General features: G+C 72.2%; 61 protein-coding genes (2 of these 61 only partly in view). 26 read left to right on the top strand and 35 right to left on the bottom strand.

The features are described 5' to 3' along the window. Positions 1–1,581, top strand: partial view of an aspartate--tRNA ligase gene (gene aspS / locus ABD140_RS14925; RefSeq protein WP_344241049.1) — the 3' portion only. Its footprint begins 171 nt before the window's first position; 1,581 of the gene's 1,752 nt are visible here — the last part of the coding sequence; its start codon lies off the left edge, out of view; the stop codon is at positions 1,579–1,581. Between the two features lie 75 nt (positions 1,582–1,656). Here the strand turns inward: aspS and ABD140_RS14920 are convergent, their stop codons facing one another. The 19 genes from ABD140_RS14920 to ABD140_RS14830 all read right to left on the bottom strand — a co-directional run bounded on the left by ABD140_RS14920 (position 1,657) and on the right by ABD140_RS14830 (position 19,566). Beyond that, positions 1,657–2,457: an SAM-dependent methyltransferase gene (locus ABD140_RS14920; protein ID WP_344241047.1), complete on the bottom strand. Its 801-nt coding sequence runs from the start codon at positions 2,455–2,457 to the stop codon at positions 1,657–1,659. Positions 2,458–2,574: 117 nt separating this feature from the next. Further along, positions 2,575–4,752, bottom strand: a complete 2,178-nt coding sequence (locus ABD140_RS14915; RefSeq protein WP_425544116.1) for a RelA/SpoT family protein — start codon at positions 4,750–4,752, stop codon at positions 2,575–2,577. Positions 4,753–5,089: 337 nt separating this feature from the next. Continuing rightward, complete coding sequence (locus ABD140_RS14910) at positions 5,090–5,608, bottom strand: adenine phosphoribosyltransferase (protein WP_344241044.1); 519 nt, start codon at positions 5,606–5,608, stop codon at positions 5,090–5,092. Positions 5,609–5,691: 83 nt separating this feature from the next. Beyond that, a complete protein-coding gene (gene secF, locus ABD140_RS14905; protein WP_344241043.1) occupies positions 5,692–6,846 on the bottom strand; it encodes a protein translocase subunit SecF in 1,155 nt (384 codons plus the stop codon). Beyond that, positions 6,846–8,594 (bottom strand): protein translocase subunit SecD, encoded by a 1,749-nt coding sequence (gene secD / locus ABD140_RS14900; RefSeq protein ID WP_344241041.1) that lies wholly within the window; start codon positions 8,592–8,594, stop codon positions 6,846–6,848. The genes secF and secD overlap by 1 nt, the downstream gene beginning before the upstream one ends. 30 nt (positions 8,595–8,624) lie before the next feature. After that, complete coding sequence (gene yajC, locus ABD140_RS14895) at positions 8,625–9,023, bottom strand: preprotein translocase subunit YajC (RefSeq protein WP_344241039.1); 399 nt, start codon at positions 9,021–9,023, stop codon at positions 8,625–8,627. A gap of 142 nt (positions 9,024–9,165) precedes the next feature. Then, complete coding sequence (ruvB, locus tag ABD140_RS14890; RefSeq protein ID WP_344241037.1) at positions 9,166–10,239, bottom strand: Holliday junction branch migration DNA helicase RuvB; 1,074 nt, start codon at positions 10,237–10,239, stop codon at positions 9,166–9,168. Continuing rightward, positions 10,236–10,841: a Holliday junction branch migration protein RuvA gene (gene ruvA, locus ABD140_RS14885; protein ID WP_344241035.1), complete on the bottom strand. Its 606-nt coding sequence runs from the start codon at positions 10,839–10,841 to the stop codon at positions 10,236–10,238. Before ruvA ends, ruvB begins: the two co-directional genes overlap by 4 nt. Next, complete coding sequence (ruvC, locus tag ABD140_RS14880) at positions 10,838–11,362, bottom strand: crossover junction endodeoxyribonuclease RuvC (RefSeq protein WP_344241033.1); 525 nt, start codon at positions 11,360–11,362, stop codon at positions 10,838–10,840. Before ruvC ends, ruvA begins: the two co-directional genes overlap by 4 nt. Positions 11,363–11,449: 87 nt before the next feature. Then, positions 11,450–12,208: a YebC/PmpR family DNA-binding transcriptional regulator gene (locus tag ABD140_RS14875; RefSeq protein ID WP_344241031.1), complete on the bottom strand. Its 759-nt coding sequence runs from the start codon at positions 12,206–12,208 to the stop codon at positions 11,450–11,452. An 8-nt stretch (positions 12,209–12,216) separates the two neighbouring features. Beyond that, positions 12,217–12,819 carry a pyridoxal 5'-phosphate synthase glutaminase subunit PdxT gene (gene pdxT / locus ABD140_RS14870; RefSeq protein WP_344241029.1) on the bottom strand — a complete coding sequence of 201 codons (603 nt, stop codon included), beginning with the start codon at positions 12,817–12,819 and terminating at the stop codon, positions 12,217–12,219. 90 nt (positions 12,820–12,909) lie between these two features. Next, complete coding sequence (locus tag ABD140_RS14865) at positions 12,910–13,521, bottom strand: DUF6928 family protein (RefSeq protein WP_344241027.1); 612 nt, start codon at positions 13,519–13,521, stop codon at positions 12,910–12,912. Between the two features lie 115 nt (positions 13,522–13,636). Then, entirely contained in the window at positions 13,637–14,590 is a 954-nt protein-coding gene (gene pdxS / locus ABD140_RS14860) for a pyridoxal 5'-phosphate synthase lyase subunit PdxS (RefSeq protein WP_344241025.1), read from the bottom strand. Positions 14,591–14,650: 60 nt separating this feature from the next. After that, positions 14,651–15,682: a DUF3048 domain-containing protein gene (locus tag ABD140_RS14855; RefSeq protein ID WP_344241023.1), complete on the bottom strand. Its 1,032-nt coding sequence runs from the start codon at positions 15,680–15,682 to the stop codon at positions 14,651–14,653. Between the two features lie 57 nt (positions 15,683–15,739). Next, the gene (locus ABD140_RS14850; protein WP_344241021.1) at positions 15,740–16,267 is read right to left on the bottom strand and encodes a LemA family protein; all 528 of its coding nucleotides are present in this window, start codon (positions 16,265–16,267) and stop codon (positions 15,740–15,742) included. Next, complete coding sequence (locus ABD140_RS14845) at positions 16,264–17,403, bottom strand: glycosyltransferase family 4 protein (RefSeq protein WP_344241019.1); 1,140 nt, start codon at positions 17,401–17,403, stop codon at positions 16,264–16,266. The genes ABD140_RS14850 and ABD140_RS14845 overlap by 4 nt, the downstream gene beginning before the upstream one ends. Next, the gene (locus tag ABD140_RS14840; RefSeq protein WP_344241017.1) at positions 17,400–18,305 is read right to left on the bottom strand and encodes a phosphatidylinositol mannoside acyltransferase; all 906 of its coding nucleotides are present in this window, start codon (positions 18,303–18,305) and stop codon (positions 17,400–17,402) included. The genes ABD140_RS14845 and ABD140_RS14840 overlap by 4 nt, the downstream gene beginning before the upstream one ends. Further along, positions 18,302–18,916 (bottom strand): phosphatidylinositol phosphate synthase, encoded by a 615-nt coding sequence (pgsA, locus tag ABD140_RS14835; RefSeq protein WP_344241015.1) that lies wholly within the window; start codon positions 18,914–18,916, stop codon positions 18,302–18,304. Before pgsA ends, ABD140_RS14840 begins: the two co-directional genes overlap by 4 nt. 74 nt (positions 18,917–18,990) lie before the next feature. After that, positions 18,991–19,566: an HIT family protein gene (locus tag ABD140_RS14830; protein WP_425544115.1), complete on the bottom strand. Its 576-nt coding sequence runs from the start codon at positions 19,564–19,566 to the stop codon at positions 18,991–18,993. 179 nt (positions 19,567–19,745) lie between these two features. On the opposite strand from ABD140_RS14830, the gene ABD140_RS14825 reads away from it, so the two are divergent. After that, positions 19,746–20,402: an Asp23/Gls24 family envelope stress response protein gene (locus ABD140_RS14825; protein ID WP_344241013.1), complete on the top strand. Its 657-nt coding sequence runs from the start codon at positions 19,746–19,748 to the stop codon at positions 20,400–20,402. Positions 20,403–20,408: 6 nt separating this feature from the next. On the opposite strand, the gene ABD140_RS14820 is transcribed toward ABD140_RS14825, so the two are convergent. The 5 genes from ABD140_RS14820 to ABD140_RS14800 form a co-directional block, all read right to left on the bottom strand. Then, positions 20,409–20,915 carry a hypothetical protein gene (locus ABD140_RS14820; protein WP_344241011.1) on the bottom strand — a complete coding sequence of 169 codons (507 nt, stop codon included), beginning with the start codon at positions 20,913–20,915 and terminating at the stop codon, positions 20,409–20,411. 71 nt (positions 20,916–20,986) lie between these two features. Next, the gene (locus ABD140_RS14815; protein WP_344241009.1) at positions 20,987–21,583 is read right to left on the bottom strand and encodes a TetR/AcrR family transcriptional regulator; all 597 of its coding nucleotides are present in this window, start codon (positions 21,581–21,583) and stop codon (positions 20,987–20,989) included. A gap of 73 nt (positions 21,584–21,656) precedes the next feature. Next, positions 21,657–23,612, bottom strand: a complete 1,956-nt coding sequence (gene thrS, locus ABD140_RS14810; RefSeq protein WP_344241007.1) for a threonine--tRNA ligase — start codon at positions 23,610–23,612, stop codon at positions 21,657–21,659. Between the two features lie 211 nt (positions 23,613–23,823). After that, a complete protein-coding gene (locus ABD140_RS14805; RefSeq protein WP_344241005.1) occupies positions 23,824–24,216 on the bottom strand; it encodes a rhodanese-like domain-containing protein in 393 nt (130 codons plus the stop codon). Next, entirely contained in the window at positions 24,213–24,674 is a 462-nt protein-coding gene (locus ABD140_RS14800; protein ID WP_344241003.1) for a cysteine dioxygenase, read from the bottom strand. Before ABD140_RS14800 ends, ABD140_RS14805 begins: the two co-directional genes overlap by 4 nt. 161 nt (positions 24,675–24,835) lie before the next feature. On the opposite strand from ABD140_RS14800, the gene ABD140_RS14795 reads away from it, so the two are divergent. Continuing rightward, positions 24,836–26,086 carry a sensor histidine kinase gene (locus ABD140_RS14795; RefSeq protein WP_344241001.1) on the top strand — a complete coding sequence of 417 codons (1,251 nt, stop codon included), beginning with the start codon at positions 24,836–24,838 and terminating at the stop codon, positions 26,084–26,086. Further along, positions 26,055–26,717, top strand: a complete 663-nt coding sequence (locus tag ABD140_RS14790) for a response regulator (protein WP_344240999.1) — start codon at positions 26,055–26,057, stop codon at positions 26,715–26,717. Before ABD140_RS14795 ends, ABD140_RS14790 begins: the two co-directional genes overlap by 32 nt. 13 nt (positions 26,718–26,730) lie before the next feature. Here the strand turns inward: ABD140_RS14790 and ABD140_RS14785 are convergent, their stop codons facing one another. Next, positions 26,731–27,687: a quinone oxidoreductase family protein gene (locus tag ABD140_RS14785; protein WP_344240997.1), complete on the bottom strand. Its 957-nt coding sequence runs from the start codon at positions 27,685–27,687 to the stop codon at positions 26,731–26,733. 13 nt (positions 27,688–27,700) lie between these two features. Beyond that, positions 27,701–28,435: an SDR family oxidoreductase gene (locus ABD140_RS14780; protein ID WP_344240995.1), complete on the bottom strand. Its 735-nt coding sequence runs from the start codon at positions 28,433–28,435 to the stop codon at positions 27,701–27,703. Positions 28,436–28,479: 44 nt separating this feature from the next. Between ABD140_RS14780 and ABD140_RS14775 the strand changes: the two genes are divergently transcribed. Both ABD140_RS14775 and ABD140_RS14770 read left to right on the top strand, forming a co-directional pair. Continuing rightward, complete coding sequence (locus tag ABD140_RS14775; RefSeq protein WP_344240993.1) at positions 28,480–29,691, top strand: acyl-CoA dehydrogenase family protein; 1,212 nt, start codon at positions 28,480–28,482, stop codon at positions 29,689–29,691. Then, positions 29,681–30,319, top strand: coding sequence for a TetR/AcrR family transcriptional regulator (locus tag ABD140_RS14770; protein WP_344240991.1), 639 nt, complete (start codon positions 29,681–29,683; stop codon positions 30,317–30,319). Before ABD140_RS14775 ends, ABD140_RS14770 begins: the two co-directional genes overlap by 11 nt. Positions 30,320–30,327: 8 nt before the next feature. On the opposite strand, the gene ABD140_RS14765 is transcribed toward ABD140_RS14770, so the two are convergent. Next, complete coding sequence (locus ABD140_RS14765; RefSeq protein WP_344240989.1) at positions 30,328–30,798, bottom strand: GNAT family N-acetyltransferase; 471 nt, start codon at positions 30,796–30,798, stop codon at positions 30,328–30,330. After that, entirely contained in the window at positions 30,776–31,603 is an 828-nt protein-coding gene (locus ABD140_RS14760) for a coiled-coil domain-containing protein (protein ID WP_344240987.1), read from the bottom strand. The genes ABD140_RS14765 and ABD140_RS14760 overlap by 23 nt, the downstream gene beginning before the upstream one ends. A 200-nt stretch (positions 31,604–31,803) precedes the next feature. On the opposite strand from ABD140_RS14760, the gene ABD140_RS14755 reads away from it, so the two are divergent. The 3 genes from ABD140_RS14755 to ABD140_RS14745 all read left to right on the top strand — a co-directional run bounded on the left by ABD140_RS14755 (position 31,804) and on the right by ABD140_RS14745 (position 34,480). After that, positions 31,804–32,253 carry a lamin tail domain-containing protein gene (locus tag ABD140_RS14755; RefSeq protein WP_344240985.1) on the top strand — a complete coding sequence of 150 codons (450 nt, stop codon included), beginning with the start codon at positions 31,804–31,806 and terminating at the stop codon, positions 32,251–32,253. A gap of 79 nt (positions 32,254–32,332) precedes the next feature. Further along, positions 32,333–33,778: an arylsulfatase gene (locus ABD140_RS14750; RefSeq protein ID WP_344240983.1), complete on the top strand. Its 1,446-nt coding sequence runs from the start codon at positions 32,333–32,335 to the stop codon at positions 33,776–33,778. A gap of 36 nt (positions 33,779–33,814) precedes the next feature. After that, positions 33,815–34,480 carry a UdgX family uracil-DNA binding protein gene (locus ABD140_RS14745; RefSeq protein ID WP_344240981.1) on the top strand — a complete coding sequence of 222 codons (666 nt, stop codon included), beginning with the start codon at positions 33,815–33,817 and terminating at the stop codon, positions 34,478–34,480. Between the two features lie 5 nt (positions 34,481–34,485). On the opposite strand, the gene ABD140_RS14740 is transcribed toward ABD140_RS14745, so the two are convergent. The 6 genes from ABD140_RS14740 to ABD140_RS14715 form a co-directional block, all read right to left on the bottom strand. Further along, entirely contained in the window at positions 34,486–34,668 is a 183-nt protein-coding gene (locus tag ABD140_RS14740; RefSeq protein WP_344240979.1) for a hypothetical protein, read from the bottom strand. 16 nt (positions 34,669–34,684) lie between these two features. Then, complete coding sequence (locus ABD140_RS14735) at positions 34,685–35,482, bottom strand: SDR family oxidoreductase (RefSeq protein ID WP_425544118.1); 798 nt, start codon at positions 35,480–35,482, stop codon at positions 34,685–34,687. Positions 35,483–35,554: 72 nt separating this feature from the next. Continuing rightward, positions 35,555–35,992 carry a DUF2795 domain-containing protein gene (locus tag ABD140_RS14730; RefSeq protein ID WP_344240975.1) on the bottom strand — a complete coding sequence of 146 codons (438 nt, stop codon included), beginning with the start codon at positions 35,990–35,992 and terminating at the stop codon, positions 35,555–35,557. 15 nt (positions 35,993–36,007) lie between these two features. Further along, positions 36,008–36,259 carry a hypothetical protein gene (locus ABD140_RS14725; protein ID WP_344240973.1) on the bottom strand — a complete coding sequence of 84 codons (252 nt, stop codon included), beginning with the start codon at positions 36,257–36,259 and terminating at the stop codon, positions 36,008–36,010. Between the two features lie 65 nt (positions 36,260–36,324). Then, complete coding sequence (locus ABD140_RS14720) at positions 36,325–37,689, bottom strand: cytochrome P450 (RefSeq protein ID WP_344240971.1); 1,365 nt, start codon at positions 37,687–37,689, stop codon at positions 36,325–36,327. A gap of 28 nt (positions 37,690–37,717) precedes the next feature. After that, positions 37,718–38,767, bottom strand: a complete 1,050-nt coding sequence (locus tag ABD140_RS14715; RefSeq protein ID WP_344240969.1) for an NAD-dependent epimerase/dehydratase family protein — start codon at positions 38,765–38,767, stop codon at positions 37,718–37,720. A 150-nt stretch (positions 38,768–38,917) separates the two neighbouring features. On the opposite strand from ABD140_RS14715, the gene ABD140_RS14710 reads away from it, so the two are divergent. The 7 genes from ABD140_RS14710 to ABD140_RS14680 all read left to right on the top strand — a co-directional run bounded on the left by ABD140_RS14710 (position 38,918) and on the right by ABD140_RS14680 (position 44,445). Then, complete coding sequence (locus ABD140_RS14710; RefSeq protein ID WP_344240967.1) at positions 38,918–39,352, top strand: DUF2243 domain-containing protein; 435 nt, start codon at positions 38,918–38,920, stop codon at positions 39,350–39,352. After that, positions 39,352–40,164 carry a cytochrome c oxidase assembly protein gene (locus ABD140_RS14705; protein WP_344240965.1) on the top strand — a complete coding sequence of 271 codons (813 nt, stop codon included), beginning with the start codon at positions 39,352–39,354 and terminating at the stop codon, positions 40,162–40,164. The genes ABD140_RS14710 and ABD140_RS14705 overlap by 1 nt, the downstream gene beginning before the upstream one ends. 87 nt (positions 40,165–40,251) lie before the next feature. Further along, positions 40,252–41,436, top strand: coding sequence for a zinc-dependent alcohol dehydrogenase (locus ABD140_RS14700; protein ID WP_344240963.1), 1,185 nt, complete (start codon positions 40,252–40,254; stop codon positions 41,434–41,436). Positions 41,437–41,522: 86 nt separating this feature from the next. After that, the gene (locus tag ABD140_RS14695) at positions 41,523–41,897 is read left to right on the top strand and encodes a hypothetical protein (RefSeq protein WP_344240961.1); all 375 of its coding nucleotides are present in this window, start codon (positions 41,523–41,525) and stop codon (positions 41,895–41,897) included. Between the two features lie 82 nt (positions 41,898–41,979). Further along, positions 41,980–42,990: a permease gene (locus ABD140_RS14690; RefSeq protein ID WP_344240959.1), complete on the top strand. Its 1,011-nt coding sequence runs from the start codon at positions 41,980–41,982 to the stop codon at positions 42,988–42,990. Further along, a complete protein-coding gene (locus ABD140_RS14685; RefSeq protein WP_344240957.1) occupies positions 42,987–43,733 on the top strand; it encodes a TIGR03943 family putative permease subunit in 747 nt (248 codons plus the stop codon). The genes ABD140_RS14690 and ABD140_RS14685 overlap by 4 nt, the downstream gene beginning before the upstream one ends. An 85-nt stretch (positions 43,734–43,818) precedes the next feature. Further along, positions 43,819–44,445, top strand: coding sequence for a hypothetical protein (locus ABD140_RS14680; protein ID WP_344240955.1), 627 nt, complete (start codon positions 43,819–43,821; stop codon positions 44,443–44,445). On the opposite strand, the gene ABD140_RS14675 is transcribed toward ABD140_RS14680, so the two are convergent. Beyond that, positions 44,446–45,579 carry a helix-turn-helix domain-containing protein gene (locus ABD140_RS14675; protein ID WP_344240953.1) on the bottom strand — a complete coding sequence of 378 codons (1,134 nt, stop codon included), beginning with the start codon at positions 45,577–45,579 and terminating at the stop codon, positions 44,446–44,448. It lies immediately after the preceding gene. Positions 45,580–45,708: 129 nt separating this feature from the next. Between ABD140_RS14675 and ABD140_RS14670 the strand changes: the two genes are divergently transcribed. The 10 genes from ABD140_RS14670 to ABD140_RS14625 form a co-directional block, all read left to right on the top strand. Beyond that, a complete protein-coding gene (locus ABD140_RS14670; protein ID WP_344240951.1) occupies positions 45,709–47,067 on the top strand; it encodes a flavin-containing monooxygenase in 1,359 nt (452 codons plus the stop codon). Beyond that, on the top strand, positions 47,064–47,918 hold the full coding sequence (locus ABD140_RS14665) for an SDR family NAD(P)-dependent oxidoreductase (RefSeq protein ID WP_344240949.1): 855 nt from the start codon (positions 47,064–47,066) through the stop codon (positions 47,916–47,918). The genes ABD140_RS14670 and ABD140_RS14665 overlap by 4 nt, the downstream gene beginning before the upstream one ends. Continuing rightward, positions 47,915–49,246 carry an MFS transporter gene (locus ABD140_RS14660; RefSeq protein ID WP_344240947.1) on the top strand — a complete coding sequence of 444 codons (1,332 nt, stop codon included), beginning with the start codon at positions 47,915–47,917 and terminating at the stop codon, positions 49,244–49,246. Before ABD140_RS14665 ends, ABD140_RS14660 begins: the two co-directional genes overlap by 4 nt. Then, on the top strand, positions 49,243–49,959 hold the full coding sequence (locus ABD140_RS14655) for a TSUP family transporter (RefSeq protein ID WP_344240945.1): 717 nt from the start codon (positions 49,243–49,245) through the stop codon (positions 49,957–49,959). Before ABD140_RS14660 ends, ABD140_RS14655 begins: the two co-directional genes overlap by 4 nt. Before the next feature lie 143 nt (positions 49,960–50,102). Then, positions 50,103–51,077, top strand: coding sequence for a YbgA family protein (locus ABD140_RS14650; RefSeq protein ID WP_344240943.1), 975 nt, complete (start codon positions 50,103–50,105; stop codon positions 51,075–51,077). Positions 51,078–51,122: 45 nt separating this feature from the next. Next, positions 51,123–51,617: a flavin reductase family protein gene (locus ABD140_RS14645; protein WP_344240941.1), complete on the top strand. Its 495-nt coding sequence runs from the start codon at positions 51,123–51,125 to the stop codon at positions 51,615–51,617. 94 nt (positions 51,618–51,711) lie between these two features. Beyond that, on the top strand, positions 51,712–52,620 hold the full coding sequence (locus tag ABD140_RS14640) for a MerR family transcriptional regulator (protein ID WP_344240939.1): 909 nt from the start codon (positions 51,712–51,714) through the stop codon (positions 52,618–52,620). A gap of 153 nt (positions 52,621–52,773) precedes the next feature. After that, positions 52,774–53,763, top strand: a complete 990-nt coding sequence (locus ABD140_RS14635; RefSeq protein ID WP_344240937.1) for a YbgA family protein — start codon at positions 52,774–52,776, stop codon at positions 53,761–53,763. Between the two features lie 21 nt (positions 53,764–53,784). Further along, entirely contained in the window at positions 53,785–55,005 is a 1,221-nt protein-coding gene (locus tag ABD140_RS14630; RefSeq protein ID WP_344240935.1) for an NAD(P)/FAD-dependent oxidoreductase, read from the top strand. Then, positions 55,002–55,120 carry the start of a DUF1365 domain-containing protein gene (locus ABD140_RS14625; RefSeq protein WP_344240933.1) on the top strand. It continues 706 nt past the right edge of the window, so the window shows 119 of its 825 coding nt (coding positions 1–119); the start codon lies at positions 55,002–55,004; the stop codon falls past the right edge of the window. Before ABD140_RS14630 ends, ABD140_RS14625 begins: the two co-directional genes overlap by 4 nt.

Below are 55,120 nucleotides of genomic sequence, written 5' to 3'. Positions count from 1 at the left end.
GACCTGCGCTCGGAGTTCTGCGTCAAGATCACCGGCTCGGTCCGCGTCCGCCCCGAGGGCAACGACAACCCCGAGCTGCCCACCGGCGCGGTCGAGGTCGTCGCCGACGAGATCGACGTGCTCTCGGAGTCCGCGCCGCTGCCCTTCCCCATCGAGGGCGACGTCAACGTCAACGAGGAGGTGCGCCTGCGGCACCGCTACCTCGACATCCGCCGGGAGTCCTCGGCCAAGGCGCTGCGCGCCCGCTCGGAGGCGACCTTCCTCATCCGCGAGGTGCTGCGCGAGCAGGGCTTCGTCGACGTGGAGACCCCGACGCTGACCCGCTCCACCCCCGAGGGCGCGCGCGACTTCCTGGTGCCGGTGCGGCTCAAGCCCGGCCACTGGTACGCGCTGCCGCAGTCCCCGCAGCTGTTCAAGCAGCTGCTCATGGTCGCCGGGCTGGAGAAGTACTACCAGATCGCCCGCTGCTACCGGGACGAGGACTTCCGCGCCGACCGGCAGCCGGAGTTCACCCAGGTCGACGTCGAGATGTCCTTCGTCGACCAGGAGGACGTGCTGGCCGTCGGCGAGGCGCTGGTGGCCCGCGTCTGGAAGGAGCTGGCCGGCTACGAGGTGCCGCTGCCGCTGCCGCGGATGACCTATGCCGAGGCCATGGCCAAGTACGGCTCCGACAAGCCGGACGTGCGCTTCGGCCAGGAGCTGGTCGACCTCACCGGCTACTTCAGCGGCACCGAGTTCCGCGTCTTCCAGGCCGAGCACGTCGGCGCGGTCGTCATGCCCGGCGGCGCCTCCCAGACCCGCAAGGAGCTGGACGCCTGGCAGGAGTGGGCCAAGGCGCGCGGCGCCCGCGGCCTGGCCTACGTCCTGGTCGAGCCGGACGGCTCGCTGCGCGGCCCCGTGGCCAAGAACCTCTCCGCCGAGCACCTGGAGAACCTCGCCGCCACCACCGGCGCCGCCCCCGGCGACGCGATCTTCTTCGCCGCCGACCGCCGCCACAAGGCCCTGGAGCTGCTGGGCGCCGCCCGGCTGGAGATCGGCCGCCGCTGCGGCCTGATCGACTCCTCGGCGTGGAAGTTCCTGTGGGTGGTGGACTTCCCGATGTTCGAGCCGATCGAGAACGACAAGGGCGAGCAGACCGGCTGGCACGCGGTGCACCACCCGTTCACCGCCCCCACCGCCGAGAGCCTGGACACCTTCGACAAGGACCCCGGCTCGGCCCTGTCCAACGCCTACGACCTGGTGCTCAACGGCACCGAGCTGGGCGGCGGCTCGATCCGCATCCACCGCAAGGACGTCCAGGAGCGCGCGTTCGCCGCGATCGGCCTGCCCGAGGAGGAGGCCCAGTCGCAGTTCGGCTTCCTGCTGGAGGCCTTCAACTACGGCCCGCCCCCGCACGGCGGCATCGCGCTGGGCCTGGACCGCCTGGTCACCCTGCTCATCGGCGCCGAGACCATCCGCGAGGTCATCGCCTTCCCCAAGGCCGCCTCCGGTCTCGACCCGCTCACCGCGGCGCCCACCCCGATCACCGCGCAGCAGCGCAGGGAGGCCGGGATCGACGCCCCGGTCAAGCCGCAGGCCTGATCCCGCGCGGATCCGAGAAGGGGCGGGAGCACCTCGTGCTCCCGCCCCTTCGGTGTTCCTCCGGCCTCGCCGGGATCAGTTCTTGCGGGCGACACCGCAGTAGGCGTCGACCGCCTCGGGCGTGCCCCAGGGGTTGCCCTCGGGGCGCCAGTGCGCGACCGAGACCACCCCGGGCTCCAGCAGCTCCAGCCCCTCGAAGAAGAGGCCGATCTGCTCGGGGGTGCGCAGCTTGTAGTGGTAGCCGCCCTCCTCGTCCCGGACCTTCTCGGCCTCGGCCGCGGCCGCGGCGTCGACGGTGTTCGTGCCGTCCTCCAGCAGCAGGTAGCTGCCCGGGGCCAGCGGCTCCAGGAACCGGCGCAGGATGTCCCGCGCCTCGTCGTCGTCCCACACCATGCCCAGGACGCCCAGGATGCTCAGCGCGACGGGGCGGTCGAAGTCCAGGGTCTTGGCCGCCTGCTCCAGGATCCGCTCCGGCTCGCGGGCGTCGGCGTCCAGATAGTCGCAGACCCCCTGGGGGGTGCTGGTCAGCAGCGCCTGGGCGTGCACGAGGACCATCGGGTCGTTGTCGACGTAGACGATGCGGGACTCGGGCGCGATCCCCTGGGCGATCTCGTGGGTGTTGCCGGCGGTGGGGAGCCCGGTGCCGACGTCCAGGAACTGGCGGAGGCCGACCTCGGCGGTCAGGTGGGTGATCGCCCGCTGGAGGAAGCTCCGGGTGTGGCGGGCGATGTCCCGGGTGCTGGGGTAGGCCTGGAGGATCTGCGCGGCGAAGACGCGGTCGGCCTCGTAGTGGTCCTTGCCGCCCAGGTAGTAGTTCCAGACCCGGGCCTGGTGCGGAACAGACGTGTCGATCTTGGGTGTCTCTGAGGACTGCACTGTCGCGAACTCCTGCGCGGAAGGGTCGAAGGGCGCCGGCGTCCGGATCCGGCCAGTGCCTAAATTACGCCTATCCGACACTTCCGTCAGGCTGTTTCGCGATCTTTCTTCGGCCGGTCAGCCGGTGCCGTTGTGGACCCGGTAGACGTCGTAGACGCCGTCGATGTTGCGCACGGCCTTCAGGACGTGGCCCATGTGCTTGGGATCGCCCATCTCGAAGGTGAACCGGCTGGTGGCCACGCGGTCGCGGGTGGTGGCGACCGTGGCCGACAGGATGTTGACGTGGTGGTCGGACAGGACGCGGGTGACGTCCGACAGGAGCCGGGGACGGTCCAGCGCCTCGACGTGGATCGCGACCAGGAACACCGAGTCCTCGCCGGGCGACCACTTCACGTCGATCAGCCGGTCGGGCTGGCTGCGGAGCTGCTCGACGTTCACGCAGTTGGTGCGGTGGACCGAGACGCCGCTGCCCCGGGTGACGAAGCCGATGATCTCGTCGCCGGGCACCGGGGTGCAACATCGCGACAGGCGCACCCAGACGTCCGGGTCCCCCGCCACGACCACGCCGGGGTCCCCGGCGGGGCCCGCACGGCGCGCCTTGCGGCGGATCGGGATGGTCAGCTCGGCCAGGTCCTCCTCGGCGCCGTCCGCGCCGCCCAGCGACTGCACCAGCTTCTGCACCACGGTCTGCGCCGAGATGTGGCTCTCGCCGACCGCGGCGTACAGGGAGGCGACGTCGCCGTAGCGCAGCTCCTCGGCGAGGGCGACCAGCGTGTCCCCCGACATCATGCGCTGCAGCGGCAGGTTCTGCTTGCGCATCGCCCGCGCGATCGCCTCCTTGCCGGACTCGATCGCGGTGTCCCGGCGCTCCTTGGAGAACCAGTGCCGGATCTTGTTGCGGGCACGGGCGCTCTTGACGAAGCCCAGCCAGTCACGGGACGGGCCGGCGTCGGGCGCCTTGGAGGTGAAGATGTCCACCGAGTCGCCGTTGTCCAGCTTGGACTCCAGCGGCACCAGCCGCCCGTTGACGCGGGCGCCGATCGTGCGGTGCCCGACCTCGGTGTGGATGGCGTAGGCGAAGTCGACCGGGGTGGCCCCCTGCGGCAGCGCCATGACGTCGCCCTTGGGGGTGAAGACGAAGACCTCCGACACCGACAGGTCGAAGCGCAGCGTCTCCAGGAACTCCGCCGGGTCGGAGGTCTCCTTCTGCCAGTCCAGCAGCTGGCGCAGCCACTGCATGTCGGCGGCCTTGCGCCCGCCGACGGTCTCCTCCTTGTACTTCCAGTGCGCCGCGACCCCGTACTCGGCGCGCCGGTGCATGCCCCAGGTGCGGATCTGCAGCTCCACCGGCTTGCCCTCGGGGCCGATCACCGTGGTGTGCAGCGACTGGTACATGTTGAACTTCGGCATCGCGATGTAGTCCTTGAACCGGCCCGCCACCGGTTTCCACCGCGCGTGGATCGAGCCGAGGGCGGCGTAGCAGTCGCGGACGCTGTCCACCAGGACCCGGATGCCGACGAGGTCGTAGATGTCCTCGAACGAGCAGTCCCGGGCGATCATCTTCTGGTAGATCGAGTAGTAGTGCTTGGGCCGGCCGGTGACGGTCGCCTTGATCCGCGCCTCGCGCAGGTCTCCCGAGACGTTCTCTATCACTTCCTGCAGGAAGACGTCGCGGCGCGGGGCGCGCTCGGAGACCAGCCGGGCGATCTCCTCGAAGCGCTTGGGGTAGAGGGTGGCGAAGGACAGGTCCTCCAGCTCCCACTTGAGGGTGTTCATGCCCATGCGGTGCGCCAGCGGGGAGTAGATCTCCAGCGTCTCGCGCGCCTTCTTCTCCTGCTTGTGGCGGGGCATGTAGCGCATGGTGCGCATGTTGTGCAGCCGGTCGGCGAGCTTGATCACCAGGACCCGGATGTCCTTGGCCATCGCCACGACCATCTTGCGCACGGTCTCGGCCTCGGCGGCGTCCCCGTACTTGACCTTGTCGAGCTTGGTGACCCCGTCGACCAGCGCGGCGATCTCGTCGCCGAAGTCGGCGCGCAGCTCCTCCAGGGTGTAGTCGGTGTCCTCGACGGTGTCGTGGAGCAGCGCGGCGCACAGCGTCTCGGTGGCCATGCCCAGCTCGGCGAGGATCGTGGTCACCGCGAGCGGATGGGTGATGTAGGGGTCGCCGCTCTTGCGCTTCTGGTGGCGGTGGTGGTGCGCCGCCACGTCGTAGGCACGCTCGATCAGCCGCACATCCGCCTTGGGGTGGGTGTTGCGGACCGTCTTGATCAGCGGTTCCAGCACTGGGTTCATGGTGGGACCCCGCTGGGCGCCCAGTCTGGCGAGGCGGCGGCGCACCCGGGCCGCGGAGGGGGGAATGGCCGACGGCGCGGCAGGGGCGCCCGCCCCCGCGGAGGCGGGGCGCGTCCTGTCCGGTGTCGTCTCCCCCGGGCCTGGAGTGCCACGGGCGGGTGAGGCCTGGCGCGCCGCCGGTTCGGGCTGCGCGCCTTCTCCGATTTCGGGCGCGCTCACACGCGTTTCCGTACCAGCCGTCTCACCGGGCACCCGGCCTCCTCGTCGCCGAAAATTCCCTGGTGAAAACCCAGTGTATAGGCAGGCTCCTGCGTATTGTCCGAAAACCCCGTCAGGGTCAGACCGCAACCAGGGAGTGAATGCGAAGATCCGTGAACCGGTCCCGCCCGTTCAGGAAGGTCAATTCCATGAGCACGCTGAGCCCGGCCACCTCGGCACCCGCCTGACGGACCAGCGAGGCGGCCGCCTCGGCGGTGCCCCCGGTCGCCAGCACGTCGTCCACGATCAGGACGCGGTCACCGGGGGCGAAGGCGTCCCGGTGCACCTCGATCGTCGCGGTGCCGTACTCCAGATCATAGGTCTCCGCGTACGTCTCCCACGGCAGCTTTCCCGATTTCCGCACCGGAACGAGTCCCGCGCCCAGCTCCAGGGCCACCGGAGCGGCCAGCAGGAAGCCCCTGGCCTCCAGTCCCGCGACCTTGTCCACCGGCCCCGCCTCCGCCGCGATGGCCGAGACCACGGCCTGGAAGGCCACGGCGTCGTGCAGCAGCGGGGTGATGTCCTTGAACAGGACACCGGGCTGGGGGTAATCGGGAACATCCCGGATCAACCCGTTGATCGTCTTCTGGAGGGACATGGGGGTTGGTTCTTCCTTCCTCATGAATGACGGGAGGTGCACGATCACCGCGATCGTGCACCTCCCGGTGTGCCGTACCGTCGTCAGGGGCGCCTGCCGCTGCGGGGCCCCTTCTTGGGCTGGTTGCGCGGAGTGGCCTGGACGACCTTGACCGCCACCGCCGGACCGCCGTCCCCGGACCCCTCGCCCTCGGGCTCCGCGGAGTCCCCGGGCTCGGCGTCCTCGTCCCCGTCCGGCTCCTGTGCCCCGCCCACCGCGGCCGCCTTCTTCTGGCGCTTGGTGCTGGCCTCGCGCCGGGCGATGTTCTCGCGCAGCGTCCGGTACAGGGGCTCGCGCTCCTTGAGCTGCACCAGCATCGGCGTCGCCACGCAGATCGAGGAGTAGGTGCCCACGATCATGCCGACGAACAGGGCGAGCGACAGGTCCTTCAGGGTACCGGCGCCCAGCAGCGTCGAGCCGATGAACAGGATCGAGGCCACCGGCAGGATCGCCACCAGGGTGGTGTTCAGCGAACGCACCAGGGTGCTGCTGATCGCCTGGTTGGCCGCCTGGCTGTAGGTGATCTTCGAGCGCTCGTTGAGCGGCTTGGTGACCTCCTTGATCATGTCGAACACCACGACCGCGTCGTACAGCGAGTACCCCAGGATCGTCAGGAAGCCCAGCAGCGTCGCCGGGGTGACGTGGAAGCCCGACCAGGCGTAGATGCCCGCGGTGATGATCAGGTCGTGGAACAGCGCGACCACCGCGGCCAGCGCCATCCGCGACTCGAACATCACCGACAGGTAGATCACGATCAGGATCATGAAGACGATCAGCGCCTGCCATGCCTTCTGGCTGACGTCGCCGCCCCAGGTGGAGCCGACCTGCTGGGAGCTGATCTCCTTGTCCGGGATGCCCAGCTCGTCGCTGACGTGCTGCTCCACCAGCGCGATCTCGTCGCTGGTCAGCTCACCGGTGGTGACCCGCCAGTTGTCGCCGGCCTTCTGCACGATCGACTCGCCGCCGGCCTGGGCGTCCACCGACTCGCGGACCTGCTCGATGGAGGCCTGGGGCGCCTTGATCGTGAACACCGAGCCGCCGGTGAACTCCACGCCGAAGTTCAGGCCGCGGATCAGCAGGCCCGCGATCGAGAAGACGATCAGCAGAGCGGACAGGGAGTACCACAGCTTCGGGCGGCCGACGATGTCGGCGGCGATGTCGCCGCGGACGAACCGCCGGAAGGCGCTTGTGAACGGCATCAGGCCTCCTGGTGCTTCGTCGCGCGGAAGTTCGGGGTCGGCTTGTTCAGCCGGATGGAGTCCAGCCCCGAGAGCTTGTGTCCGGTCGCGAAGAACTTGCGCCGGGCCAGCAGGGCGACGAGCGGCTTGGTGAAGAAGAAGACCACGATCACGTCGATCAGCGTGGTCAGGCCCATCGCGAAGGCGAAGCCCCGCACGCCGCCGACGGCCAGGAAGTACAGCACCAGCGCCGCCAGGAACGTCACCGAGTCGGCGACGATGACGGTGCGCCGCGCCCGCAGCCAGGACGACTCGACCGCCGGCCGCAGCGGGCGGCCGAGCTTGAGCTCGTCGCGCAGCCGTTCGAAGTAGACGATGAACGAGTCCGCGGTGATGCCGATCGAGACGATCAGGCCGATGATGTGCGGCAGCGAGAGCCGGAAGCCGAGGTTCTCGCCCAGGATCACCACCGACAGGTAGGTGATCAGCGAGGCGATGCCCAGGCTGAGCACCGCCACCATGCCCAGCGCCCGGTAGTACAGGAAGCAGTACACCACCACCAGCGCCAGGCCGATGCCGCCGGCGATGAGGCCGCCGCGCAGCTGGTCGGCGCCGAGCGAGGAGGAGATCGACTCGACGGTCCGCTTGTCCTCGGGGAACTTCAGCGGCAGCGCGCCGTACTTGAGCACCTGCGCCAGGTTCTCGGAGTACGCCTGGTTGAAGTCCGCGCCGCCGGAGATGCTGGCGGTGCCGCCCAGGATCGCGCCCTGGTTGATGGCCGGCGCCGAGACGACCTGGCCGTCCAGCACGATGGCGATCTGCGCCTCGGGCGAGTAGGGGTTGGCGCGGTAGGCGGCGTCCGCCTCCTTGGTCAGCTGGCCGAACTGCTCGGCGCCCAGCTTCTTGAAGTTCAGGGCCACCTCCCAGCCGGTCTGGCCCTGCTGGGCGTTGGGCGGCTGGGCCATGGCCTCGTCGATCTCGGTGCCGTGCACCTTGGTCGGCCCGAGGATGTACTTGTAGGAGCCGTCGGTCTCGCAGGCCACCACGTACGGTGCGTTCGGGTCGTCGGAGCCCGGCACCTTGGTGCCGCCCGGGGTGCAGACCGTCTCCTGGTAGAGCTTGACGATCTCCTTGTCCTTGACCTTGGAGAAGTCCTCCCCGCCGGCCGGGTCCGCCTCGGGCTCGGGGTCCTCGGACTTTGCGGGCGAGGGAGTGGATCCCGGTGACGAGCCGGGGCTCGGCTCGGAGACCAGGGACCGGGAGAGCGCCCGGTTGTTGCCCGTCGGCGTGGTGGACGGTGAGGCCGACGGACTCGCCGACGGCTTCTTCGACGGGGTCTGGAGCGGGCCGGTGGTCGGCGTCTCGGGGGCGGTCGCGCCGATCCCGGTCACCAGCGCCTGGCGGAACTGCAGCTGGGCCGTGGTGCCGACCAGGTCGATGATCTGCTTCTGGTCGTTCTCGTCGCCGGGGACCGACACCACGATGACGTTGTCACCCTGCTTGGTGACCTCGGCGTCGGTCAGGCCCGACCCGTTCACCCGGTCCCGGATGATCTTGATGGCCTGGTCCATCTGCTCGGCCGGGGCGCTGCGCCCGCTCTCGGTCTGCGCCGTCATGGTGACGGTGGTGCCGCCCGCGAGGTCGAGGCCGAGTTTGGGGGTGGTCGTGCCCTGCAGGAACATCACTCCGGCCAGCAGCGCGAGGACGGCGAAGAGCGCCACGAGCGTGCGGACCGGACTGGGAATGTGTTGTTTGGACTTGGACGCCACTGGTCGTCGATTCTTCCGTAGGAGGGCCGCTCAGGCCTTGTCGGCGGCCTGCGCGGACTCCGAGGGCTGGTCCCCGTCCTTGGACTTGGTCAGCTCCACGCCGCCCTCGCCCTCGCCGGACTCCTCCTCCTCGACGTACTCCACGTCCTCCACCACGCGCATGACCGCCTGGGCCAGGACCCGGATCTCGACGCCCTCGGCGATCTCGAGCAGGAGGTCGCCCTCGTCGTTGTCCAGGACGGTGCCGTAGATGCCGCCCGCCGTCACGATGCGGGTGCCGGGCTGCAGGCTCTGCTGCATCTTCTGCTGTTCCTGCTGGCGGCGCTTCTGCGGGCGGATCAGGAAGAAGTAGAACGCCACCGCGATGAGGATCAGCGGAAGAAAGGAGACGAGCGCATTACCCTGCTGCTCTGCTGCGAGAATCGACATATCGTCCTGTTTCTTAATACTTGTCCGGGTTGGCGCCGGATCGGCTGCCGGACGCCAGGTCCCGGAGTGTAGAGAGGGGAAGCCCCACCGGCAAAGACGTGACGACCCAGCCCACCGCTAAGTTCCCGGAACCAGCACCAAACTAGTCGCCTTCCCCGCCCACGTCGAACAGCGCGCCCGCCCCCGGCGCGGCGGCCGGGAAGGGCGCGGCCGCGCCGGGAGGCGGGGTGAGGCCGAGGTGCGCCCAGGCCGCGGGGGTGGCCACGCGGCCGCGGGCGGTGCGGGCCAGCAGGCCCTGGCGGACCAGGAACGGCTCGGCGACCACCTCGACGGTCTCGGGCTCCTCACCGACGCTGACGGCCAGGGTGGACAGGCCCACCGGGCCCCCGCCGAACTTGACGAGCAGCGCGCGCAGCACCGCGCGGTCCAGTCTGTCCAGGCCCTGGGCGTCCACCTCGTACAGGTCCAGGGCGGCGCGGGCCAGCTCCCGGGTGACCACGCCGTCGGCCCGCACCTCGGCGTAGTCGCGCACCCGGCGCAGCAGCCGGTTGGCGATGCGGGGTGTGCCGCGGGAGCGGAAGGCGACCTCGGCGGCGGCCTCGTCGTCGACGCGCACGCCCAGCAGGCCCGCCGAGCGGCGGACGATCACCTCGAGCTCGGCCGGCTCGTAGAAGTCCATGTGGGCGACGAACCCGAACCTGTCGCGCAGCGGACCGGGCAGCATGCCGGCCCGGGTGGTGGCGCCGACCAGGGTGAAGGGGGCGATGTCCAGCGGGATCGCGGTGGCGCCGGGCCCCTTGCCGACCACCACGTCGACCCGGAAGTCCTCCATCGCCAGGTAGAGCATCTCCTCGGCGGGGCGGGCCATGCGGTGGATCTCGTCCAGGAAGAGCACCTCGCCCTCACTGAGCGTGGACAGCACCGCGGCCAGGTCGCCGGCGCGCTCGATGGCCGGGCCCGAGGTGATGCGCAGCGGCCTGCCCAGCTCGGCGGCGATGATCATGGCCAGGGTGGTCTTGCCCAGGCCCGGACCGCCCGACAGCAGCACGTGGTCGGGGGTGCGGCCGCGGCGCAGCGCGCTGTGCAGCACCAGGGACAGCTGCTCGCGCACCCGCTCCTGGCCGATGAAGTCGTCGAGCTTCTTGGGCCGCAGCGCGGCGTCGATCGCCTGGTCATCGACGCTCTGCTCGGCCGAGACGAGCCGCTCCTCGTTCACGGGCGGCTCAGCTTCCGCAGCGCGGCCTTGAGCAGCTCGGGAACGGGCGGCACCTGCTCGCCGTCCAGCTCGTCGGCGACGGCGGCCACGGCGGCATCGGCGTCGCGGGCCGCCCAGCCCAGGCTCTGCAGGCCCGCGGCCACCTGCTCGCGCCACGGCTGCACGCGCTGGCGCGGCACCTGCTCGCCCAGGTCGCCGGTCGGCAGGCCCAGCTTGTCCTTGAGCTCCAGAATGATCTTCTGGGCGCCCTTGGGGCCGATGCCCGGCACCAGGGTCAGCGCGCGGGCGTCGCCGGTGGCCACCGCCCGGCGAAGGGCGTTCGGGCTGTGCGTGGCCAGCATGGCCAGCGCGACCTTGGGCCCCACCCCGCTGGCGGTCTGCACCAGCTCGAAGACCGCGCGCTCGTCGTCGGCGGCGAAGCCGTAGAGGGTCAGCGAGTCCTCGCGCACCACCAGGGAGGTGGCCAGCCTGGCCTGCTCCCCCGGGGTGAGGGCGGCGGCGGTGTGCGGGGTGCACAGGACCGCCAGGCCCACCCCGCCGACCTCCACCACGGCGCCCTCGGCGCCGGTGGAGTCCACCCGGCCGCTGATGAAGGCGATCATCGCCTGGCTCCCCTTCCTCGCCGGACGGCGGCGGCGATCCGGGCCTGGGCCCCGCCCCGCCACACATGACAGATGGCCAGCGCCAGCGCGTCCGCGGCGTCCGCGGGCCGGGGCGCGGCGCTCAGCCGCAGCAGCCGGGTGACCATCAGGGTGACCTGCGCCTTGTCGGCGCGGCCGCTGCCGGTGATCGCGGCCTTGGCCTCGCTGGGGGTGTGCGTGGCCACCGGCAGGCCCCGCCGGGCGGCGCAGAGCATCGCCACGCCCGCGGCCTGCGCGGTGCCGATCACGGTGCTGACGTTGTGCTGGGCGAAGACCCGCTCGACGGCCACCGCCTCGGGGGAGAACTCCTCCAGCACCCGCTCCAGGCCCTGCTCCACGCGCAGTAGCCGCTCGGCCGGGTCGAGGTCGGCGTCGGTGCGGATCACCCCGACGTGCACCAGGGTCAGCGGCGCGCCGGGAGTGCCCTCCACGATGCCCACGCCGCACCGGGTGAGTCCCGGGTCCACTCCCAGCACCCGCAAGGCCCACCCCTGATCATCGTCCGAACACCAGTTCGCCCAGCAGCCTACCCCGCCGCCCGGGCCGGCGGCCCGGACGGCGCGGGAAGATCAGTCCTCTTCGTTCAGCTCGGCCAGGACCTCGTCGCTGACGTCGAAGTTGGCCCAGACGTTCTGCACGTCGTCGCTGTCCTCCAGCGCCTCGATCAGCCGGAAGACCTTGCGGGCGCCCTCGGCGTCCAGCTCGATCTGCATGCTGGGCACGAAGGAGGACTCGGCGGACTCGTAGTCCAGGCCGGCCTCCTGGATCGCCTTGCGGACGGTCAGCAGGTCGCCCGCCTCGGAGATCACCTCGTAGTTGTCGCCCGCCTCGTTGATCTCCTCGGCGCCGGCGTCCAGCGCCGCCATCATGACGTCGTCCTCGGTGGTCCCGGCCCGGGGCACCAGCACGACGCCCTTGCGGTTGAACATGTAGGACACCGAGCCCGGGTCGGCCAGGGAGCCGCCGTTGCGGGTCAGCGCCACGCGCACCTCCGAGGCGGCGCGGTTGCGGTTGTCGGTGAGGCACTCGATGAGCACGGCCACGCCGCCGGGCGCGTAGCCCTCGTACATGATCGTCTGCCAGTCGGCGCCGCCGGCCTCCAGGCCGCCGCCGCGCTTGCGGGCGCGCTCGATGTTGTCGTTGGGGACCGAGTTCTTCTTTGCCTTGTAGATCGCGTCGAACAGGGTGGGGTTGGAGTCGGGGTCGGGACCGCCGACCCGCGCCGCCACCTCGATGTTCTTGATCAGCTTGGCGAAGAGCTTGCCCCGCTTGGCGTCCAGGGCCGCCTTCTTGTGCTTGGTCGTCGCCCATTTGGAGTGGCCGGACATGCGCTCTTTTACTCCTCGTCCTTCGACTGGCGCACCAGCTCGGTGAAGTACCGGTGCACGGTGGGGTCCCCGGTCAGCTCGGGGTGGTAGGCGGTCGCCATGAGACGCCCCTGCCGGACCGCGACGATCCTACCTTCGCGCTCGCCCGACTCCACGCGTCCGAGGATCTCCACGCCGGCGCCGACCGACTCGACCCAGGGCGCGCGGATGAAGACGGCGTCCAGCGGGACCCCGTCGAAGTGGACGGTGGACTCGCTGGAGTCCACCTGGCGGCCGAAGGCGTTGCGGCGCACCACCATGTCGATGCCGCCGATGGTCTCCTGACCCTCGGCGCCGTCCACGATCCGGTCGGCCAGCATGATCATACCGGCGCACGAGCCGTAGGCGGGCAGTCCCGCCCCGATCCGCTTGCGCAGGGGGTCCAGCAGGTCGAAGGCGCACATGAGCCGCCACATCGCGGTGGACTCCCCGCCGGGGATCACCAGACCGTCGCAGTGCTCCAGTTCCTCGGCGCGGCGGACGGGCAGGGTGCGCGCGCCGCACGCCTCCAGCGCCCGGGTGTGCTCGCGCACGTCGCCCTGCAGGGCCAGCACACCGATGACGACAGACAAACTCGGACCTCTCAGATGGGACTCCGCCCCGGACGGGACTTCGTCGGATGAACGCCCGGGCAGGTCCGCGGTCTTCCCCGGATCCGGGCGCTAGGCCAGGCGGAACCGCCGTACCGGCAGCTCCAGGGGCAGGAAGCCGTCGCCGCCGCGCAGCGCCAGGTCGTGCCCGAACAGGCCGGCGGCCAGGGCGAGCCCGTACGCCTCGGGGTCGAAGGGCAGCGGCACGTCCGCCCCGCCGTCCTCGATCGCCTTCCAGTAGGGCGTCTCGGCCGCCACGGGCTCGCCCTGGTCGACGACCACGCCGTCCTCGGCGGTCAGGTAGACGTCGCGGATCAGCGTGCCCGCCTCGTAGCGGCGGAACCAGCAGCCCCGCGCCTCGTTGTGCAGCACCAGGACCCCGCAGCCGGAGCCGGGCAGGACCGAGGCCAGCGCGTCGGCGACGCCCCGCGCCCCCTCGTCCAGGCCGCACAGCCGCCGGTCGCACACCAGCAGGGCGCCGTCGTAGACGCCGATGAAGAGCTCGTCGGCATAGGGCCACAACGCGAAGTCCAGGACGGTGCTCCCGGCGTCCTGGACGGCGGCGGCCGGGTACAGCCGCCGCGCCAGCTCCAGGGCCGCGCCCTCGTCGTTCTCCAGGCCGGAGCGGAAGATCCGCTCCGGCGCGCCGATGCTCGCGCACGCGAACGCCGCAGACAAACCCATGCCCGACCCCTCCCGGCCGACCGCCCGCCCCTCGTCGGCCGTCGCAAGCGTAACCCCTCCGGCACCGGCCGCGGGAGGGGTCACGCCCGAGGGGCGCGCTCGCGGACGGCGTCCGTCACCAGCCGCGGCCGGCGAACTTCTCGGCCTCGGCCATGGTGCCGACGTTGATGCCGACCATGGCCTCGCCCAGGCCGCGCGAGACCTTGGCGATGACGTCGGGGTCGTCGTGGAAGGTGGTGGCCTTGACGATGGCCTCGGCGCGCTTGACCGGGTCGCCGGACTTGAAGATCCCGGACCCGACGAAGACGCCCTCGGCGCCCAGCTGCATCATCATCGCGGCGTCGGCCGGGGTGGCGATGCCGCCGGCGGTGAACAGCACGACGGGGAGCTTCCCGGTCTGCGCGACCTCCTTGACCAGGTCGTAGGGGGCCTGCAGCTCCTTGGCGGCGACGTACAGCTCGTCCTCGGGCAGCGAGGACAGGCGGCGGATCTCATCGCGCAGCTGGCGCATGTGGGTGGTGGCGTTGGAGACGTCGCCGGTGCCGGCCTCGCCCTTGGAGCGGATCATGGCCGCGCCCTCGGTGATGCGGCGCAGCGCCTCGCCGAGGTTGGTGGCGCCGCAGACGAAGGGCACGGTGAAGGCCCACTTGTCGATGTGGTTGGTGTAGTCGGCGGGGGTGAGGACCTCGGACTCGTCGATGTAGTCGACGCCGAGCGCCTGCAGCACCTGCGCCTCGACGAAGTGGCCGATCCTGGCCTTGGCCATGACCGGGATGGAGACCGCCTCGATGATCCCGTCGATCATGTCGGGGTCGCTCATCCGGGAGACGCCGCCCTCGACGCGGATGTCGGCGGGGACCCGCTCCAGCGCCATGACCGCGACGGCGCCCGCGTCCTCGGCGATCTTGGCCTGATCGGGTGTGACCACGTCCATGATCACCCCGCCCTTGAGCATCTCCGCCATGCCGCGCTTGACACGTGCGGTGCCGACGGCGGGAGTGGTGTCGGCAGGGGAAGTGGTAGTCACGGATTTTTCCTTCGATAACGAGCGACGGTTGGCGTCTTCCATGATATTGCCTGCCCTCCCGCGGGGTTGACCCGCACCTTGTCGGAAGCCGGCGGCGCCTCCTTACGGAACGACGGGCCTGCCGCTGTTGACCAGTACCACCCACACCTGACCGGGGGCGAAGGCCATCCGCTCGCCCGCCTCGGTGGTGAAGACGGTGCCCTTCCGCCGGGAGGGTCGCGACCAGGTGCAGTCGTAGGCCCTGCCGTCCCGCAGCACCACCGCCTTGCCCTTCCCGGTGGTGTGCAGCAGCGGCGTGTAGGCGCCGAGGAAGTCGTGGAACCGGGACCGGGTGGTCCGGACGTACTGCACCACGATCGTCTTCCCGCCCAGCTGCCCCCCTTCGGCCGCGGCGTTGGGGGTTCCGTTGTGGTAGCTCAGCCAGCGCTTCTGGCGGGCCGACCACTTGAAGGTGAGGGTCTCGGCGGGCCATCGGGCGGTGAACTGCTTGACGGGGCGGCCGCCTTCGGGAGCGGGGCCGAAGCGGAAGCCGATGTCGCGGGCCCGCCCCGCCTTGCCCGCCTGGCGCAGCAGGCTGCGCGGGTCGCCGAAGAGGTTGTAGGGGGCGTACCGCCCGCTGCCGTAGCGGTAGTAGCCGCCGGCTCCGTTGTCCTCCGAGACGTCGATGAGGTCGGAATCACGGACGAGCTGCTTCATCTTGGACTGCACGCCGGAGAAGGCCAGCGCGGGCCGCCGGAACTGGTCGAGCAGGTGCAGGTCGGAGATGCGGGCGCTGCGGACGGGCCCGACCCGCTGCGGCAGCTTCGAGCAGAAGATCGCCATGATCCGGGTCTCGCCGCCCTCGACCTGCTCGACGTAGACGATGTCGGCCGAGCGCAGCCCCTCCTGGGGGTGGGCGGGCCCGGTGTTGTCGATCTTGACCGCCAGCACCCGGTTCCGCAGCCCCTTCCGGCCCCCGGTGAAGGGGTGGTAGCCCAGGCCCGCGGGGGTCGGGGTCGGGGTCGGCGCGGGTGTCGTCGCGGTCGGCGGCGGGGCGGTGCTCCCCGGCTTCTCCCCTCCCGAAGAGCAGCCGGCCGCTCCGAGGAGCAGCCCGCCCAGCGTGAAGGTGAACCTGCGCCGTGAAACACGATGCACAGTGATGGCCTCTCGCCCCGACGACACGTCCGGACGAACATACCGGAATTACAACGATTACCGAACTTCCGGCATAACATCGTCTATTTCAAAGAATTCCGGCAAAGGGGCGCGACCGGCGAGGGGCAGGGCGCGGGCCAGCGGCCTGCGCCGCGCGATCCGCGTCGTGGACACGGCGTCGTTGTAGAAGCGGCGGGCGAAGGCCACCTTCTGCGCCGCGGTCTCCAGCTCCTCCAGCAGGGCCGAGCCCTCGTCCTCCAGCGCCTCCCGGAAGCCCGGCTGCTCCAGCACCGCCCGCAGCGCCCGCGAGAGGTCGCTCTCGGCGAACTCCCGCCGCTCGGGCTCGGCGGTGCGCGCCTGGTGCGCCGCGGTGGCCAGCACGAGGTTGGTGGCCGGGTCCAGCAGCCGGGAGGCGGCCAGCTCCAGGGTGACCGCGGCACGGCGCACCAGCGCCGCGTCCAGGCCGGCGCGGGCCAGGTCGACGCGGGCGTGCAGCCGGTCCAGGCGCCCCGCCCGCCAGGACAGGTAGGTGCTGAGCAGGAAGAGCGCCAGGAGGACGACCAGGAGGTCCAGCAGCAGTGTCATCGCGGCGCCGACTCCACCACGCCGATCGCGCCGGCCGCGACCGTCTCGTAGACGTGCAGCACGTCGCGGGCGACCGTCGACCAGTCGTAGGCGCGCACCGCCGACCGCGCGGCCTCCGACAGCTCCTTGCGCCGCGCCGCGTCGTCCAGCAGCGCGGCCGCCTCCTCGGCCAGGGAGGCGGCGTCGCCGGTGGTGAACAGCGCGCCGGCGCGTCCGTCGTCGAGCACCCGGCGGAACGCCTCGATGTCGCTGGCCAGGATGGGGGCGCCCGACGACATCGCCTCGGTGAGCACGATGCCGAAGCTCTCCCCGCCCAGGTTCGGCGCGACGAAGACGTCGACCGAGTGGTAGGCGCGGATCTTGTCCTCCTCGCTGACCATGCCCAGCAGCACGACCCGCTCGCGCAGCTCCGGCGAGACCCTGGCCAGCACGTCGTCGGCGTCACCGGGCCCGGCCACCAGCAGGCGCAGGTCCGGACGCTGCCTGCCGAGGGTCTCGAAGGCCTTCAGCAGCACCTGCAGGCCCTTGCGCGACTCGTCCATGCGGCCGAGGAAGCCCAGGGAGGGGCCGTCGTCCTTGCCGCCCCAGCCGGGCAGCGGCTCGGCCGCGGCGTACTTCTCGGTGGCCACCCCGTTGGGGATGAGGACGGCGTCGCCGCCCAGGTGCTCCACCAGGGTGTTGCGGGCCGCCTCGGACACCGCGATCCGGCCGGTGATCTTCTCCAGCGCGCTCTGCAGGATCGGGGCGGAGACGGTGACCGCGCGGGAGCGCTCGTAGGAGGCGTGGAAGGTCGCCACGATCGGGCCGTCGGCGGCCCAGCAGGCCAGCAGGCCCAGGCTCGGCGCGGCGGGCTCGTGGATGTGCAGGACGTCGAAGCCGCCCTCGCGGATCCAGCGGCGCACCCGGCTCGCCGACAGGAAGCCGAACGCCAGCCGCGCCACCGAGCCGTTGTAGGGCACCGGCACCGCCCGGCCCGCCGGGACGACGTAGTGCTCCAGCGGCGTGTCGTCGTCGGCGGGGGCGATCACCGACACCTCGTGGCCCAGCGCCAGCAGCGCCTCGGCCAGGTCCCGGATGTGCTGCTGCACCCCGCCGGGGACGTCCCAGGTGTAGGGGCAGACGATGCCGATCCTCACGACAGGTCCTCCACCCATACCCTCTGCAGCATGTGCCAGTCCGCGGGATGGGCGGCGATGCCCTCGGCGAAGGCGTCGGCCAGCGACTGGGTCATCGCGCCGATGCGCTCCTTGCGGGTGCCCTCCCCCGGATCGGGGATCTCCTCGTGGACGCGCGCGCCCCAGGCGTCCCCCTCGTACCACAGGGTGACCGGCAGGAGCGCGGCCTTCGTCTGGACGGCCAGTGCGGCGGGGCCGCCGGGCAGCCGGGCGGGCGAGCCGAAGAAGTCCACCTCGATGCCGGTGTCCGACAGGTCGCGGTCGGCCACCAGGCACACCACCCGGGCCTGGCGCAGCCGCCGCGCCAGCACGCCGAAGACCGAGACGTCGGACCCGGTGAGCGGCAGGATCTCGAAGCCCAGGGACTCGCGGTAGGCGACGAACCGCTCGAAGAGCGACTCGGGCTTCAACCGCTCGGCCACCGTGGTGAGCGGGTGCCCCACCAGGACCAGCCACGCCCCGGCATGGTCGTAGTTGCCCATGTGCGGCAGCGCCAGCACCACTCCCCTGCCCTCGCCGACCGCCTTGTGGATCTGCTCGTGGCCGGTGACGTTCATCCCCGAGACGATGCGCTCGCCGCCCATGACGGGCAGGCGGAAGCTCTCCAGCCAGTAGCGCAGGTAGGAGCGCATGGACTCGCGGCTGAGCCGGCGCACCCGCGGGTCCTGCGGGCTGGTGCCGAGCACCCGGGCGAGGTTCTTCTCCAACTGCCGCACCCCCGCGCCGCGGGAGGCCCACGTGCGGTCGGCGACCTTCCGGAAGACCAGGCGCGCCATGCCCTCGGGCATGCGCTTGACGGCCGTCCAGCCCAGCGCGTACAGGGCGTCTACGGCCTCGTCGCGCAGTTCTGCGGCCCGGCTCACGAGGCGACCCCCTCGGCCGCGGCCTGACGGTGGACGACATGGAAGCGCTGGGCGACCGTGACGGTGCTCAGCACGGCCAGCAGCCCCAGGCCGATGTGCAGGGCGTAGGGGACGCCCAGGCCGTGCAGGCCGGCCGCGACCAGGCTGATGATGAGGCGCTCGGAGCGCTCGGCGATGCCGACGTCGCAGGTGAGGCCCAGCCCCTCGGCCCGCGCCTTGGCGTAGGAGATGACGACGCCCGAGACCATGCAGTACAGGGCGAGCCAGGTCAGCAGCGCGTTGTCGCCGCCGCCGGTGAACCACAGGATGAGTCCGGTGAAGACGGCGGCGTCGCCCACCCGGTCCATGGTGGAGTCCAGGAAGGCGCCCCAGGCGCCGGTCCGGCCGGTGATCCGGGCGACGGCGCCGTCGAACATGTCGAAGAAGACGAACGCCGTGATCGCCATCGTGCCCCAGAACAGCTCGCCCCGCGGGTAGAGCGCCAGCGCTCCGGCGGCGACGCCCAGCGTGCCCGTCACGGTGATCATGTTGGGGGTGACACCGGTGCGGGCGAGCGTCCTCCCGATCGGGGTCACCACCTTGGCGAGCGCGGGCCGCAAGCGGTTGAGCATCTTCGTCCAAACCAGTCGGGAGCAGGGGCTCCGCCATCGTAGTGGCTGCCCCGGCCACCGGACCTCCCGGTCGCTCAGTCCTGCGGCCAGGACTCCGCCAGCAGCGCGCGGGTGTCGCGCAGCAGCTGGGGCAGCACCTTGGTGCGGCCGATCACCGGCATGAAGTTGGTGTCGCCGCCCCAGCGGGGGACGACGTGCTGGTGCAGGTGCGCGGCGATGCCCGCGCCCGCCACCGTGCCGAGGTTCATGCCGACGTTGAAGCCGTGCGCCCCGCTGGCCTTGCGCAGCGCCGCCAGCGCCCGCTGGGTGAACTGCGCCAGCTCCAGCGCCTCGGCGTCGTCGAGCTCGGCGTAGTCGGCGACGTGGCGGTAGGGGCAGACCATGAGGTGCCCGGAGTTGTAGGGGTAGAGGTTGAGCACGGCGAAGACCGCGGCGCCGCGGCGGATGATCAGGCCGTCCTCGTCGTCGCCCTTGGGGATCTCGCAGAAGGGGCAGCCGTCGTCCTCACCGGGACCGGTCGGCTTGTTCTCGCCCTTGATGTAGGCCATCCGGTGCGGGGTCCACAACCGCTGGAACCCGTCCGACTCCCCGATGCCCTCCTGCTCTTCCGGCCCGGAGGACCTGTCAGACGGCTCCCGCACCACGGCCACGCCCCTTTCTCGGTGTCCGATCAGGATATTGGGCGGGGCGCGGAGCCGGAAACCGGCCGCGGAGAGTCCCCTCCGCGACAAGGAACAGGAAAACCATCTTTGTCTGGTATATCCCGACCCGACTCCGCCAAGATGGCAGGAGCGGCGTCCCCGCGGCGCCGCCAGGAGAGGAGACCGCGATGCCCGATCTCGACCCCCTTTACTCCACCAACGGCACCGGCGAGCACCGTGCCGAGCCGAGGTCGGCGGTGCCGTTCTTCCCCACTCCCCCGGCCGCGCCGCCCACCGCGCCGCCCACCGGGTTCGCGGGCGGCGTCGCGGGGACGGTTCCGCCGCCGTCCCCGCTGCGCGGCGAGGTCCTGCCCGGCGCGGGCGGCGTCACCACGGGGCCGATCGCGTCCGCACCCCTCCAGCCGGCGGCCCCCGCGCCCGCTCACGCGCCCGAGGGCCCGCCGATGGAGCCCGCCGGGCGCGCCGTGGTCAAGGGCCAGATCCGCATCGAGGACGAGGTGGTCGAGAAGATCGCCGCCCTGGCCGCGCTCGAGGTCGCCGGCGTCGCCGCGCTGGGCGGCAGGCGGGAGGCCTCGGAGACCATGGAGGAGGTGCGCCGGCGGATCGGCGACGGCCGCGCCGCGCCCGGCGTGCGGGCCCTGGTCTCCGACGAGGAGATCACCCTGGAGCTCGCGCTGGTCGTGGAGTACGGCAGCATCGTCATCGACGTGGCCAGGACGGTGAAGAACAACGTGGCGCGCAGCGTCGGCACGATGCTGGGCATGAGGGTCGCCGCGGTCGACGTGACCGTGCAGGACGTGCGGATGCCCGGCGAATCCGGCTGAGGCCGGCTACCTGCGCTGCAGCTCGCACTCCTGCTCGCCGGCGCCGCCGGTCACCGTCAGGCCCACCTTCTTGATCGCCTGCGGTGAGACGTCCTCGAACTTGAAGACGTGCGGGGTCGGATCGCCGGAGGTGGTGTAGCTCTGCGCCGCGGGCTCGCCGTTGGCCGGCACCACGATCGCCCGCACCGCGCCGACCCCCGTGTAGACGACGATCACCTCGATGCCGTCGCCGACCCGCTTGTAGTACGCCGCCTTGGTGCCGCAGGGGCCGCTCCCCTGCCGCCCGCCCCGCTGCCCCGTGCCGGGGTCGATCGCGGTGAACGGGTTGTCGCCCTGGCCGGCCTCGCTCGGCGCGGCGCTCGGTCCCCCCGGCGGAACGGAAGCGGACAGCGCGGGCGCCGCGCCGCCCGGCGCGCCGGGCCGCGCGTCGTCGCCCAGCAGCGGCCACAGCAGGACGCCCACCGCCGCCAGGACGAGCAGTGCCGTGAGCGCGTATCCGGAACTGCGGAGCACCCGGTGGATCAGAGGGCTGCGCGGCATCGGCGTACCCGCAATCGTTACTAGGGGGTAGGGAGTGATAGAGGCTACCGCACCGGGGTTCCCAGGACCCGGGTCGCCATCGCGGCGATCCGGCGGGCCGACTCCTCCGGCGGGCCCTGCGGTGTCACGATGTAGCTGACGGTCACCCGGCAGACCATGTCGACGGTCAGCTGGAGCGACTGGGGGTCCAGATCCGGCCGGTGCTGCAGCGCCAGATCGGTCACCGTCCGCAGCGCCAGGACCAGCGGCGGGATCTTCCTGCGGCGCAGCACCTCCACCAGGCCCTCGGCCGACCAGCCCACCCGGGCGCTGGTGAGGATGCTGCGCAGCACCGTGTCCCGGGAGGCCTGGCGGAAGGTGTAGAGCACCGCCTCGGCGACCGCCGCCTCGATGTCGTCCTGCCGGTCCAGCAGGCACTCGCCGAGGCCGATCAGGTGCCGCTCGAACTCCCGCATGACCAGGGCCTCGCCGAGTGCCGCCTTGGACCCGAACTCGTTGTAGGCGCTCTGCCGGCTGACCCCCGCCTCGGCGGCGATGTGCGCGACGCGCATCTGCCCCCAGCCGCGCGTCTCGATCAGCCGCAGCGCGGCGTCGAGCAGGCGTTCCCGGAGCGGGGGGCGGGGGTCGTGGCTGGCCGTCACCCGTCGCATCGTACAGAGATCATCCGCCGCCCGTCACCGGAAGGAGCCCCGCGGGGCCCCTTCCGGCCCGCGGTCAGACCTGGACGCGGTCGGCGATCGCCCTGACGATCTCGGCGATCGCGGCCTCCACCGGGACGCCGTTGTTCTGCTCGCCCGAGCGGTACCGGAACGAGACGGCGTCCTTGGCCACGTCGTCGTCGCCGGCCAGCAGCATGAAGGGGACCTTCTGCTTCTGGGCGTTGCGGATCTTCTTCTGCATCCGGTCGGAGGAGGAGTCCACCTCGACCCGCACCCCCAGCGCGCGCAGCTTCCCGGCCACGGCCTCCAGGTAGGGGACGTGCTCGTCGGCGATCGGGATGCCCACGACCTGGACGGGCGCCAGCCACGGCGGCATCGCGCCGGCGTAGTGCTCCAGCAGGACGCCGAAGAACCGCTCGATCGAGCCGAACAGCGCCCGGTGGATCATGACCGGCCGCTTCCGGGAGCCGTCGGCGGCCTGGTACTCCAGGTTGAACAGCTTCGGGAGCTGGAGGTCGAGCTGGATGGTCGACATCTGCCAGGTGCGGCCGATCGCGTCACGGGCCTGGACGGAGATCTTCGGGCCGTAGAAGGCGGCGCCGCCCGGGTCGGGCACGAGGTCGAGGCCGGAGCGCTCGGCGGCCACCCGGAGCATCTCGGTGGCCTCTTCCCACTCGTCGTCGTCGCCGACGGACTTGTCCATGTCGCGGGTCGACAGCTCCAGGTAGAAGTCGTCGAGGCCGTAGTCGCGCAGCAGGTCGAGGACGAAGGCCAGCAGCGAGTGCAGCTCGTCCTGGGTCTGCTCCTCGGTGCAGTAGATGTGCGCGTCGTCCTGGGTGAGGCCGCGGACCCGGGTGAGGCCGTGCATGACGCCGGACTTCTCGTACCGGTAGACCGTGCCGAACTCGAACAGCCGCAGCGGCAGCTCCTTGTACGACCTGCCCCGCGCGTCGAAGACCAGGTTGTGCATGGGGCAGTTCATGGGCTTGAGGAAGTACTCGGCGCCCTCCAGCTCCATGGGCGGGAACATGCCGTCGCGGTACCAGCCGAGGTGCCCCGAGGTCTCGTACAGCGCGCCCTTGGTGATGTGCGGGGTGTTGACGAAGGAGTAGCCCGCCTGCTCGTGCCGGACGCGCGAGTAGTTCTCCAGCTCGCGCCGGATGATGCCGCCCTTGGGGTGGAACACCGGCAGGCCCGAGCCGATGATCGGCGGGAAGGAGAACAGGTCGAGCTCGGCGCCGAGCCTGCGGTGGTCGCGCTTCTCGGCCTCCTCCAGCATCTTGAGGTATTCGTCCTGCTTCTCGCGCGACTCCCAGGCGGTGCCGTAGATGCGCTGCAGCTGCGGGTTCTTCTCGCTGCCGCGCCAGTACGCGCCGCCGGAGCGCATCAGCTTGAACGCCGGGATGTTGCGGGTGGTGGGCAGGTGCGGGCCGCGGCAGAGGTCCTTCCAGCACAGCTCGCCGGTCTTGGCGTTCAGGTTGTCGTAGATGGTCAGCTCGGCTCCGCCGACCTCCACCGACTCCTCGTCGGCGGCGCCGCCCTTGAGCCCGATCAGCTCGAGCTTGTAGGGCTCGGAGGCCAGCTCCTCGCGGGCCTCCTCGTCGGAGACGACACGGCGGGAGAAGCGCTGCCCCTGCTTGACGATCTCGCGCATGCGCTTCTCGACGCGCTTGAGGTCCTCGGGGGTGAAGGGCTCCTTGACGTCGAAGTCGTAGTAGAAGCCGTTCTCGACCGGCGGCCCGATGCCGAGCCTGGCCTCGGGGAAGATCTCCTGGACGGCCTGGGCCATCACGTGGGCGGTGGAGTGCCGCAGGATGTCGCGGCCGTCCTTGGAGTCGATCTCGACGCCCTCGACCACGTCCCCGTCCCGCACGACGTACTCCAGGTCGCGCAGCTCACCGCCGACCCGGGCCGCGACGATCCGGGAACCTCCGTCCAGCACCTGTCCCGCCGTGGTGCCGGCGTCCACCACTCGCTCGCTTCCGCCGAGGGTGACGCGCAGTTCGGACACGGGAACTCCTTGAATCGTGTGGATCGATCGGTTGATCACAAAAGGCCCCGGGAGAGTCCTCCCAGGGCCTTTCGCATGTCGCAGATGGTCAGCGCGCGTGCTCAGACGGCCGGGGAGAGTCCCGGCGTCGTCGTCTCGCGGATCGCGTGAGCGGCTGCCATGCCCACAGTCTAACCCGATCTCGTCCCCGCGTCTTCTCCGAACGCCTTCCTCACGCCTTCGCGTAGGGCAGTCCCGCCGCCTTCCAGGCCTGGAAGCCGCCGTCGACGTCGGTGGCGCGGGCCAGGCCGAGGTCCTGCAGCGCGGCGGCGGCGAGGCTGGAGGTGTAGCCCTCCGAGCACAGGACGACCACCCGGACGTCGTAGCCCGTGGCCTCGGGGACCCGCGCGTCGCTCTCGGGGTCGAAGCGCCACTCCAGGTGGTTGCGCTCGATGATCAGGGCCCCCTCGACCTCGCCCTCCTCGGCGCGCTGCGCGGCGGGCCTGATGTCGACGAGCAGGGCGTCCGGTGCGGCGTGCGCCTCGGCGGGGGTGAGGCGGACCAGGCGGTCCCGCGCCTCGGCCAGGATCCGGTCGATCGACTTCGCGCCCGGCGGCCGGCTCACCAGTCCTCCGCGGACTCGGACCGCAGGGTGACCAGTTCGCCGCTCTCATCCAGGTCGTAGCGGTTCATCCGGGACAGCGGCGGCGCGTAGACGTGGACGCTCACCGCGGGCGCGCCGGAGACGTTGCGGACGTCGTGGACGTGGTGCCCGCCGAACCCGCGGACCTGCCCGCCCTCCAGGGTGCGGACGTCGGGGCCTTCGGGAAGCGCCTCCTGTAGTTCGCCGAGCACGACGGCGAATGCGCCCGCCGAGCCGCCGTGGTCGTGGAAGCCGGTGCTCTGGCCGGGCAGCCAGCTGATGATCCACACCTCGTGGTCGGCGTCGGCGTGCAGTCTCTCGTACCAGCGGCCCTGGGGGTCCAGGCGGACCCGGTGCAGCCACTCGGCGCTGTCCTCGGCGAGGGAGCGCGCCCGCGCGCTGAGCGCGCGCGTCCCGGTGTCGGTCGCGGTCACGGTCATGAGGACCATCCTGGCCTGCATTTCCTATTAAGTCAATCGGAAATCTAAGGTTGACGCGTCCGCAATCCCCCGTGCCTCGCGGCGTCCTCCCTGAGAGGTGGCCGCGAGTTCACCCCCGGGAGGCAGGACGCGGCACGCCGCGGATGGCTAGCCTCGCCCATGTGATCGCACAAGCTCCCCGGAACATGCTGGACTCCGTGCTCGACGCGGTGGTGCTGGCCCCCGCCAGGCCGGAACGCCAGCCCTACCCCGTGCAGCGGTGGTGGCTCAGGGTCGTCATCATGGTCTCCGCGCTGGCGCTGGGCATCGGCTTCTCCGGCGGCAGCATCGCGATCTACCACCACATGCACGGGCTGGGGCTCAGCCAGAGCTGGCTGCTGGGGCTGCTGCAGGGCCTGCCCCTGGTCGTCGCGCCGCTCCTGCCGGTGGCCGCCTGGCGGGTCATGGCCACGGGACTGCTGCTGGCCGACCTCACCGCGGGCCGCGGGGAGTTCATGCCCTGGCCGGTCACCTCCCTCCTGGGGCTGCTGGTGGTGCTGGCCCTGGTAGCGGCGGTCTCCTCCCGGCCGGTCAGCCAGGGCGTGAGCATCGTGACGATCGCCGTGCTGGCGATCCTGCCGGTCATGTTCAACGGGCTGGAGCAGTGGTTCGGGCTGATCCTCATCGCCCTGGCGCTGCTGGCGGTGGTCTTCGGCGACGCGGTCGGCGGGCGGCGCTGGGCCGAGATCAGCCTCGCCGAGCAGGCCGAGCTGCGCCGCCAGGACCTGGCCCGCCAGGCGGTGCTGGAGGAGCGCTCCCGCATCGCCAGGGAGCTGCACGACGTGGTCGCCCACCACATGTCGGTGATCGCGCTCCAGGCCGAGGCGGCGCCCTACAAGATCCCCGAGCTGCCCGACACCGCCCTCACCACCTTCGCGCTGCTGCGGGACGAGGCGAGGGCCGCGCTCACCGAGACCCGGCGGGTGGTCGGGCTGCTGCGCGCCGACGACGAGGCCGCCGAGCGGGTGCCGCAGCCGGGCATGGACCGGCTGCCCGAGCTGGTGGCCTCCCACGGCGGGCTGCGGGTGTCGCTGACCGTGACCGGCGCGCCCCGCGACCTGCCCGAGGGACTGGACCTGTCCGCCTACCGGATCCTCCAGGAGGCGCTGAGCAACGCCTCCCGCTACGCCCCCGGCGCCGCCGTCGCGGTCGAGGCGCACTACGACGCCGACCGGCTGCGCCTGTCCGTCGTCGACGACGGGCCGCACGGCGAGCCCGACACCAGCAGCAGCGGGGGGCACGGCCTGGTCGGCATGCGCGAGCGCGCGACCATGCTCGGCGGCACCCTGACCGCGGGCGAGCGGGACGGAGGGTGGGCCGTGATCGCCGAACTTCCCTATGATGACGGACATGATCCGCGTGGTGATCGCTGACGATCAAGTGATGATCAGGGACGGGCTCGCCACGCTGCTGGCCTCCGCCCCGGACATCGAAGTGGTGGGGCAGGCCGGGGACGGGCAGGAGGCGGTGGAGCTCTGCGCCGAACTGCGGCCCGACGTGGTCGTCATGGACATCCGGATGCCGCGGCTGGACGGCCTGGCCGCCACCGAGCGGATCGCCGGCGCGGGTTCGGAAGAGGGCACGAAGGTGCTCATCCTGACCACGTTCGACCTGGACGAGTACGTCTACGAGGCGCTCGGCGCGGGCGCCAGCGGGTTCCTGCTCAAGGACGCCCCGGCGGGCGACCTCATCCACGCGGTGCGGGTGGTGGCCTCCGGCGAGGCGCTGCTGGCGCCGTCGGTGACCCGCAGGCTGATCTCCGACTTCGCCCGCAGGCGGCGGCACGAGCGGCCGCGCAGCGACGTGGCCCAGGTGCTCACCCCGCGCGAGCTGGACGTCCTGCGGCTGATCTCCCGCGGCCTGTCCAACGCCGAGATCGCCGGTGAGCTGTTCCTGTCGGAGCAGACCGTCAAGAGCCACGTCGGCAACGTCCTGAGCAAACTGGGGCTGCGGGACCGCACCCAGGCCGTCGTCTTCTCCTACGAGAACGGCATCGCCGGATGAGGTCCCGCCGCGCCTAGCGGGAGGGGTCGAGCACGAGCTTGCCGACGGTGCGGCGGGAGCGCAGCGCCTCATGGGCGGCCCGCGCCTGGGACAGGCCGTACTCGCCGCCGGGGACCACGCGCAGCGCGCCCGTGGCCGCCAGCTCGAACAGCTCGGTCATCGCGCGGCGCATCACGTCGCCCGGCAGGGTGAAGACGTGCGGCAGCCACATGCCGATCACGGCCGTGGAGTGCCGCAGCAGGGAGGGCGCCTGGATCGGGGACGGCGGCCTGCGGGAGGCCATCCCGTAGAAGGCGAGCCTGCCGAAGGGCGCCAGCGCCGCCAGCGACCGGTCGGTGACCTCGCCGCCGGTCATCTCCAGCACGACGTCCACCCGCCTGCCGCCGTTGGCCTCGATGAGCGCGGCCTTGAGGTCGGATACGGCCGGGTCCAGCGCGACGTCGGCGCCCAGGTCCAGCGCCAGCCTCCGCTTTTCCTCACTGGAGGCGGTGGCGATGACGCGGCCCGCGCCCCAGGCCTTGGCCAGCTGGACGGCCAGGGTGCCGACGCCGCCCGCCGCGGCGTGCACCACCACGGACTCGCCGGGCTCCAGGTGCGCGCTCTTGCGCAGCAGCAGCCAGGCGGTCGCGCCCTGGACGACGAGGCCGAGCGCGGTCGCGTCGTCCACCCCGTCGGGGATGTCGTAGACGGCACCGGCTTCGGCGACCGCCTGCTCGGCGTAGCCGCCGCCGTCGGCGGTCAGGGCGACCACGCGGCGGCCTCCCGAGGTCCCGGCGACCTCGCCGCCGGGGACCATCGGCAGCTTCGCGGCCGCCAGGTAGCTGTTCTCGGCCTGGTGGGTGTCGGCGTAGTTCACCCCGGCGCGGGTGACGTCGACGAGCACCTGGCCGGGGCCCGGCACGGGGGCGGGCACGTCGGCGAGGCGCAGCACCTCGGGGCCGCCGAACTCGGTGATCTGGATGGCTCTCATGATCGGTTCCTTCTCAGACCCGGGGTCCGGGAACACCCCGGAAGCGGAACGGTTCGAACTCGCGGCCGGGCACCACCGGCCAGGCCTGCCCGGTGCCGCCGGAGGCCAGGAGGTTCAGGAAGGCGTCGACGACGGTCTCCACGTCCAGGATCGGGAAGTCCCCGAGGGCGTCGCGCAGCCGGTCGAGGATGCGGGTCTCGGCGAAGGACGGGCACAGCGCGTTGACGCGGACGCCCTCCTCGGCGTAGGCGGGGCCCAGCGAGCGGGCCAGGGCGACGACGGCCGCCTTGTTCGCCGCGTAGACCGGCTCGTAGGGCATGGGGGCCAGGCCGCCCATGCTGCCGGTGAGGACGATGTCGCCGCCGCCGCGGGCGCGCAGCGCGGGCAGCGCCGCGTTCACGCCGTACACGACGCCGTCGAGGTTGATGGACATCGCGCGGCGGTAGACCTCGGGGTCGAAGCCCTCGCCCAGGTCGCAGCCGGTGCTCACGCCGGCGTTGAGGAACGCCACGTCCAGGCCGCCGAACCGCTCCACCACCGCCTCCACCGCGCGCACGCTGTCGGCGTGCTCGCGCACGTCGCACGGCACGAACAGGGTGTCCAGCTCGGCGGCGAGCGGCTGGCCGCCCTCGGCGTCCACGTCCGAGAGCACCGGCAGGGCGCCGAGGCCGGCCAGGCGGCGCGCGGTGGCCGCACCGATGCCGTTGGCGCCGCCGGTGATCCAGACGACCTTTCCCTTGAGTTCCACGGACCCTCCCGTTAAGTAACTGACGAGTCAGTTATGGTACCGGTATGGACTTCTCACTGAGTGAACGGGCAGCCGACCATCTGGCCCGGCTGCAGGATTTCATGGACGCGCACGTCTATCCCGCCGAGGCCGTCTACGAGGCGCAGCGCGCGGAGCTGACCGCCGCCGGACGCCCCCACGACCTGCCCCCGATCGTCGAGGAGCTCAAGGCCGAGGCGCGCGAGCGCGGCCTGTGGAACCTCTTCCTCCCCGACGTCTCCGGCCTGTCCAACACCGACTACGCCACCCTGGCCGAGCTGACCGGCCGCTCCGCCGCGCTGGCCCCCGAGGCCCTCAACTGCGCGGCCCCCGACACCGGGAACATGGAGGTGCTGCACATCTTCGGCACCGAGGAGCAGAAGGAGCGCTGGCTCAAGCCGCTGCTGGCGGGCGAGATCCGCTCCTGCTTCGGCATGACCGAGCCGGACGTGGCCTCCTCCGACGCCCGCAACATCTCCACCTCCATCGTGCGCGACGGCGACGAGTACGTCATCAACGGGCGCAAGTGGTGGACGACCGGCGCCGCCGACCCGCGCTGCCAGGTCATGATCCTCATGGGCAAGACCGACCCGGAGGGCCACCCCTACCTCCAGCAGTCGATGGTGCTGGTGCCGATGGACTCCCCCGGCCTGACCATCGTGCGCGACCTGTCGGTCTTCGGCTACCACGACCAGCACGGGCACTGCGAGATCCGGCTGGAGGACGTGCGGGTGCCGGTGGGCAACCTCATCGGGCAGGAGGGCGGCGGGTTCGCCATCGCCCAGGCGCGGCTGGGGCCCGGCCGCATCCACCACGCGATGCGCACCATCGGCCTGGCCGAGCGGGCGCTGGAGCTGATGTGCGAGCGGGCCGCCTCCCGCGTGGCGTTCGGCAAGGAGATCGCCCGCCAGGGCGTGGTCCAGCAGTGGATCGCCGAGTCCCGCATGGCCATCGAGCAGGCGCGGCTGCTCACCCTCAAGACCGCCTGGCTGATCGACACCCAGGGGGTGAAGGCGGCCCGCTCCGAGGTCGCCGCGATCAAGGTGGTCGCGCCGCGTGTCGCGCTGGAGGTCGTCGACCGGGCGATCCAGGTCCACGGCGGCGCGGGCGTCTCCCCCGACACGCCCCTGGCGCGGATGTGGGCGGGAGCGCGTACGCTACGGCTTGCGGACGGCCCCGACGAGGTGCACATCCGCTCCGTCGCCCGCACCGAACTGGCTCCTTATCTTGGCAAGTAGAAGACTCTCCGCCGCCATCCGGCGGGAGCAGCTGATGTCCGCCGCGCTGGCCGAGTTTGGCCGGCGCGGCTTCCACCTCACCCAGATGGAGCACGTCGCCGCGGCGGCCGGTGTCTCCAAGGCGCTGCTGTACCAGCACTTCGAGTCCAAGGAGCAGCTCTTCTCCGAGGTCGCCCAGACGATCGTCGACGACCTGACGGCGCGGCTGGCCGCCTCCGAGGTGGAGCACGCCTCGTCCCTGGAGCGGGTCTCGGGCATGGTGGCCACCCTGTTCGACTACGCCACCGCCGAACCCGACGCCTGGTCGGTCATCATCCGCCACCTCGACAAGCCCGAGGTCGGGATGGAGCTGCGGGAGCTGCGGGAGAGCTTCGGCAAGGCCGCCGCCGACCGCCTGCTGTCCCGGCGCAGGCGGCAGCTCGACGCGCGGGAGCTGGCCGCCAACGAGCGCCGGGCGCTGCTGCTGGTGCCGCTCATCTACGGCTCGCTGTTCTCGCTGATCTCCTGGTGGCTGGAGCACCCCGAGACCGAGCGCGAGCGGGTCGAGGCGATGGCCCTGGACTTCATCTGGCTGGGCCTGGAGCGCGTGCGCAACGGCGAGCGGCTGCCCCGGGGGCAGGAGGGCTGACCGCCGGGTCAGAGGCTCTTGGCCATGCAGATCGAGTGGAGCTCCGGGACGGCGGCGTAGGGCGGGTACACGGGGATGAAGGTGTAGCCCTCGCGCTCGTAGACGCGGACGGCGTCGGGCTGGCGGTCGCCCGTCTGGAGGATCACGCGGACGGCCCCGGCCTTGCGGGCCGTCTGCTCGACCCAGTCGAGCAGCGCGCGGGAGACGCCGCTCCCCCGCGCCTCGGGTGTGACGTACATGCGCTTGAGTTCGAGGTCGGCGCCCCGCCGGCGCAGCGCGGCGTGCCCGACCGGCTCTCCGTCGCGGCTGGCGACGCCCACGGACACGAACTCCTCGGGGTCGACGGCCAGCGCCGCCCACAGCTCCGGTCCGGCGCCTGCGGCCCGGTCGGCGTACCGCTCTCCCATCTCCGCGTCCATCGCCGCCCGCAGCCGTTCGCCGTCCGGGTCGTTCCAGTCACATGTCCGTACTTCGATCACCGTGCGACGATACCCGCCGTTCTCGACCGCCTCCGGAGGGGCCTCCGAGGGCGGAGCGGGCTTCGGCGAGGCGGGCGAGGGCGGTCTCGGTCTGGGCCTCGGCCTCCTCCAGGCGGCGGCGGACGGCGGAGCGGTGGAGGCGGAGCTGCTCCAGGTGGTGGCGGAGCCGCTCCTCCTCCTGTTCGACATGGGCGACCTCACGGCGCAGGGCGTCGCGTTCTCCGACCAGTTCGGCGGCCTTGTGCTCCAGCTGCTCGACGTGCTTGCGCCGCTTCTCCTCGCGGGCGCGGGCCTGCTCCCCCGCCGCGGGCGCCGCCTCGCCGGGCGCGGGCGCCTCGGGGACGGCGAAGCCGGCGTGGCTGCGGGGGTGGGTGAGCCGGCCCGAGCGCACCTCCTCGGCGGCGTCGGCGTCGACGATCGCGGCCTGGAGCGTCTCCTCCACCTCGTGCGCCGCCTGCTCGCCCAGCGGGCGGCCGGTGGCCTCGACCTGGACGCCCGCCACCCGGACGGCCTCGGCCACCGCCAGGTTGCGCACCCGGTCGAACCGGGCGGGTTCCTCGCCCTCGGCCCAGCCCCGGCGGATCTCCTCGCCCAGTTCCAGCAGCTCCCCCACCAGGTCGCCCTGCTCGCGCACCAGCAGGTTCACCGCCCAGGCCGAGACCGTCGGCCGCCGCAGCGCCCTGATGCGCTTGGCGGGCGCCTCGTCGTCCCCGGCCTGCGCCGCGTCGGCGAGCCTGCGCCGGGTCTGGACGAACTCCGAGGGCGGCACCCGGTAGAGCTCCTCAATGGCCGCGTTGAGATCCACAACCGGTAACTACCACCGGAGATCTCCCCGGAATCCGGGAGTGATCATTATCTCCCCGCCGAGAAGGACGTTTCCCCTACAAAGCCCAAAAGTCACCGCCGAATCCTCGATTGACGGAAGACCTGACTGACCCTGACGTCCGCCCTTCCTCGCCGGCGCGGCCATGGCCCGGCGCCGGCCGCGCTCCTAGGCTCACAGGGGTGAACACCGTTCCCTTCCTCGTCACCGCCTTCCTCGTCATCGGCGTGCTGGCCCCGGAGAAAGGCGCGTCCCGACCGCCGGGCGGCACCTCCGGCGTCCGGATCGAACGGATCGGCTTCGACGCGCCGGGCGCCGACGACCGGACGAACCGGAGCCTGAACAACGAGTGGGTGGAGGTCGAGAACCGCTCCGGCAGGGCGCGGAACCTGCGCGGCTGGCGGCTGCAGAACACGAACGGCGGCACCTACACCTTCGGCGACCTGCGGCTGGCGCCCGGCCGGAGTGTCCGGGTCCATACCGGTTCCGGACGCGACACCCGGGGGCACGTCTACTGGAACCGCGACACCCACGCCTGGCGGAACGCGGGCTCGACGGTCCGGCTGCGCTCCCCCGCGGGCAGGACCGACTCCTGCCGGTGGGGCCCGGGCGGGACGGTCAAACGTTGTTGACCTTATAGTGACTATTCCTATTGACTTAATAGGAAATAGCTCCGATCATGGACATACCCCCTTGGTCCGTGTTCGGAGTGTGATCACCTTGCTCAGCCGCCGCCAGCTGCTCCGCACCTCGGCACTGCTCGGTCTCGGAGTCCCGGCGCTGACCGCGGCGTCGGGGCCCGTCCGCGCGCAGGAGGCGCGGGAGGAGGGCGCCGCGCAGGCGCGGGCGGCCACCGACACCCGTCCCAACCTCATCCTCGTCGTCGCCGACGACCTGGGGTACGGCGCGCTCGGCTCCTACGGCCAGAAGAAGATCAGGACACCGGTCCTGGACCGCATGGCCCGCCAGGGGCTGCGCTTCACCCAGGCCTACGCCGCCGCCTCGGTCTGCGCCCCCTCCCGCTGCTCCCTGTACACCGGCCTGCACACCGGCCACTCCCGGGTCCGCCAGAACCCCCGGGCCGGCCTGCCCAACGGGCTGCGCGAGGAGGACACCACCTTCGCCGAGGCGCTGCGCGACGCCGGCTACCGCACCGGCCTGTTCGGCAAGTGGGGGCTCGGCCCCGAACGAGGCGGCCAGCCCAGCCACCCCAACGCGCGGGGATTCCAGGATTTCTACGGCTACATCAACCACCGCCACGCCCACGACTACTACCCCGAGCACCTGTGGCGCGACGGGGAACGGGTGCGCCTGAAGGCCAACCGGCAGGGGCGGCAGGGCGCGTACGCCCCCGACCTGCTGCGCGACCGTGCCGTCTCGTTCATCAAGAAGTCCGGGGAGAAGCCGTTCCTGCTCGTCTACACGCCCAACCTGCCGCACTCCCCCAGCGACGTGCCGGGCCTCGGCCGCTACCGGAACAAGCCCTGGCCGCGCGCCGACCGGGGGCACGCCGCGCAGATCACCCTGCTGGACTCCCATCTGGGCGACCTGCTGGACGCGCTGCCCAAGGGCCGCAGGACGATCGTGCTGGTCACCAGCGACAACGGGCCGCACGAGGAGGGCGGTGTCGATCCCGACCGGTTCGACGCCAACGGAAGGCTGCGCGGCTACAAGCGCAACCTCTACGAGGGCGGCATCCGGGTGCCGCTGATCGCCTGGGGGCCCGGACTGGTGAAGCGGGGGCGCAGCTCGCGCGTCACCCAGCACACCGACCTGTTCCCCACCCTCGCGGAGTTCGCCAAGGCGGCCGTCCCACGGCACCTGGACGGCACCTCGCTGCGCGGCACTCTCATCGGCGGCCGCGGCCAGGCACCCGCGAAACACCTGTACTGGTACCGGAGCGAGACCCACTCCACCCGGAGGGCGAACGCGGCGGAGAACGGCAGCGTCACCCGGATGGCGGAGGCGGTGCGGCAGGGCGACTGGAAGCTGGTGCGCTTCGCGCCCGGCTCCGGCCGCCCCCGCTCGGACTCCGGCTGGCGGACCGAGCTGTACGACCTGGGCAAGGACCCCGGGGAGCGCCGGAACCTGGCCTCCCGCCATCCGGAGGTCGTCATCCGGCTCTCCCGGCTGGCCTCCGCTTCCTGGGCCGGCTGACCGGTCGTCCGCGCCCGTCCTGGGTAGGGCCCGGACATGGGGGTTTCTCAGGACGCCGGGCCGTTCGTGCCCGGGAACGCGGATCTGACGGAGCTGCGGGAGGCCGCGGCGGGGTGCCGGGGGTGCGCGCTCTACGAGCGGGCCACCGGGACGGTCTTCGGGGAGGGGCCCGCCGCGGCCCGGCTCATGCTGGTCGGCGAGCAGCCCGGCGACCAGGAGGACCGGCAGGGCAAGCCCTTCGTCGGCCCCGCCGGGCGGCTGCTGGGCCGGGCGCTGGAGGAGGCCGGGATCGAACGGGACGCCGTCTACCTCACCAATGCCGTCAAGCACTTCAAGTTCACCTGCAAAGAGGGCTCGAAGCGGCGCTTCCACCAGAGCCCCGGCGCCACCGAGATCAACGCGTGCCGTCCGTGGCTCGTGGCCGAACTGGAGAACGTCTCCCCCGAGGTGGTCGTCGCGCTGGGCGCTGTGGCGGGCAGGGCGCTGCTGGGGCCGTCGTTCCGCGTGACCAGGCAGCGGGGCGTGCCGCTGGACTGCCCGCCCTTCGCGTCCATCGGCGCGCCGGAGAAGGCGCAGGGACCGCCGGCCGGGCGGATCGTCGCCACGATCCACCCGTCGGCGGTCCTGCGCGCCCCCGACCGGGACGCCGTCTACGCCGGGTTCGTCAGCGACCTGGGGGTCGCGGCCCGGCTGCTGGACTGAGCCCTTCAGGCCCTCGTCTGCGGCTCGTAGCCCTCGTCCTCGCCGCCCGGCCCGTCCGCGGGCGCGATGGGCGGGAAGGAGGGGCCGGGCTCGTGCTCGGCGCCGATGTCGGGGGACTCGTCCTCGGGTTCGGCGCCCTGCTCGACTCTGCGGTCGGCGAAACTGCGCTTGTCTTCCCTGTCCTTCATGCTCCCCCTTCCGGGATCAGCCCGGGTGGATCTCGCCTCCGGCCGGGACCAGGGTCTGGCCCGTGTAGTACGAGGAGGTGCGGTTCGCGGCGAAGAACACATACGACGGGGCGATCTCGTCGGGCTGCCCCGCCCGTCCCATCGGCGCCTGCTCGCCGAAGCCCTCGACCTTCTCGGCGTCGAACGTCGCCGGGATGAGCGGCGTCCACACCGGGCCGGGCGCCACGCAGTTCACCCGGATGCCCTTGTCCTTCAGCGAGGAGGCCAGCGACTGGGTGAGGTTCATCGCCCCCGCCTTGGTGGCGGCGTAGTCGATGAGGGTGGGGTTGCCGCGCAGCCCGTTGATCGAGCCGGTGATGACGATCGAGGAGCCCTCCGAGAGGAACTCCAGCGCCTCCTGCACGCACCAGAACAGGCTGAGCAGGTTGACCTCGACGGTGCGGCGCAGCTGCGCCGTGTCGATCTTCTGGACGTCGTCGGCCGGGGTCTGGGTGCCGTGGTGCAGGACCAGGACGTCGAGCCCGCCCAGGGCGGTGCCCGCGTCCCGGACGACCTGCCGGCAGTGCCGCTCGTCCCCCAGGTCGCCGCCGAAGGTGTGGCAGGCCCGCCCTTCGGCCTCCACCAGCCGCGCGGTGTGCCGGGCGTCGGCCTCCTCCTCCAGGTAGGCGATCGCCACGTCCGCGCCCTCCTTGGCGAAGGCCGCGCTCACCGCCCGGCCGATGCCGGAGTCGCCGCCGGTCACCAGGGCCCGGGCGCCCTCCAGCAGGCCGCTGCCGCGGTAGTCGCGCATCTCGTCATGCGGCCGGGGCTCCATCTTCTCGGTCACTCCGGGGTACTTCTGGCTCTGTGCCGGTCTCTCGCTCAACGGCTTCTCCTTCCTCGCCCTTCAGGTACGGCGCTCTTCGTGGCCGATGCCCAGGTCCCGGACGATGTCGGGGAGCCCTTCGTAGGACTTCCCGGGCAATTGGGACAGACGGGAGACCACCACGTCCGGCGCGCCGGACTGGGCGGCGTGGTCGGCCAGCTCGCGGGGCTGCGCCGGGTACTGCACCCCGGCCAGCACCGAGGCCACCTCGCTGCGCGCCTCGACGTCCTGCGGGGTCATTCCCGGAGGCGCTCCCCTCCGGTCGGTCAGGTGGGCCGTCGGGTCGAGGCCGGAGTCGGTGTCCACGGGTTCGGGATCGTTCCACGGCTGCGGATGGGTGGAGCTGCCGGTGCGCGTCAGCCCCTCGCTCTCCCTCCGCATCTCCTCGTCGAGCTTCGGACCGTGCTTGTCGCTCTTCTCGGCCATGTGCCTGCCTTTCACGTCTTCGTGCGTCTTCATGCCGGGGGCGGAGCTTCAGTGGCGCGGATGCTTCCGCGAGGCGTCGTGCTCCTCGGCCTCCCGCACCCCCTCCTCGTCGGGGGGAAGGGAGTACTCCTGGTCGTTGCGCTCTCCGGGAACCCCGGTGCCGCTGCGCGGGATGGCGCCCTCGTTCTCGGTGACGGGAGGAACGGTGCGCCCGCGCGCGTCAGAACCGCGATTGACCGGGGCGAATTTTCTGTCGTGCGCTTTCTGGGCTTCATGACCCTTATCGTCATATTTGGTCATGGCTCATTCCCTACCCTGCGGCAGCGCTACACACTCACCATCTCCAAGAAAACCGAAAAATCTACTCAAACAACACCGAAACGCAACCGGAAAGGCCCGAGAGTCCGGGGCATCGGACGGTCGGCGCGCAGCCGCACCCCCGCTCTCTGCCGGAAGTCGTGCGCCCGCAGGAGCTCCGCCAGGAACATGCTCGTCGACAGCAGGACCAGCTGCCGGCCGGGGCACTCGCCCGGCCCGCCGCTGAACGGGAGGATCGACCAGTCCTCCCGCGCCGTGCCGTCCAGCCAGATGTCCGGCGCGAAGGAGTCGGCGAACGGCAGGTTCTCCCCGTCCCGCTGCGTGAAGGGGGTGAAGATGAGCATCCCCGTCCTCGCGGGCATCGTCCTGCCCGCCCAGACCGTGTCCTCGGTGCTCTCCCGCAGGATCGCCATCGTGGTCGGCCACAACCGCAGCGACTCCTGCACGCAGGCGCGCAGGAACGGCAGCTCCACCGACCCGCTCTCGGCCTCGCGGCGCGCCCGGCGCATCTGCTCGGGATGGGCGGCCAGCAGCGCCAGCGCGCGGAACGCGGCCATGCCCGCGGGCTCGTAGGCGAACAGCCACTGCGGCACCTGCTGCCGGGGCTCGGTGCGCTCCGTCCGGGGCGTCTGGGCCATCAGGCCCGCGAGGCTTCCCGGTTCGGCCCGCCGCAGGTGGGCGTCCAGCCGGCGCTGGAAGCGGGCGCGCAGGCGCTTGCGGCGAGGGTGGGCGAACGCCCAGTCGGCGTTCATGCGCAGCTTGGTCAGCATGTCGCTGACGCGGTGGTCGTCACGGGCGGCGTCGCCCAGCACGATCCGCCGGATGACCCGCCACCAGGCGACCCGGAACTCGTCCCAGCCCAGCTCGCCGGACTCCTCGACCTTCCGGAGCAGTACGGCCGCCTCCTCCTCGATCTTGCGGGAGAACCGGCCGGCCATGCAGTGCACGGGGTGGGGGGTGTCGAGCACCGCCTCGTTGAAGGCGCGCCGGTCGGCCCGGTCGGCGCCGCGCGAGATGAGCACGCCGTGCGGCTGGAAGTGCGCGAGGGAGGCGTGCTTCTCCCAGGTGTCCAGCGAGAAGGGCTCGGGCGAGTGCACCAGCGCCCGCTTCGCGTCCTCGGGCGACAGCAGCAGTGCGAACGACCGCACGGGAATCCGCAGGTGCAGCGGGCCCGGGCCGTAGCGGTGGCGCAGCCGCGTCAGCAGGCGCCCCGCCCTGAGGTCCGCCTGCAGCTCCTCGGAGAGCGCGACGATCCCGGGGCGGCGCGCGATGACACCGCGGGCGATCGCCGGTGCCATCACCAGCGCGCCGACGCGCAGGGTGTCGGTGATCGACGCCCTGGTCAACGGCAGGACACCGGACTCGTTCCGGCGGGTGTCCTCTTTCGTCCCCTCCTTCACGGGGGCGGCCATGGAAGCTCCTTTCGAAGAAGACGCGGTGTCACGGGGTGCGGCCGACGCCCGAGAAGAACTCCCGGACGCGCAGTGGACCGCTGGACGCCTTCGACAGGGCCGGCGTGTCCTCGTCCGCGCCCGTCCTGAGCCCGGCCAGGAACTCCGAGAACGCGTAGAGGGAGGTGTACTCGGGCTCCCAGCGCAGCTCGTCGCGGGCCCGGCTGACGTCCATGAGCGGCAGCCGCATCACCAGATCGAACAGATGCGGGGAGGCCGGGACCAGGTGCAGGCCCCAGGCCGCCGCCAGGAACGCCCGGACCGCCGCCGCGGGCATCTTCACCTTGCGGGCCCTGAACACCGCGGCCAGCTCATCGCCGTCGATGACCGGCGCGGCGGCGAGGTTGAAGGCGCCGCGGACGGGTCGCATGACGGCCTGGTGGAAGGCGCGCCCCGCGTCCGAGGAGTGCAGCATCTGCATCTTCAGCCCGGGGATGTCCGGGACGACCGGCACGATCCCGGGCCGCACGAGCCTGCCGGGGACCAGCGGGCCCGCGAAGATCCTGCGCTGCTCCGTCGCGGTGCGCCGTTCGAAGACGAACCCGGGGCGCATCCTCACCACGCGGCACTGCGGATACCTCGCCTCGAAGCCGTCCAGGAGCCTTTCGACGTACGCCTTCTCCCTGCTGTAGGCGGCGGTCGGCCAGCCGTGCGTGGGCCAGTCCTCCCCCACGAAGCGGTCCTTGGGGCCCGGCGAGTAGGCGCCGACGGACGAGGAGTAGACGAGTGTGGGCACCCCCGCCTCCGCGACGGCGTGGAACACCCGGGCGCTGCCCAGGACGTTCGTGCGCCAGGTCGTGTAGGGGTGGTGGGTCGGCTGGAAGATCCAGGCCAGGTGCACCACGGCGTCCGCGCCGCGCAGCAGCGGCACCAGGTCGCTCCTGGCGATGTCGGCGGTCATCCACTGGGTGCGGCCGATCTCCAGGCGCGGCCTGCGGCGGGCGATGCCGATGAGCCGGGTGACCTCCGGGTCGGCCGAGAGCGACCGCAGCGTGTTCGTGCCCAGGTTTCCCGTGCCGCCGATGACCACTACCCGCATCGTCCCCCGCCCTTCCGGCCCCCGCCGGGTCGCTCCGCGTGCCCCCGTGACCGGTGCGCAAATGCACCGTGTTCATCTTCTCCCTCCCCGGGAAGGCATGAAAGAAACGGGAGGAACAACCGAGATCGGGGGATTCGGCCCGTGAGTCATATGAGTTCGGTAACACGCGCGGGAAATGCGCGGCCCCTCCGCGGGGAGGGATCCCGCCGGTCTCTGTGGGCCGGATTCCTGTTCGGACTGGGCGCGGTGGCGTTCATCGACGAGGCGGTCCTCCACCGGCTGCCGCACCGGCGCCCTTTCCACGACGGATCGGCATCGGGCATCGGACTGGTCTCCGACGGGCTGTTCCACGCCTTCGGCTGGTTCGCCGCCGTCCTCGGGCTCGTGATGGTCGCCGACGCCGCGCGGCGGAGGTGCCTGGACAAGCGCTTCCTGGGGGCGGGGGCGCTGCTGGGCGCGGGAGGCTTCCAGTACTACAACGGCATCGCGTCCCCTGACCGGCCCTGGTACGCCATCGCGGTGCTCCTTCTCGCCGCGGGCTGCTGGCCGCTCCTCTCGGCGCGGCGACGGGGCGGGGCGGAGTGATGGGAGACGGCCACCGTCTTCCCCCGCCCGCCTCGCCGCTGCAGTGGGCCGCCGCGCTCGCCATGGTCGCCGTGGTGGTCGTCTACCTCGCCGCGGCGAACCGGCTGAGACGCCGGAGGGACGCCTGGCCGTGGCCGCGCGACCTGTCCTTCGCCGCCGGAGGCGTCGCCGTCGCGGCGGTGACCGTGGCCCCCCTTCCCGGGGGCGAGTTCACCGCGCACATGCTCCAGCACCTGGTCATCGGGATGGCCGGACCGCTGCTGCTCATCCTGGCCCGGCCCGTCACCCTGCTGCTGCGGACGCTGCCGCCGGGGCGGACGCGGCGGGTGCTGCTGGCGGTGGTGCAGTCGCGGATCGCGGCGGTGCTGGTGTTCCCTCCGGTCGCCGCGCTCATCGGCGTCGGCGGGCTGTGGCTGATGTACCGGACGCCGCTGCTGGCCTTCGCGCACGGCCGTCCCCTGCTGGAGGCGCTGCTGCATCTGCGGGTGTTCGCGGCGGGGATGCTGTTCACCACGGCCCTGTGCCGGCTCGACCCGATGCGCCACCGCTACTCCCTGGCGCTGCGCGCCGGGACGCTGGTGGTCGCGAGCGCCGCCCACTCCGTCCTCGCCAAGTCCCTGTGGGCCGCGCCGCCTCCCGGGCTCGCCTTCACCGCGGCCGACCTGCAGGCGGGGGCGCGGCTGATGTACTACGGCGGCGACCTGGTCGAGGTGGGGCTGGCGCTGGTCATCGTGCTGGGCTGGTACGCCGAGTCCGGACGCGCCCTCCAGCGGGAGCGGCGGCGCTCGGACGCCGTCGCGGGCGGCGTGTGATCTGCCGCGAATTGACACATTGCCGTGATTGGCGGGGAAACCTCCGGGCAAAGGGTCACAACGGGGCAAATCACACAAGGGGGAAAGATGAAGGCAGTGACCTGGCACGGCCGGCGCGACGTCCGGGTGGAGCAGGTGCCCGACCCGATCATCAAGGAGCCCAACGACGCGATCATCAAGGTCACCTCCACCGCCGTCTGCGGCTCGGACCTGCACCTGTACGAGGTGCTCGGACCCTTCCTGCAGGAGGGCGACGTCCTGGGGCACGAGCCCATGGGCATCGTCGAGGAGGTCGGGCCGGAGGTCTCCCACATCAGGCCCGGGGACAGGGTGGTGATCCCCTTCAACATCTCCTGCGGCCACTGCCACATGTGCGACAGGCGGTACTACGCCCAGTGCGAGACCACCCAGGTCCGCGAGTACGACAGCGGCGGCGCGCTCTTCGGCTACACCAAGCTGTACGGGGAGGTCGCGGGCGGCCAGGCGGAGTACCTGCGGGTGCCGCAGGCGCAGTTCGGGCCGATCAAGGTGCCGCACGGCACCCCGGACGAGCGGTTCCTCTTCCTGTCGGACGTGCTGCCGACCTCCTGGCAGGCCGTCGAGTACGCCGAGGTCCCCGATGGCGGCAGCGTCACCGTCCTGGGACTCGGCCCCATCGGCCAGATGTCCGCGCGCATCGCCCGCCACCGCGGCTACCGCGTCATCGGCGTCGACCTCGTCCCCGAACGGCTGGAGATGGCCCGCCGGCACGGCGTGGAGACCATCGACCTGCGGCACACCGACGTCGTCGCCGCCGTCCGCGACCTCACCGGCGGCCGCGGCACCGACTCGGTCATCGACGCCGTCGGCATGGAGGCGCACGGCTCGCCCTTCGCCAAGGCCGCGCAGTCCTTCACCGCGCTCCTGCCCGACAAGGTCTCCGCGCCGCTCATGACCCACGCCGGAGTGGACCGGCTGGCCGCCCTGCAGACGGCGATCGAGGTGGTGGCCCGCTGCGGCGTCATCTCGCTGTCCGGCGTCTACGGCGGCATGTCCGACCCCATGCCGATGCTGCGCCTCTTCGACAAGGGCGTCACCCTGCGCATGGGCCAGGCGCACGTCCGCCGCTGGCTGGAGCCGCTGATGCCCCTGGTCACCGACGAGTCCGACCCGCTGGGCGTCCTGGACCTGGCCACCCACCGCGTCCCGCTGGACCGCGCGCCCCAGGCCTACGAGGCCTTCCAGAAGAAGCGCGACGGCGCCATCAAGGTGGTCCTCGACCCGGCCCTGTGACGGTTCGGTGTTTGAGACGCCCGCATCCGTGCCGATACCGAGGGTGAACAGAAACCCCGATTCCGTCACGAGGCGGCGAGTCGCCCATGAACTCCACCACCGTCCCCGCGCGCCCGGCGCGCCTGCCCTGGCGCGCCGACTTCCTCACCGCCCTCCTCGGGATCGCGCTCCAGGCCGTCGCGGCCTTCTCCGTCGTCATCGCCTCGGGTCTCACCAGCGGCGCCGGGCGGGCGGGCGGCGGCACCGGCCGCGCCGGCCAGGTCCTCGACCTCGGCCTCGGCACGCTGGCCTGCCTCACCCTTCTGGTGGCGCTCCTCCTGCGCGCCAAGGCGCCCATCACCGCCGCCCTGCACCTCCTGCTGTCCGGGGCGCTCCTGCTGGCGATCCTCACCGCGCCGCCCGTCTCCAAGTCCAGGCCGCCCTCCCGCACCCCGGCCCCCACCTTCACCGGCACGCGCTGATCCGCGCGTTCCCCGGAGAAGGGGTTTGAAATGAAAACTGTTTTCACTAAGATGACCGGTCGTCGGCGTGAAGGGGGTCGGGGTGGCGACGGGCGCACGGGGGAAGGCGGAGACGCCTCCCGCGGAGTGGGGGAGGCGGCGGGCCGAGCCGGGCGCCGATGCCGTGTGGTGGTTCGTCTCGGCCGTCTCGCTGCTGGCGATCGGCCGGATCTGGGTGGCGCCCTGGGTGACCTGGACGGGGGTGCAGGCCTGGTCGACGATCTTCATTGCGATCTGCGTGCAGGCGCTGCCGTTCCTGGTCTTCGGGGTGGCGCTGTCGGCGGCGATCACCGCGTTCGTGCCGGCGGAGGTGTGGAGCAGGGCCCTGCCGCGGCGAGGGGCCGCGGCCGTGCCCGTCGCGGGGATGGCGGGCGCCGTCCTCCCCGGGTGCGAGTGCGCCTCGGTGCCGGTGGCCGGGAGCCTGATGGCCCGGGGCGTGGTGCCCGCGGCGGCGCTGACGTTCCTGCTGGCCGCCCCGGCGATCAACCCGATCGTCATGGTGGCCACGGCCGTGGCGTTCCCCGGGCGGCCGGAGATGGTGGCCGCCCGGTTCGGCGCCTCCCTGACCGTGGCGGTGCTCGCCGGCTGGGTGTGGTTGCGGTTCGGCAAGGGCGAATGGCTGCGGATCCCCGACCGCCCCGACCACTCCGGCGGGCGCTGGGAGGCGTTCCGGGTGGCGGTGCGGCATGACTTCCTGCACGCCGGCGGCTTCCTGGTGGTGGGCGGGGTAGCCGCGGCCACGATCAACGTCGTGGTCCCCGCCGCCTGGGTGAACGAGCTGGCCGGGGTGCCCTGGGCCGCGGTGCTGACCCTGGCGGTGCTCGCCGTGCTGATGTCGATCTGCTCGGAGGCCGACGCCTTCGTGGCGGCGAGCCTCACCGCGTTCTCCCCCACCGCGAAGCTGACGTTCCTGGTCGTGGGGCCGATGGTCGACCTCAAGCTCATCGCCCTGCAGACGGGCGTGTTCGGCAGGCGGTTCGCGGTCCGCTTCATCCCGCTGACCTTCGTCCTGGCGGTCGCGGTGAGCGCCGTGACGGGAGGGCTGTTCCTGTGAGCAGAGCCGTGCAGAACCTGCTGATGGTCCTCGTCGGCGGGGCGGTCCTGTGGATCACCCTGGTCACCGGGGAGGTCGTCAACTTCGTCAAGGAGGGGCTGCGCTGGCCGCTGGTCGCCTCGGCCGCCGTCCTGATCGGCCTCGGCCTGGCCGGGATGCGCCGCGACTGGCGGGAGCGGCCCGGCGAGCACCCCGGCGGCGGACACGGCCCCGGCGGGCACGGGCACGGCCCGGACGGTCCGCGCACGGCCTGGCTGCTGTGCCTGCCCGTGCTGGCCATCTTCGCCGTCGCCCCGCCCGAGCTGGGGGTGTTCACCGCCGACCGCACCGACGGGGCGAGCACGGTCGCGCCGCCGAAGATCCCGGTCGAGGACGACGACTACGCGCTGCCGCCGAGCCCCGACCCGTACCCGATCTCGGTCGGCGAGTTCATGGGGCGCTCCTTCGAGGCGCAGATCGGCGGCCAGGTCACCCTCGCCGGCCGCAGGCTCGTGCTGGAGGGCTTCGCCACCCCTGGCAAGCAGGGCGCCTGGTACCTCACCCGCCTCCAGATGAGCTGCTGTGCCGCCGACGCCATGGCGCTGAAGGTCAAGATCCTGGACGCGCCCGCACCGGCGAAGGGCTCCTGGGTCCGTGTCGTCGGGCTCTGGCGTCCGGCGGGCGAGCCGCGCGGCAGCGGCGTCTACGAGTTCACCGCGCAGAGCGTGAGCCCTATCGACAAGCCGGACAATCCATACGAATAACCGCTGGTCCTTCCTTGTCCAAAGAGATCAGGTGCATCCGTCCAGTCGGTACGGTAGGGAATGTCCGCTCGACAAGGAGACGCAGATGTTCCTCCAGATCATCCAGGCACCGGCCCGAGACGCCGACGTCCTGCGTGCGGCGAGCTACCGGTGGGCCGACCGGCTCGGCTCCACCTCCGTCGGGTGGCTGGGCTGCACCGGCGGGGTGACCGAGGAGGGCGTCTTCTTCACCGCCGAGCGGTTCGAGTCCGAGCAGAAGATGTGGGTGGAGTCCGGCCGCCCCGGCCGCCGCCGCTGGTTCTCCGACCTGCGCGCGGGCCTCACCGGCGAACCCGTCTTCACCAACTGCCGCGAGGTCGAGGTCCTGGCCCCCGACCCCGCCGCCATCGACAGGGCGGGCCTGGTCCAGATCGTCCAGGGCCGGGTGCGCAACGCCGGGCTCATGCGCACCCTGATGCGCAGCATGGAGAAGGAGCTCTTCCTGCACCGCCGGGACATGCTCGGCTCCACCCTGGCCTTCCACCCCGACGACGGCTACACCCACCTGCTGTACTTCACCTCCGAGGACGACGTCGCCGACGCCGAGCTGCGCGAGACCCCGCCCCGGATCAAGTCGATGATGGACGCCGTCTACGAGCTCAACACCGTCATGCCCGTCCACCACGTCCTGGCCTCCCCCTGGGTGCACTCCCGGCGCGAGACCGACCGCTAGTCACGGCCGGGCCAGCCAGGTACGGCACAGCCACCAGGCGTCCACCGCGCCGAAAGTGGTGGCCGGATCCACTCCGGTGACGGCCGCGAACCGCTGGACGCGGTTGCGCACGGTGTTGGGGTGGACGAACAGCTTCTCCGCGGCCGCGTTGACGTCCCGGTCGGCCTCCAGCCAGGCGGAGACGGCCGAGGCCACGGGAGCCGCGTTCACTCCGAGGACGTGCCACGCCTGCCGGTGGCGTTCGGCCAGCACCTCGGCGAGGTCGGGCCGGCCGGCCAGCGCCACCAGGGCGGGCACCTCCGCGATGTGCACCACGCCCGTCCGGCCCGACGACTCGGCGGCGGCCAGCGCGTCCAGCGCCAGCCTCCGGGCGACGGGCAGCTCCTCCGGTTCGACGGGCCCGGCCAGACCGGCCGTCGGGCCCGCCCTCCCGACCCGGGACGCGGGAGGCCGCGCGAGCACCGCGACGAGCAGGCCGTCGATCCTGGCGCACGACACCGGGGGCTGCTCGCGCAGCACCCGCTCCAGCGCCGCGGCGGCGCGCAGGTCGGCGGCGCGCGCGACCAGCGTCCACAGCCCTCCGGTGACCGGCAGCCCGGCCTCGGCGGCGGCCAGCGCGGCGGCCGAACCGCCCTCCAGGAGGCGGCGCAGGATCGCCTCGTCCCGCTCGTCGTCCCGCCTGCCGCGGTCGGCGGCCACGGCCCGGTGCGCGGTGATCAGCCGGAAGCGCACGGCCTCGGCCCAGTCGCCGTACAGCTCCCTGGCGTCCAGCAGCAGCTCGGGACCGACCCCGACGGCGGGGGCGATCTCCCGGGCCCGTGCCCAGATCGCGCGCTCGGCGATGTGGATGGCCCCCAGCACCGCCTCGACCGGCACGCCCTGCCGGGCCCGCGTGACGGCCAGGTCCTCCACGAACGACAGCTCCGCCTCGCTGGGCCCGCGCCGGTCGGCCAGGGCGCGGGTCGCGGCGAAGATCAGGGCGCGGGTGTGGCCCGCCATGTCGGCGGGCGGCAGCAGCGCCACCTCCCGCACCATCGCGCGCACTCCGGCCAGCACCGAGGGCAGCAGGGCCTCCTCGCCGACCACCCGTTCCACCAGCTCGACGAGGGATGCCCATTCCGTAGCGGAAGACATCCCGCCATCATGCCCCCTGTTGTGGCCCACCACAAAGCGACCGGACAAAGAGGTGATCTGAACCATATTCTCCGCCGAGATCAAGACCTAGGTTGGGGTGGAGCACAACCTCGGAGAAGAGAAAGCACCATGACCCCTCCCTGCCGTGTCGCCGTCGTCGGCGCCGGAGCGGCCGGCCTCACCGCCGTCAAAGCCCTGCTGGACGCGGGCGTCGAGGCCGTCGCCTACGAGAAGGGCGACCGTCCGGGCGGACTGTGGGCGCGCGGCAACAGCAGCGGCCTCTCCCCCGCCTACGCCTCCCTGCACCTGAACACCAGCAAGGGCCGCACCGAGTTCGCCGACTTCCCGATGCCGGACGCGTGGCCCGACTACCCCTCGGCCGACCACGTCGCCGGATACCTCGCCGACTACGCCGAGAAGTTCGGGCTCACCCCCCACCTGCGCTTCGGCGCCGCCGTCGCCTCCGTCGAACGGGGCGATGACGGCGCCTGGACGGTGGTGACCGAGGCCGGGGACGCCGAACGGTACGACGCCGTCATCGTCGCCAACGGCCACAATTGGGACCCCCGCCTGCCCGACCCCGCCTATCCCGGCGAGTTCACCGGCGAGCAGATGCACGCCCACGACTACCGCGCCGCCGAGGCCTTCCGGGACAGGCGGGTGCTCGTCGTCGGCATGGGCAACTCCGCCATGGACATCGCCGTGGACGCCTCGTACGTCGCGCGGGGGCCGGTCCTCCTGTCGGCCCGGCACGGCGTCCACATCGTGCCGAAGTACCTCTTCGGCCGCCCCTCCGACGCCACCGGCGGCGCCCTGGCCGTCCTGCCGTGGCGGCTCCGCCAGCGCCTCGCCGAGACCATGCTGCGGATCGCCGTCGGCACCCCGCAGAGCTACGGGCTGCCCGCGCCCCGGGGCGGCCTCTTCCAGAACCACCCCACGATCAGCGACACGATCCTGCACCGGCTCACCCACGGCGAGGTCGTCGCGCGGCCCGGCATCGAGCGCTTCGACGGGGACCGCGTCGTCTTCACCGACGGCACGTCCGAGAGCGTCGACCTGATCGTCTGGGCGACCGGCTACAAGGTGACCATCCCCTTCCTGTCCGCGCGCTGGCTGGGCCGGGACCCGGAGGAGATGCCGCTGTACAAGCGGGTCTTCCACCTGGACGATCCGAGCCTGATGTTCGTCGGGCTGATGCAGTCGACCGGCGCGGCCCTGCCGGTCGTGGAGGCCCAGTCGAAGCTCGCCGCCGCCTACCTGTCAGGCTCCTACGCGCTCCCCGACGCCCCGGAGCGCCTGCGCTCGGTGGCCCGCGCCCTGCGTTACGCCGTCGACCGGTGGGGCCGGGACCGACGGCCGCAGATGCGCATCGACTTCGACGCCTACGTCGCCGACGTGCCCGAGGAGATCAAGGCCGGACAGGACAGGCTCCTGCGCGGGAGGGCCCGTCCGTTCACCCCGAACCGCCGCAAGGAGACCTCCGCATGAACCTCCCGCTCACCCTCCTCGACGGCGGCCACCGCGACGCGCACGGCCTACGGGTGATCGTCACCGGTGCCTCCGGCACGTTCGGCCGGGCGATCTGCACCCGTCTGGCCGGGCTCGGCGCCCACGTCATCGGCCTGGACGTCGCCCCGCGCGAGGACGATCCCGTCGAGGTCATCGCCTGCGACCTCACCGACGACGAACAGGTCCCCGAGGCCGTGGCCGAAGCCGTCGGCAGACTCGGCGGGCTCGACCTGCTCGTCAACAACGCCGGCATCGGCGGACCCGCCCCCGCCGAACTGCCGCCCGGGGCCGAGGTGCGCCGCCAGCTCGAGATCAACCTGCTCGGCGTCTGGCGGGTGACGGCCGCGTGCGTGGACGCCCTCGTGAGGTCGCGCGGGCGGGTCGTCATGCTGTCCTCGCGGATGGCCGTCATGCAGCTGCCCCTCGCCGCCGCGTACGGGGCGTCCAAGAGGGCGCTCGTGGCGTACGCGGACGCGCTGCGCATGGAGATCGGCACGCACGTCGGCGTCACGTGCGTCTACCCGTCGATGGTGCGCAGCCCGATCCACGACTCGACCGCCGCGGCGGGCCTCTCCCTGGAGGGCATGAGCCGCTACGAACCGCTGGAGGGCGTCGTCGACGCGGTGGTACGGGCCGCCCTCAGCCGCCGGGTCCACCGCGACCTGCCGACCACGCCGCGCGGGGCCGTCGAGTTCTTCCTCGCCCGCCACCTGCCCTCGGTGACCGACCGGATCATCTCCCGGACGCTCGCCGAACGCGCCGGCTCCGGGGCGTTCAAGGGCGTCGAGCTGGCCGCCGGGGTCGTCAGACGCCTCGGGCCGGGGGCATGAGCGGCGCGGCGGAGGCGCCGCCCCGCACCGGCGACCTCGTCAGGTACTCCACCGGCTCCCTGGGCATGGGCGTGTGGGTCACCGTCCCCGGGCTGCTCCTGCTGTACTTCCTCACCCACACCCTCGGCGTCTCCCCCTTCCTCGCCGGCCTGACCCTGCTGCTGCCCAAGGTCGTCGACGCCGTCGTGCACCCGGCTTTCGGCACGCTGTCGGACCGGCACGCGCGGCGGTCGGGGAACCGGCGCGGCATGCTCCGCTGGGGGCTGCTGCTGGGCGTCGCGATGATCGCGATGTTCACCGTCCCGTCCGGGCTCTCCGGGCCGGCGGCCGCACTGTGGGTCGGCGCCTGGTACATCGCGGGGAACCTGCTCTTCGCCTGCTTCCAGGTGCCGTACCTGACCACCCCGTCGGACCTGAGGATCGGCTACCACGAGCGCACCCGCGTCTTCATGTTCCGGATGCTCTTCCTGACCGTGGGCCTGCTCGGCGCGGGCGTCGTCGCGCCGGCCATGGTCGCGGCGGGCGGGCGCGACGACTACGCCCGGATGGCGCTGGTCCTGGCCGCCGGCATGGCCGTCACCGGATTCGTCGCGCTGGGCGGCGTGCGGAGGCTCACCGACCGGTGCGGGTTCCGTACGCCCGACGCGCACGACCACTCGTTCCTGGACGACGTCAAGGTCGCCTGGCGGGATCGCGACTTCCGGATGCTGGTGCTGTCGTACCTGTTCACCAGCACCACCACGCACCTCTTCCTCGCGGCGGTGCCCTTCTACACCGAGTACGTCTTCGAGAACGACGGGCTGACCGCGGTGTTCATGGGGGCGTTCCTGGGGCCCGCGCTGATCGCGGGGCCCGTCTGGCAGCGGATCTCCCGCCGGATCGGCAAGCAGCGCGGCCTGCTCGTCTCCCAGGGGACCTTCGTCGCGGGTTCGCTGTCCCTGCTGGCGGGCGAGCGGCTCGGGGTCGCCGTGACCGTCGCCGTCATCGTCGCGCTCGGCTCGGCGTTCGCCGGGCTGCAGCTCTTCGCCTTCTCGATGCTCCCCGACGCGGTGGCCGCGGCCGAGGAGCAGGGCTCCTCCCGCGCGGGCGCCTACACCGGGGTGTGGACGGCCACCGACGCGACGGGCACCGCGATCGGCCCCTACGTGTACTCCGCGGTCCTGGCCGTCGGAGGCTTCCTCTCCACCACCGAAGGGCGGACCGTGGCGCAGCCGGACTCCGCGCTCCTGGCGCTGGTGGTCGGCTTCACCCTGGTCCCCGCCGCGCTGATGGCCGTCGCCGTCGTCTTCCAGCGCCGCTACTCCCTGGACGGGCCGGCCACCCGGTGATCGACGGACTCCTCACCGGCACGCACCTCCTCGCGCTCGCCGGGATCACGCTCGGCGCCGCGGTCCAGGCGGCCACCGGAATGGGCTTCTCCCTGGCGGCGGCCCCGGTCCTGATCCTTCATCTGGGCCCCCGCGACGGCGTCGCCGTCACCCTGGTGCTGGCGATGCTCGCCTCGGTGATCCCGCTCCTGCGCGATGTCCGCCACGCCCGCCCCTCCGCCGTGGCCCACCTCCTCGTGCCGACGCTGCTGTGCACCCCGCTCGTCGCCCTAGCGCTCCGCGGCGCCGACACCCGCTGGCTCGCCCTGGCGGCCGGAACCGGCATCGTCGTCGCCGTGGGCATCCTGGCCCGCGGCGCCCGCTGGCCCTGGCTGAACCGTCCGGCGGGGGCCGCCGCCACCGGCGCCGCCAGCGCCCTGCTCAACGTCGTCGGCGGAGTGGGCGGCCCGCCGATCGGCATCTACGCCGCCAACTCCGGCTGGTCACCCGAGACCAGCCGGGCCAACCTCCTTCTCTTCTTCCTCATCCAGAACCTCGTGACGGCCCTGGTCCTGAGCATCGTCCTGCCCGGCCTCCCGGAGCTGGCCGCCCTGGTCCTGGGCACCGCCTGCGGGATGCTCCTCTCCACCCGGATACCCTCCCGCGTCCTGCGAGCCGCCGTCCTCGGCGTCTCCTTCGCCGGAGGCCTCGGCCTCCTCGGCGGCGCCTTCTGAACCGTGCACGCCCCCTCTCCGCCGGGCGGCCGGCCTCCCGCACGCCGACGGACAGGTTTGCCTGTTCTTGGAATCCAGAACCACCTTTCCTCTCCTTCGAGCGGCTATGAAGGGAATCTGGAGAGGTCTTCGGAGGGAGAGCCATGACGACCGCCCCGCAGGTCCGGCCCCGGCTCGGAGCCTCCGCCTGCCTGCTGGGCGAGCCGGTCCGCTACAACGGCGGGCACAGCCGCTGCAGGTTCCTCACCGACGGATCCCTGGCCGACATGGTCGACTGGGTGACCGTGTGCCCGGAGATGGAGCTCGGGCTCGGCACGCCGCGCCGCCCCGTCCGCCTCCTGACCGACGGGCGGCTGGTCGACCGCGACGGGGAGGCCGACCACACGGCGGCCCTGGCCGAGACGGCCCGCCGCGTCCTGCCCTCGTTCGAGGACCTCGACGGCTTCGTCCTGAAGTCCCGCTCCCCCTCCTGCGGGCTGTTCGGCGTCCACCGCTACAGCGCGGGGCTGCCCGGAGAACGCACCGACGGGCAACCCGTCGACCGCCGCGGCCGGGGAGCCTTCGCCGAGGCCCTCGTCGCGGCCCACCCCCGTCTGCCGGTGGAGGAGGACGGGCGGTTGAACGATCCGCTGCTGCGCGAGCACTTCGTGGAGCGGGTCTTCGCGCACGCCAGGCTGCGGGAACTGCTGTCCCGGCCGTGGCGCCCCCGCGACCTGGTGGACTTCCACAGCCGCCACAAACTGCAGATCCTCGCGCACGACCCGCAGCGCTACCGCGAGCTCGGCCGCATCGTGGCCCGCGCCGGCACCGCCGAACGCGGCGCCCTCGCCGCGGACTACCGGCGGGTGTTCACCGAGGCGCTGGCCGTCCGGCCGACACGGGGCCGCCAGGTCAACGCGCTGCAGCACGTCCTCGGCCCGTTCGGGCACCGGCTGAGCCGGGAGCGCAGGAACGGGCTGGCCGACGCCATCGAGGACTTCCAGGCCGGACGCGCCCCGATGAGCGTGCCGGTCGCGCTGCTGCTGCACGACGCGCGCGCCGAGAACGTCACCTATCTCGCGGAGCAGACGCTCCTGGAGCCCTTCCCCGCCGCGCTGCCCCTGCGCCACCACCTGTGAGACACCCGCGGGATATGCGGTGGACGGCGGGGGCATAGGGCGATCATGGAGAATGACGCGATCGATCGTTTCGTCGCCGGGTTCGACGGGCCGGTCCTGCTGGTGACCACGGCGGCGGACGGGGAGCGGGCCGGCTGCCTGGTGGGGTTCGCCACCCAGTGCAGCATCGACCCGGTGCGGTTCCTGATCTGCCTCTCGCGGACCAACCGGACGTTCCGGGTGGCGGCGAAGGCCGAGCTGCTGGGCGTGCACGTGCTGGAGAGCGGCGACTCCGGGCAGCTCGCCCTGGCGCGTCTGTTCGGCGAGAACACCGGCGACGAGGTGGACAAGTTCGCGCGGTGCGCGTGGGAGGAGGTCTCCGGCGGGGTGCCGCTGCTGCTGGACGCCCCGCGCCGGATGGTGGGGCGCGTCCTGGAGCGCAGGGAGTTCGGCGACCACACCGGCTACCTGCTGGAACCCGTGCGCGTCCAGGTCGACGGACGCGACACGCCGCTGGGGCTGACGCAGGTGCTGCACCTGGAGGCCGGACACCCCGCCTGACGGGCGTTTCGCGCCCGGCCGGGCGTGCCCACCCGGCTGCTCGGCCAAGATGGAGGGCTGGACGTACCGGGTGTGTGGCTGGAGGGGGTTTTCCGTGGAGACGCCGGGGTTGAGTGTCGGCGCGGTGGCGCGGCGGCTGGGAGTGTCGGCGTCGACCCTGCGGACCTGGGACCGGCGGTACGGGATCGGGCCGAGCAGGCGCAGCGAGGGATCGCACCGGCGTTACGACGCCTCCGATGTGGCGCGGCTCGAGGTGATGCACCGGCTGATCCTGCAGGGGGCTCCTCCCGGCGAGGCGGCGCGGGTCGCGCTCGGCGGGGAGGCGGGGCGGGAGGAGGCGCGGGAGCCTCGCGCGCACGGGGCCGGGGGCAACCGGCTGGCGCTGAGCACCGCGCCGGCCCGGACGCGCGGGCTGGCGCGGGCCGTGATGGCGTTGAACGGGCCGGTGGTCACCGGGACGGTGCGCGAGGCCGTCGCGCGGGACGGCGTGGTGCGCGCCTGGGAGGAGCTGATCTCCCCGGTGCTGCGCAGCATCGGGGAGCGGTACGCCGCGACGGGCGAGGCCGTGGAGATCGAGCACTTCCTCTCGAACGCGGCGCTGGCCGTGCTCGCGGAGGTGACGGCGCCCCCGCCGCACACGCAGACGCGGCCGGTGCTCCTGGCCTGCGCGCCGGAGGAGCAGCACAGCCTGCCCGCGTACGCGCTGGGCGCCGCCCTGGCCGAACGGGGGATCGCCGGCAGGATGCTGGGGGCCCGCGTCCCGGAGAAGGCGCTGCGGGACGCGGTGGAGAGGATCGGCCCCGGCGCGGTCTTCGTGTGGTCGCAGATGCCCTACACCGGCGACACGGGCGTGCTGGCGCGCGTCCCCGGCGGGCGCCCCGCCCCGCGCGTGATCGCGGGAGGGCCCGGCTGGGCCCGCCCCCTGCCCGAGGGGGTCCGGTTCGCCGCGTCGCTGCCGGAGGCGGTGGAGGCCGTGGCCGAGGCCCTGGGAATGCCCGGCTGAGCACGTCCCCCGCGAGTCCAAGGCACCCGGTGACGGGTGCCTTTTTTCCTGCCCTCCGCCGGGAAGATCTGCCTGTTCTTTAATCCCCGGACTTGTCTTACCTCCCTTGAGCAACTATGAATAAGTTTTGAATAGGTTTTCGGAGGAGGAATCATGACCACCACCCAGCGCGAAGCGGAGCCGGCCTCCGCGATCCGCCCGCGCCTCGGGGCCTCCGCCTGCCTGCTGGGCGAGCCGGTCCGCCACAACGGCGGCCACAGCCGCTGCAGGTTCCTCACCGACGGGCCCCTGGCCGAGATGGTCGACTGGATCACCGTCTGCCCCGAGATCGAACTCGGGCTCGGCGCACCGCGCAGGCCCGTCCGCCTGCTGACCGACGGGCGGCTGGTCGACCGCGACGGGGAGGCCGACCACACGGCCGCCTTCGCCGAGACCGCCGAACGCCTCCTGCCCGGACTGGAAGGGCTCGACGGCTTCGTCCTGAAGTCCCGCTCCCCCTCCTGCGGGCTGTTCGGCATCCCCCACTACAGCGCGGGACCGCCCGGAGAACGCACCGACGAGCAGCCCCGCCGCGGCCGCGGGATCTTCGCCGAGGCGCTCACGGCCGCCTACCCCTCTCTGCCCGTGGAGGAGGACGGCCGACTGAACGACCCCCTGCTGCGCGAGCACTTCGTGGAGCGCGTGTTCGCGCACGCCAGACTGCGGGAACTGCTGTCCCGGCCGTGGCGCCCCCGCGACCTGGTGGACTTCCACAGCCGCCACAAACTGCAGATCCTCGCGCACGACCCGCAGCGCTACCGCGAACTCGGCCGCATCGTCGCGCGGGCCGGGATCGACGACCGCGAGGCCCTCACCGACCGGTACCGGCGGGTGTTCTCCGAGGCCATGACCGTGCGTCCGGCGAAGGGCCGCCAGGTCAACGCGCTGCAGCACGTCCTGGGCCCGCTCGGCCATCGGCTGAGCCCGGAGCGCAGGCGCGGTCTCGTCGCGTCGATCGAGGACTTCCAGGCCGGGCGCGCCCCCCTGAGCGTGCCGGTCGCGCTCCTGCGCCACGACGCGCGCGCCGAGAACGTGTCCTACCTGCTCGGCCAGACGTTCCTGGAGCCCTTCCCCGCCGCGCTTCCCCTGCGGCACCACCTCTGACGGAAGGAAAGAGAACCCTCCATGCGCTACGCCGTGATCGGCGCCGGCGTCTCCGGACTCACGGCGGCCTACATCCTGCGCAATCTTGGACATCTCACGCTCTTCGAGGCCGATGAGCGCCTCGGCGGGCACGCCCACACCCACGACCTCGCGGCACCCGTCGACAGCGGCTTCATCGTGCACAACGAGTCCACCTACCCGCTGCTGACCCGGCTCTTCCGGGAACTCGGCGTGCGCACCCAGGACGCCGAGATGAGCATGTCGGTGTCGTGCGCGGGCTGCGGGCTGGAGTACGCCGGGGCGCGCGGGCCGCGCGGGCTGTTCGCCGGACGGAACGCCTCACCGGCCTACCTGCGGCTGCTCGCCCAGGTCCCGCGGTTCCACCGGGAGGCCAGGGCCCTGCTCGCGAGCGGGGAAGGCGACCCGACGGTCGGCGAATTCCTCGCCTCCGGCCGGTTCACCCCCTACTTCGTCCGCCACTTCGCGACGCCGCTGATCGCCGCGGTGTGGTCCTGCTCCCCCGGCACCGCCCTGGAGTACCCGGCCCGCCACCTGTTCGCGTTCCTGGCCAACCACGGGATGCTCTCGGTCACGGGGTCCCCGCAGTGGAAGACCGTCACCGGCGGCTCCCGCAGCTACGTGACACGCCTCGCCGACCGCCTGCCGCTGACCAGGACGAGCGCTCCCGTCCGCGCAGTGGTCCGGCACGCCGACGGCGTCGACGTCGTCGACCACTCCGACGTGCGCCACTCCTTCGACGCGGCGGTCATCGCCACCCACGCCGACCAGGCGCTGGCCCTCCTCCCCGACCCGACCGAGGCGGAGAAGCGCGTCCTCGACGCCTTCACCTACTCCCGCAACGAGACGACGCTGCACCGCGACACCGCATTCCTGCCCGAGGCCCGAGGAGCACAGGCCTCCTGGAACTACGCCATGGACGCCTGCGACACGACCCCCGACAAGGTCCGCGTCACCTACGACATGAACCGGCTGCAGCGCCTCCCCGGGCCCGACCGCTACCTCGTCACCCTCAACGGACCCGTCGCCGAGGAACACGTGCACGCCCGCATGGTGTACGAGCACCCGGTCTTCACGAAAGAGTCCGTCGCCGCGCAGAAGGAGCTTCCCTCGCTGCCCACCCCGCGGCTGGCGTTCGCCGGCGCCTACCACGGGTGGGGCTTCCACGAGGACGGCTGCCGCTCCGGCGTGGAGGCGGCGCGCGCGCTCGGGGTGCGCTGGTGAACCGCCCTCCGGCGCTCTACCGCTGCGACATCACGCACACACGCACCTCACCCGTCCGGAACGCCTTCAGGCACCGGACATACCTGTGGCTCGTGGACCTCGACGACCTGCCCTC

The organism is Actinocorallia libanotica (assembly GCF_039525175.1).
Taxonomy (GTDB): domain Bacteria; phylum Actinomycetota; class Actinomycetes; order Streptosporangiales; family Streptosporangiaceae; genus Actinocorallia; species Actinocorallia libanotica.
This window is presented reverse-complemented; position numbering and strand designations above follow the sequence as displayed.

Bases quoted from the DNA above. Each gene is read 5' to 3' on its own strand.
- ABD140_RS14650 (WP_344240943.1), top strand. From the start codon at position 50,103: ATGACGACCGCCCCGCAGGTCCGGCCCCGGCTCGGAGCCTCCGCCTGC.
- ABD140_RS14745 (WP_344240981.1), top strand. From the start codon at position 33,815: ATGGGGGTTTCTCAGGACGCCGGGCCGTTCGTGCCCGGGAACGCGGAT.
- ABD140_RS14720 (WP_344240971.1), bottom strand. From the start codon at position 37,689: ATGGCCGCCCCCGTGAAGGAGGGGACGAAAGAGGACACCCGCCGGAAC.
- ABD140_RS14675 (WP_344240953.1), bottom strand. From the start codon at position 45,579: ATGTCTTCCGCTACGGAATGGGCATCCCTCGTCGAGCTGGTGGAACGG.
- ABD140_RS14665 (WP_344240949.1), top strand. From the start codon at position 47,064: ATGAACCTCCCGCTCACCCTCCTCGACGGCGGCCACCGCGACGCGCAC.
- ABD140_RS14915 (WP_425544116.1), bottom strand. From the start codon at position 4,752: ATGAACCCAGTGCTGGAACCGCTGATCAAGACGGTCCGCAACACCCAC.
- ABD140_RS14730 (WP_344240975.1), bottom strand. From the start codon at position 35,992: ATGAAGACGCACGAAGACGTGAAAGGCAGGCACATGGCCGAGAAGAGC.
- ABD140_RS14785 (WP_344240997.1), bottom strand. From the start codon at position 27,687: ATGAGAGCCATCCAGATCACCGAGTTCGGCGGCCCCGAGGTGCTGCGC.
- secF (WP_344241043.1), bottom strand. From the start codon at position 6,846: ATGCCGTTCACAAGCGCCTTCCGGCGGTTCGTCCGCGGCGACATCGCC.
- ABD140_RS14705 (WP_344240965.1), top strand. From the start codon at position 39,352: ATGGGAGACGGCCACCGTCTTCCCCCGCCCGCCTCGCCGCTGCAGTGG.
- ABD140_RS14715 (WP_344240969.1), bottom strand. From the start codon at position 38,767: ATGCGGGTAGTGGTCATCGGCGGCACGGGAAACCTGGGCACGAACACG.
- ABD140_RS14800 (WP_344241003.1), bottom strand. From the start codon at position 24,674: ATGACCGTGACCGCGACCGACACCGGGACGCGCGCGCTCAGCGCGCGG.
- ABD140_RS14775 (WP_344240993.1), top strand. From the start codon at position 28,480: ATGGACTTCTCACTGAGTGAACGGGCAGCCGACCATCTGGCCCGGCTG.
- pdxS (WP_344241025.1), bottom strand. From the start codon at position 14,590: ATGGAAGACGCCAACCGTCGCTCGTTATCGAAGGAAAAATCCGTGACT.
- ABD140_RS14695 (WP_344240961.1), top strand. From the start codon at position 41,523: ATGAACTCCACCACCGTCCCCGCGCGCCCGGCGCGCCTGCCCTGGCGC.
- ABD140_RS14725 (WP_344240973.1), bottom strand. From the start codon at position 36,259: ATGACCAAATATGACGATAAGGGTCATGAAGCCCAGAAAGCGCACGAC.
- ABD140_RS14875 (WP_344241031.1), bottom strand. From the start codon at position 12,208: ATGTCCGGCCACTCCAAATGGGCGACGACCAAGCACAAGAAGGCGGCC.
- ruvA (WP_344241035.1), bottom strand. From the start codon at position 10,841: ATGATCGCCTTCATCAGCGGCCGGGTGGACTCCACCGGCGCCGAGGGC.
- pgsA (WP_344241015.1), bottom strand. From the start codon at position 18,916: ATGCTCAACCGCTTGCGGCCCGCGCTCGCCAAGGTGGTGACCCCGATC.
- ABD140_RS14680 (WP_344240955.1), top strand. From the start codon at position 43,819: ATGTTCCTCCAGATCATCCAGGCACCGGCCCGAGACGCCGACGTCCTG.
- ABD140_RS14710 (WP_344240967.1), top strand. From the start codon at position 38,918: ATGAGTTCGGTAACACGCGCGGGAAATGCGCGGCCCCTCCGCGGGGAG.
- ABD140_RS14850 (WP_344241021.1), bottom strand. From the start codon at position 16,267: ATGACACTGCTGCTGGACCTCCTGGTCGTCCTCCTGGCGCTCTTCCTG.
- ABD140_RS14660 (WP_344240947.1), top strand. From the start codon at position 47,915: ATGAGCGGCGCGGCGGAGGCGCCGCCCCGCACCGGCGACCTCGTCAGG.
- ABD140_RS14910 (WP_344241044.1), bottom strand. From the start codon at position 5,608: ATGTCCCTCCAGAAGACGATCAACGGGTTGATCCGGGATGTTCCCGAT.
- ABD140_RS14740 (WP_344240979.1), bottom strand. From the start codon at position 34,668: ATGAAGGACAGGGAAGACAAGCGCAGTTTCGCCGACCGCAGAGTCGAG.
- ABD140_RS14735 (WP_425544118.1), bottom strand. From the start codon at position 35,482: ATGGAGCCCCGGCCGCATGACGAGATGCGCGACTACCGCGGCAGCGGC.
- ABD140_RS14865 (WP_344241027.1), bottom strand. From the start codon at position 13,521: ATGGGTTTGTCTGCGGCGTTCGCGTGCGCGAGCATCGGCGCGCCGGAG.
- ABD140_RS14635 (WP_344240937.1), top strand. From the start codon at position 52,774: ATGACCACCACCCAGCGCGAAGCGGAGCCGGCCTCCGCGATCCGCCCG.
- ABD140_RS14825 (WP_344241013.1), top strand. From the start codon at position 19,746: ATGCCCGATCTCGACCCCCTTTACTCCACCAACGGCACCGGCGAGCAC.
- yajC (WP_344241039.1), bottom strand. From the start codon at position 9,023: ATGTCGATTCTCGCAGCAGAGCAGCAGGGTAATGCGCTCGTCTCCTTT.
- ABD140_RS14630 (WP_344240935.1), top strand. From the start codon at position 53,785: ATGCGCTACGCCGTGATCGGCGCCGGCGTCTCCGGACTCACGGCGGCC.
- ABD140_RS14790 (WP_344240999.1), top strand. From the start codon at position 26,055: ATGACGGACATGATCCGCGTGGTGATCGCTGACGATCAAGTGATGATC.
- ABD140_RS14700 (WP_344240963.1), top strand. From the start codon at position 40,252: ATGAAGGCAGTGACCTGGCACGGCCGGCGCGACGTCCGGGTGGAGCAG.
- ABD140_RS14645 (WP_344240941.1), top strand. From the start codon at position 51,123: ATGGAGAATGACGCGATCGATCGTTTCGTCGCCGGGTTCGACGGGCCG.
- ABD140_RS14670 (WP_344240951.1), top strand. From the start codon at position 45,709: ATGACCCCTCCCTGCCGTGTCGCCGTCGTCGGCGCCGGAGCGGCCGGC.